This window comes from Insulibacter thermoxylanivorax (assembly GCF_015472005.1).
Lineage (GTDB): Bacteria > Bacillota > Bacilli > Paenibacillales > DA-C8 > Insulibacter > Insulibacter thermoxylanivorax.
This window is the reverse complement of sequence record NZ_BMAQ01000011.1, coordinates 1-51,086: the sequence shown is the minus strand read 5'-3', so window position 1 is coordinate 51,086 and position 51,086 is coordinate 1. Positions and strand designations below refer to the sequence as shown.

The 51,086-nt window shown below is 52.8% G+C and carries 40 protein-coding genes and 1 pseudogene; 34 read left to right on the top strand and 7 right to left on the bottom strand.

What is annotated here, in order from left to right; translation table 11 throughout:
• Window positions 1–29 precede the first annotated feature (29 nt).
• Complete coding sequence (locus PRECH8_RS07050; protein WP_200966395.1) at window positions 30–1,265, bottom strand: aminopeptidase; 1,236 nt, start codon at window positions 1,263–1,265, stop codon at window positions 30–32.
• Between the two features lie 193 nt (window positions 1,266–1,458).
• On the opposite strand from PRECH8_RS07050, the gene PRECH8_RS07045 reads away from it, so the two are divergent.
• The 17 genes from PRECH8_RS07045 to PRECH8_RS06965 all read left to right on the top strand — a co-directional run bounded on the left by PRECH8_RS07045 (window position 1,459) and on the right by PRECH8_RS06965 (window position 22,347).
• Window positions 1,459–2,529, top strand: a complete 1,071-nt coding sequence (locus PRECH8_RS07045; protein WP_200966394.1) for an FUSC family protein — start codon at window positions 1,459–1,461, stop codon at window positions 2,527–2,529.
• Window positions 2,530–3,058: 529 nt separating this feature from the next.
• Window positions 3,059–3,517 carry a GreA/GreB family elongation factor gene (locus PRECH8_RS07040; RefSeq protein WP_200966393.1) on the top strand — a complete coding sequence of 153 codons (459 nt, stop codon included), beginning with the start codon at window positions 3,059–3,061 and terminating at the stop codon, window positions 3,515–3,517.
• Between the two features lie 220 nt (window positions 3,518–3,737).
• Window positions 3,738–6,104 carry a DEAD/DEAH box helicase gene (locus PRECH8_RS07035; RefSeq protein ID WP_200966392.1) on the top strand — a complete coding sequence of 789 codons (2,367 nt, stop codon included), beginning with the start codon at window positions 3,738–3,740 and terminating at the stop codon, window positions 6,102–6,104.
• Window positions 6,101–7,414 carry a ribonuclease H-like domain-containing protein gene (locus tag PRECH8_RS07030; RefSeq protein ID WP_200966391.1) on the top strand — a complete coding sequence of 438 codons (1,314 nt, stop codon included), beginning with the start codon at window positions 6,101–6,103 and terminating at the stop codon, window positions 7,412–7,414. Before PRECH8_RS07035 ends, PRECH8_RS07030 begins: the two co-directional genes overlap by 4 nt.
• 213 nt (window positions 7,415–7,627) lie before the next feature.
• Complete coding sequence (locus PRECH8_RS07025) at window positions 7,628–9,466, top strand: assimilatory sulfite reductase (NADPH) flavoprotein subunit (RefSeq protein ID WP_200966403.1); 1,839 nt, start codon at window positions 7,628–7,630, stop codon at window positions 9,464–9,466.
• 217 nt (window positions 9,467–9,683) lie between these two features.
• Complete coding sequence (gene cysI, locus PRECH8_RS07020) at window positions 9,684–11,429, top strand: assimilatory sulfite reductase (NADPH) hemoprotein subunit (RefSeq protein ID WP_242457475.1); 1,746 nt, start codon at window positions 9,684–9,686, stop codon at window positions 11,427–11,429.
• 732 nt (window positions 11,430–12,161) lie between these two features.
• The gene (locus tag PRECH8_RS07015) at window positions 12,162–12,854 is read left to right on the top strand and encodes a metal-dependent hydrolase (protein WP_200966390.1); all 693 of its coding nucleotides are present in this window, start codon (window positions 12,162–12,164) and stop codon (window positions 12,852–12,854) included.
• A gap of 237 nt (window positions 12,855–13,091) precedes the next feature.
• The gene (locus tag PRECH8_RS07010; RefSeq protein ID WP_242457474.1) at window positions 13,092–13,433 is read left to right on the top strand and encodes a cupin domain-containing protein; all 342 of its coding nucleotides are present in this window, start codon (window positions 13,092–13,094) and stop codon (window positions 13,431–13,433) included.
• Between the two features lie 84 nt (window positions 13,434–13,517).
• Window positions 13,518–15,206, top strand: coding sequence for a dihydroxy-acid dehydratase (ilvD, locus tag PRECH8_RS07005; protein WP_200966389.1), 1,689 nt, complete (start codon window positions 13,518–13,520; stop codon window positions 15,204–15,206).
• 229 nt (window positions 15,207–15,435) lie between these two features.
• Complete coding sequence (locus tag PRECH8_RS14475; protein WP_242457473.1) at window positions 15,436–15,546, top strand: LysM peptidoglycan-binding domain-containing protein; 111 nt, start codon at window positions 15,436–15,438, stop codon at window positions 15,544–15,546.
• A gap of 600 nt (window positions 15,547–16,146) precedes the next feature.
• Window positions 16,147–17,106: a metal ABC transporter solute-binding protein, Zn/Mn family gene (locus PRECH8_RS06995; protein ID WP_371871184.1), complete on the top strand. Its 960-nt coding sequence runs from the start codon at window positions 16,147–16,149 to the stop codon at window positions 17,104–17,106.
• A gap of 5 nt (window positions 17,107–17,111) precedes the next feature.
• Complete coding sequence (locus PRECH8_RS06990; protein WP_200966388.1) at window positions 17,112–17,864, top strand: metal ABC transporter ATP-binding protein; 753 nt, start codon at window positions 17,112–17,114, stop codon at window positions 17,862–17,864.
• Window positions 17,845–18,765, top strand: a complete 921-nt coding sequence (locus tag PRECH8_RS06985) for a metal ABC transporter permease (RefSeq protein ID WP_200966387.1) — start codon at window positions 17,845–17,847, stop codon at window positions 18,763–18,765. The genes PRECH8_RS06990 and PRECH8_RS06985 overlap by 20 nt, the downstream gene beginning before the upstream one ends.
• 1 nt (window position 18,766) lies before the next feature.
• Complete coding sequence (locus PRECH8_RS06980) at window positions 18,767–19,654, top strand: metal ABC transporter permease (RefSeq protein WP_200966386.1); 888 nt, start codon at window positions 18,767–18,769, stop codon at window positions 19,652–19,654.
• Between the two features lie 219 nt (window positions 19,655–19,873).
• On the top strand, window positions 19,874–20,749 hold the full coding sequence (locus tag PRECH8_RS06975) for a fructosamine kinase family protein (RefSeq protein WP_200966385.1): 876 nt from the start codon (window positions 19,874–19,876) through the stop codon (window positions 20,747–20,749).
• Between the two features lie 237 nt (window positions 20,750–20,986).
• A complete protein-coding gene (locus PRECH8_RS06970) occupies window positions 20,987–21,967 on the top strand; it encodes a Gmad2 immunoglobulin-like domain-containing protein (RefSeq protein WP_200966384.1) in 981 nt (326 codons plus the stop codon).
• A 125-nt stretch (window positions 21,968–22,092) separates the two neighbouring features.
• On the top strand, window positions 22,093–22,347 hold the full coding sequence (locus PRECH8_RS06965) for a hypothetical protein (protein ID WP_200966383.1): 255 nt from the start codon (window positions 22,093–22,095) through the stop codon (window positions 22,345–22,347).
• On the opposite strand, the gene PRECH8_RS06960 is transcribed toward PRECH8_RS06965, so the two are convergent.
• Window positions 22,328–23,974, bottom strand: a complete 1,647-nt coding sequence (locus PRECH8_RS06960) for a CoA-disulfide reductase (protein ID WP_200966382.1) — start codon at window positions 23,972–23,974, stop codon at window positions 22,328–22,330. The two genes, PRECH8_RS06965 and PRECH8_RS06960, sit on opposite strands and share 20 nt — an antisense overlap.
• 188 nt (window positions 23,975–24,162) lie before the next feature.
• On the opposite strand from PRECH8_RS06960, the gene PRECH8_RS06955 reads away from it, so the two are divergent.
• From PRECH8_RS06955 to PRECH8_RS06945, 3 genes are all read left to right on the top strand, one after another.
• Window positions 24,163–24,567 (top strand): rhodanese-like domain-containing protein, encoded by a 405-nt coding sequence (locus PRECH8_RS06955; protein WP_200966381.1) that lies wholly within the window; start codon window positions 24,163–24,165, stop codon window positions 24,565–24,567.
• Window positions 24,568–24,629: 62 nt separating this feature from the next.
• A complete protein-coding gene (locus PRECH8_RS06950) occupies window positions 24,630–24,890 on the top strand; it encodes a metal-sensitive transcriptional regulator (RefSeq protein ID WP_200966380.1) in 261 nt (86 codons plus the stop codon).
• A gap of 54 nt (window positions 24,891–24,944) precedes the next feature.
• A complete protein-coding gene (locus PRECH8_RS06945; protein ID WP_200966379.1) occupies window positions 24,945–25,583 on the top strand; it encodes a fumarylacetoacetate hydrolase family protein in 639 nt (212 codons plus the stop codon).
• 97 nt (window positions 25,584–25,680) lie between these two features.
• On the opposite strand, the gene PRECH8_RS06940 is transcribed toward PRECH8_RS06945, so the two are convergent.
• Window positions 25,681–26,850: a serine hydrolase domain-containing protein gene (locus PRECH8_RS06940; protein WP_200966378.1), complete on the bottom strand. Its 1,170-nt coding sequence runs from the start codon at window positions 26,848–26,850 to the stop codon at window positions 25,681–25,683.
• A gap of 229 nt (window positions 26,851–27,079) precedes the next feature.
• On the opposite strand from PRECH8_RS06940, the gene PRECH8_RS06935 reads away from it, so the two are divergent.
• From PRECH8_RS06935 to PRECH8_RS06910, 6 genes are all read left to right on the top strand, one after another.
• Window positions 27,080–29,686 carry a stalk domain-containing protein gene (locus PRECH8_RS06935; RefSeq protein WP_200966377.1) on the top strand — a complete coding sequence of 869 codons (2,607 nt, stop codon included), beginning with the start codon at window positions 27,080–27,082 and terminating at the stop codon, window positions 29,684–29,686.
• Window positions 29,687–30,096: 410 nt separating this feature from the next.
• A complete protein-coding gene (locus PRECH8_RS06930) occupies window positions 30,097–30,411 on the top strand; it encodes a hypothetical protein (RefSeq protein ID WP_200966376.1) in 315 nt (104 codons plus the stop codon).
• A 191-nt stretch (window positions 30,412–30,602) separates the two neighbouring features.
• Window positions 30,603–31,304: a response regulator transcription factor gene (locus PRECH8_RS06925; RefSeq protein WP_200966375.1), complete on the top strand. Its 702-nt coding sequence runs from the start codon at window positions 30,603–30,605 to the stop codon at window positions 31,302–31,304.
• Window positions 31,297–32,730 (top strand): sensor histidine kinase, encoded by a 1,434-nt coding sequence (locus tag PRECH8_RS06920; protein WP_200966374.1) that lies wholly within the window; start codon window positions 31,297–31,299, stop codon window positions 32,728–32,730. The genes PRECH8_RS06925 and PRECH8_RS06920 overlap by 8 nt, the downstream gene beginning before the upstream one ends.
• Before the next feature lie 145 nt (window positions 32,731–32,875).
• The gene (thpR, locus tag PRECH8_RS06915) at window positions 32,876–33,442 is read left to right on the top strand and encodes an RNA 2',3'-cyclic phosphodiesterase (protein ID WP_200966373.1); all 567 of its coding nucleotides are present in this window, start codon (window positions 32,876–32,878) and stop codon (window positions 33,440–33,442) included.
• An 82-nt stretch (window positions 33,443–33,524) separates the two neighbouring features.
• Window positions 33,525–35,084 (top strand): NAD(P)H-hydrate dehydratase, encoded by a 1,560-nt coding sequence (locus PRECH8_RS06910; RefSeq protein ID WP_200966372.1) that lies wholly within the window; start codon window positions 33,525–33,527, stop codon window positions 35,082–35,084.
• Between the two features lie 408 nt (window positions 35,085–35,492).
• On the opposite strand, the gene PRECH8_RS06905 is transcribed toward PRECH8_RS06910, so the two are convergent.
• Together PRECH8_RS06905 and PRECH8_RS06900 are read right to left on the bottom strand one after the other, a co-directional pair.
• Entirely contained in the window at window positions 35,493–36,392 is a 900-nt protein-coding gene (locus PRECH8_RS06905) for a manganese catalase family protein (protein ID WP_200966371.1), read from the bottom strand.
• 237 nt (window positions 36,393–36,629) lie between these two features.
• A complete protein-coding gene (locus PRECH8_RS06900) occupies window positions 36,630–37,091 on the bottom strand; it encodes a GNAT family N-acetyltransferase (protein WP_200966398.1) in 462 nt (153 codons plus the stop codon).
• A 234-nt stretch (window positions 37,092–37,325) separates the two neighbouring features.
• Here PRECH8_RS06900 and PRECH8_RS06895 point away from each other — a divergent pair, with 234 nt between their 5' ends.
• Window positions 37,326–38,240, top strand: a complete 915-nt coding sequence (locus PRECH8_RS06895; RefSeq protein ID WP_200966370.1) for an L-lactate dehydrogenase — start codon at window positions 37,326–37,328, stop codon at window positions 38,238–38,240.
• Between the two features lie 48 nt (window positions 38,241–38,288).
• On the opposite strand, the gene PRECH8_RS06890 is transcribed toward PRECH8_RS06895, so the two are convergent.
• Both PRECH8_RS06890 and panD read right to left on the bottom strand, forming a co-directional pair.
• Window positions 38,289–39,023, bottom strand: a complete 735-nt coding sequence (locus tag PRECH8_RS06890) for a YheC/YheD family protein (protein ID WP_200966369.1) — start codon at window positions 39,021–39,023, stop codon at window positions 38,289–38,291.
• On the bottom strand, window positions 39,004–39,417 hold the full coding sequence (panD, locus tag PRECH8_RS06885) for an aspartate 1-decarboxylase (RefSeq protein WP_200966368.1): 414 nt from the start codon (window positions 39,415–39,417) through the stop codon (window positions 39,004–39,006). Before panD ends, PRECH8_RS06890 begins: the two co-directional genes overlap by 20 nt.
• A 212-nt stretch (window positions 39,418–39,629) precedes the next feature.
• Between panD and PRECH8_RS06880 the strand changes: the two genes are divergently transcribed.
• The 7 genes and pseudogenes from PRECH8_RS06880 to PRECH8_RS14695 form a co-directional block, all read left to right on the top strand.
• Window positions 39,630–39,935: a hypothetical protein gene (locus tag PRECH8_RS06880; protein WP_200966367.1), complete on the top strand. Its 306-nt coding sequence runs from the start codon at window positions 39,630–39,632 to the stop codon at window positions 39,933–39,935.
• 308 nt (window positions 39,936–40,243) lie between these two features.
• On the top strand, window positions 40,244–42,622 hold the full coding sequence (locus PRECH8_RS06875) for a glycoside hydrolase family 9 protein (protein ID WP_242457476.1): 2,379 nt from the start codon (window positions 40,244–40,246) through the stop codon (window positions 42,620–42,622).
• A gap of 121 nt (window positions 42,623–42,743) precedes the next feature.
• Complete coding sequence (locus PRECH8_RS06870; RefSeq protein ID WP_200966366.1) at window positions 42,744–45,755, top strand: glycoside hydrolase family 48 protein; 3,012 nt, start codon at window positions 42,744–42,746, stop codon at window positions 45,753–45,755.
• Between the two features lie 178 nt (window positions 45,756–45,933).
• Window positions 45,934–48,384, top strand: coding sequence for a glycoside hydrolase family 44 protein (locus tag PRECH8_RS06865; RefSeq protein WP_200966365.1), 2,451 nt, complete (start codon window positions 45,934–45,936; stop codon window positions 48,382–48,384).
• Window positions 48,385–48,567: 183 nt separating this feature from the next.
• Window positions 48,568–49,251 carry an RNA polymerase sigma-I factor gene (gene sigI / locus PRECH8_RS06860; protein WP_242457472.1) on the top strand — a complete coding sequence of 228 codons (684 nt, stop codon included), beginning with the start codon at window positions 48,568–48,570 and terminating at the stop codon, window positions 49,249–49,251.
• A 2-nt stretch (window positions 49,252–49,253) separates the two neighbouring features.
• Entirely contained in the window at window positions 49,254–50,621 is a 1,368-nt protein-coding gene (locus tag PRECH8_RS06855) for an anti-sigma-I factor RsgI family protein (protein WP_200966364.1), read from the top strand.
• A gap of 343 nt (window positions 50,622–50,964) precedes the next feature.
• Window positions 50,965–51,048, top strand: a pseudogene (locus PRECH8_RS14695) (group II intron maturase-specific domain-containing protein); the annotation flags it as partial.
• Window positions 51,049–51,086: the final 38 nt, after the last annotated feature.

Here is a 51,086-nt window from a genome sequence, read left to right as displayed (position 1 = left end):
CTGATGGTTTTCCTTGGATTCGATTGGAATTAGAAAGCCCAGTTACCGCCACGAAATACCGGTTCACGGCTGCCGTCGGGGAGGATGCCGTCGATATCCATATCCGCGGAACCGATCATGAAGTCCACGTGTACGAGGCTGTCGTTAATTCCTTTCTCCTTGAGCTCATCCGCGCTCATCGACTTGCCGCCTTCGATGCAGAAGGCATATCCCTTGCCGATGGCGAGATGGTTGGAGGCATTCTCATCGAACAAGGTGTTGTAGAAGATGAGGTTCGTCTGTGAGATCGGCGAGACATGCGGCACCAGCGCGACTTCACCGAGACTGCGGGAACCCTCATCGGTTTCGATCAAGCCTTTCAAGGTTTCGTATCCCTTATCCGCAGAGAAATCGACGATCTTGCCGTCCTTGAAGGTGAGTTTGATGCCTTCGATCAGATTGCCGCCGTAACTGAGCGGTTTCGTGCTGCTGACCGTACCGTTGATGCCGTCGCGCTTCGGTGCGGTAAATACTTCTTCCGTAGGCATATTCGCAATGAATAAGGTGCCTTTCTCGTTATAACTGCCAGCGCTCACCCAGATATGCCCTTCAGGCAGTTCGATGGTCAGGTCCGTACCGGGTGCCTTGAAGTGCAGGGCGCGGTAGCGGCGTTCATTTAAGCGTTCAGCCTTGCTGTCCAGCACCTTGGTATGCTCTCTCCAGGCTTGGATCGGATCTTCTTGATCGATGCGGGTTGCCTTGAAGATCGCGTCCCACAGCGCATCAACGCGCTTAGATTCCGGCAGATCCGGGAAGACCTTGTCCGCCCATACCTGTGAAGGAACGGCAACGATCGACCAGCTGACTTTATCGGCCATCGTATAGGTTCTGAAGGGCTGCATAGCGCTTCCCAGGGCCTTGTTCGCCTGCTGGATGCGTACGGGATCGATGCCTTTCAGAAGATCGGGGTTAGCCGCGACGATGGAGAGGAAGGCGGCATTTTCTTCTGCCATCTGCTGCCAGCCCTTCGCCCGCCACATGATGGGGTATTCAGCGAAGGAATCCTCAGGCGCCAGTTCATAGCGCAGTCTCGTTACTTCATCATCGTGCCAATCGACATGAACGTATTTGGCACCGACTTCATAGGCGCGTTTGACCACTAAGCGAACATAGTCGGCAGCGACAAGGGGGGCTGTCACGACTAAGGTTTGTCCAGGCTGTACATTCACGCCTACTTCCACTGCGAGGCGTGCATATTTTTCTAAGTTCGTTTGGAATGTTGCCATGTGAATCCTCCTTGAGTGAGTGTATGTAATATTGGAATTATAACATATCGATCAGGCGAAATTGAAACACGGTGACCGTAAGACTTGATTGTCGGGATGACTGCATATACACTTAGTGTATCTCTCGTACGCATTCCCGCAAGGCAGGGGACAAGGCGAGGGATTATATCGTTATGGGGACAGGAGAGAAAGTATGACATTAGGTGCAAGAGTGCTTAAGACAGGACTTGCGATCAGTTTGAGTCTATACATATGCCGGCTGCTCGGCCTTCAGCCCGAGGTGCTGGCGCCCGTTGCTGCCGTCATCGTCATGCAGCCATCTCTCTATGGAACTTGGCGCCATGTGTGGCAGCAGATTCAAGCGAACACCGTCGGGGCAGTGATCGCCTTCCTCGCCAGCCAATTCATCGGCAATGATCTGTTCTCGATCGGCATCGTCGCCGTCCTCGTCATCGCGTTCTGTCTGAAATTCAAAATGGGGGAGACGATCGGCTTGACCTTGGTCACCGTGCTGATCATCATGGAAGCGCCCGGCGACGATATTCAATTTGCGGTCAATCGATTTTCCATCATCCTCGTCGGCATCATCTCATCGCTGTTAGTGAATGTAGCCATCGCGCCGCCTAATGTGCGCAAGATGTATGAAGAGAAGGTGAAGGATGTATTTGCTTCGATGTCCCTGCTTCTCCGCACAGCGATCTCCGATGAGATGACGGAGTTGGCTTTCCGCCATAAACGGCAGAACTTCGACCAAGGACTGCTCAAATGTTCGGAGATGTATCATGTCTACCATGAAGAGCAGCGCCGCATGGCCAGAATCAAACATGTCGATGCCCGGCAGACCGTGATCTACAAGCACATGCTGAAGGCGCTGAACAAGGGAGCCAACATCTTAGAAGCCATCGACGGGCATTATTTTCAATCGCGTAGAGACGAACACTTTGCTAAGACCATCCATGAATATCTTGATCAACTGATTCGTTATCATGAATATATCCTGCTTAAGGTCGACGGCAAAGCCAAGCAGACCCGGATATATGCGAAACAGACCGCAGAGAGCAATGAGCGGTTTATGAAGCAGCTTCTGCAGGAAGCCAATCAGCTGGATCCGCACCACATCCATCTCGTCTTGATCGGTTCAGCAGTGTATGAATACGGCCTCCAGCTTGTGCGGCTGGATCGGCTCGTAGAGCATCAGTTGAAGAAACGCAAAGGACAACCGAAGAGAAGGAGAAGGCCGGTGACCCGATCATGGAAAGATTAGTGAGCGAGTAATGGAAATACTATCCCACCCTTATTATCCCAACATCAAACTGTATTGACATCCATTACCAATGGTGATATAGTTAGACTATAGACATCTCGCTTGTCGTTGCGAGATGTCTTCTTGCACATATTAAGCAGCTTATGTCTTTATAACATGGCTCCTCATCCCGGCAGATGAAGAACCAGGCTTTCGGCAGACCGCAGCAGATGGACGGCGAAGGCCATTTTTCATTGCCAGAATAGACTGAGTTAGGAGGGGTGTTTTCCATAGACCATAAGGAAGGGTGGACCTGCCCTGATCCGAAAGCGCAGATTCATTTGCGTGTTTTAGTATAGATCAACATAGAGTTTGTTCATATTTATATAATTAACGATGATAACGTTTACAATTGATTGAAGCGGGGGGAGTCGGATATCGACCGAATCCGCGATTTTGTATTTATGATTGCTTATTTAGGATAAGGAGGATATGGATATGCATAACAGTAATTGGTCTAATATCGTCATAATCGGAGGAGATCTCAGCAATGAGTTATAACCATCTTCAAGGAACACGCAAACATCTGGTGGAGCAGCTGACATTCTTCGATGAGCAACATCCGATTTTCCTTGATACTTATTTTCAGGAGTACAGCAAAGAACGGCAGCAAGTTGACAAGCTCCTTCGCGATTATATCGCCGCACTAGAGCAGATCCTAACCCGCGATGACGAGGGGCTGGAGGAGGCGCTGCAGAGCATCACACTGCTGGGAAGCTGTGTGACGATCACTTATCTGGACGATGGTTTCCAGGAGGAATATACCATCGTATATCCGACAGAAGCAGATCCCGATCAGGGCCGCATCTCTTTCCTGTCGCCGCTTGGCAAACATCTGCTTCTAGCATCTGCAGGCGATGAGATCATGATCAACAGCCCATCCAGCCAATACCAGGTCAGAGTCGATCGGATCAAGTTCTCCTATCTCGGTGAGTTTGCCGCCGTCTAAATGGCGGATGGAATGCTTTTGTAATGATATGGGAAGTATGTTGTTACGATCTATGAAGGATTGAGGAATTATCTGATGCGTGATATGGGAAGCGTCCCCGTCGGCTCATGGCAGCATGACGGGGACGCTTTTTTGGTAAGCAAGAAGGATCAATTGTCATGCGAACGTGCATTCTGTTACAATGGACGTAATTGAGGCAACGAACTGGAGGTGCTGCCTTATGAATCGTCTAACCGGTACGATGTCCTCTATGGAAGAGGTGCTTACATATATTAAGGAAACGCCGGAGATCGCGAAGAATATTACCCACTGGCAGACGATCCCGGCACGGGAAGCTGAGTATGCGGAGTTTCCGGCGGCGATGCATGAGCAATTGAAGGATGCGCTGCGCAGCAGGGGAATCGAAAGGCTCTATATCCATCAGGCGTTGACCTTCGAAGCCGCGCTTAGGGGAGAGCATACTGTCACCGTAACCCCTACGGCATCGGGCAAGACGCTGTGCTATAACCTGCCGGTGCTGCAGTCCATCCTGGAGGATACCAGCTCCCGCGCACTCTATATGTTCCCTACCAAAGCGCTGTCCCAAGACCAAGTGATGGAATTGCAAGAGATGATCGACTGCATGGAAGCGGACATCAAAACCCATACCTATGACGGGGATACGCCGCCAACGGTGAGGCAGGTGATCCGCAATGCCGGCCACATCGTCGTTACCAACCCCGATATGCTGCATGCAGCGATCCTGCCCCACCATACGAAGTGGGTGAAGCTGTTCGAGAATCTGAAGTATGTCGTGATCGATGAGGTGCATTCATACCGCGGCGTCTTCGGCAGCCATGTGGCGAACGTGATCCGCCGTCTGAAACGCATATGCAGGTTCTATGGTTCGAAACCGCAGTTTCTTCTCGCTTCAGCGACCATTGCCAATCCGCAGGAGCACGCCGACCGCTTGATTGGTGAGGAGACGACGCTCATCGACCGCAACGGCGCGCCCGCGGGGGAGAAACATTTTATCTTCTACAATCCGCCCGTGGTCAATAAGCAGCTTGGAATCAGGCGGAGCAGCGTGCTGGAATCGCAGAAACTGGCTTCGCTGCTGCTCAATCAAGGCATCCAGACGATCGTCTTCGCACGCAGCCGGGCCCGGGTGGAGATCCTGCTGACGTATATCCGTGAAGCCGTTAAGAAGAGGCTCGGCGAGGATGCGGTTCGCGGCTACCGCGGCGGGTATCTGCCGAAGCAGCGGCGGGAGATCGAACGGGGACTGCGCGAGGGGAGGATCCGCGGCGTCGTCAGTACGAATGCCCTTGAGCTGGGGATCGATATCGGTCAGCTGCAAGCTTGTGTCATCAACGGCTATCCCGGAACGATCGCCAGCACATGGCAGCAGTCAGGACGGGCCGGCCGCAGGCAGGATGTCGCGGTGACGGTGCTCGTCGCCAGCAGCAATCCGCTTGATCAATATATCGTTCAGCATCCGGGGTTCTTCTTCAACCGCTCCCCGGAACAGGCCCGCATCCATCCGGATAATCTGATCATCCTGTTGGATCATGTGAAGTGTGCGGCCTATGAACTCCCCTTCGAAAGGGGGGAGAAGTTCGGCGAAGAGCGCCTCGAAGATCTGCTCGAGTTCCTCGAGGAAGAGCGCGTGCTGCATGAATCAGGAGACCGCTGGTACTGGATGGCCCAGTCTTTCCCGGCGAACAATATCTCGCTGCGCTCAGCGGCGCAGGAGAACTTCGTCATCATCGATACCACCGCCGGCCACCGCGTGATCGGCGAAGTGGATCGCTTCAGCGCGCCGACGCTGATTCATGAAGAAGCGATCTATATTCACGAAGGCACCCAGTATCAGGTGGAGAAGCTCGACTACGAGGAGAAAAAAGCCTACGTCCGCGAGGTCAATGTCGACTATTATACCGATGCGAATCTGGCCGTTGAGCTGAAGGTGCTGCATGAGGATCGGGTGCAGCAAAGCGAAGCGGTGTCCAAACATTATGGTGAAGTCACGGTGAATGCCCGGCCGACGATCTTCAAGAAGATCAAACTGCGCACCCACGAGAATATCGGCTCCGGTCCGATCCATCTGCCTGAAGAAGAACTGCATACGAGCAGCTATTGGATCTCCTTCGGCGAACAAGTGACGGTGAAGTTCAGCAATCAGGATATGCAGTTTGCCCTGCTTGGACTGTCCAATGTACTGGTGCATCTGGCACCGCTCTATCTGATGTGCGATCCGCTGGATATCCGGGTCGTCCCCCAAGTGAAGTCCGTGCACACCAAGCAGCCGACGATCTATCTGTATGACCGCTATCCAGGGGGCATCGGTCTCAGCGAGCGTTTGTATGAATTGCACAACGAACTGCTGCGTGAGGCGGAGGCGTTGATCGCCGGCTGCGGCTGCCTCAGCGGCTGCCCGGCCTGCGTCGGTCCGATCGAAGAGGTCGGCATCACAGGCAAAGAGCTGGCACTGAAGCTGGCGAGGGAAGCAACGGCGGTGCAGCTGGATGATGCGAGCTTGTACTTGCAGGACCCGCTGCGGGAGACGGCGGCATCTCTTGACTGGATGGACGGCGACGGCGAATGAGCGCACTGAGGGATCGGCTGCGCAGGCTGACCAAGTCGGAGAGCCGGAAAACGCACGATGAAGAGCGGGATCAGCCGGCGCGCAGCGGAGAAGTACAAGGGGGCGGTGCAGCTGATGCTGATGGATACGACGCTGAGCAGATTGCTTGGAAACGGATCGATGCGGAGATCTGGCACAGCGAGGGTGGGGCATTCATTCGCAGGGCGAGACGCTATGGCTTGGATCATAGGCATGGTCTCTGTCGTCTAGGCGAACTTAGGCAGCTCGATGAACATTTGGCTGCCTTAAGTACAGCGGGCAAACAGCCGTTACACCCGCAGGAAGTGCTGTTCTTCGATACCGAAACGACCGGGCTCGGGATCGGTGCGGGGAACGTTCCCTTTATGATCGGATACGGCTTCCTTGACGATGAAGCATTCGTCGTTGAGCAGTTGTTCATACGCAGTCCAGCTGAGGAATATGATGCATTAGCTTACTTTCGCAAGGTACTGGAGCGCTTCAGTTACATCGTTACATACAACGGACGCGCCTTCGACTGGTCCGTGTTGATGAATCGCTTCGTGCTTCACCGCCTGCCGCCGGCGGCACCGGCCCAGATCGATCTGCTCTACCCCGCGCGCAGCTTATGGAAGCATGAACTGCCCTCGTGCCGTTTGAGCATCGTAGAGGGGCAGCGGCTGGGTTATCATCGCGGCGCTGATCTCCCGGGGTCCGAGGCCCCCGTCCGGTATATGCAGTACTTGAGTTCCCGCCATGTCAGCGATGTTGAAGAGGTATTCACGCACAATGAACGGGACATTCTATCCCTGGCAGCGCTGGCTGTTCATTTCCAGCGGCTGCTGACGCAGGCTATAGGCGATCTTCAGCTTGGTGCAGAGGAAGTTGTCCGGCTGTCTGCTTGGCTGGACAAGTTAGGGATGCGGCGGCGGGCGCAGGAAGTGCTGGCGGCAGGGGTAAGCAGCAAGAGGATGGGGCGGCAGCAGCTCCTGGATGCTGCTGCACTGTACAAACGCTGGCATGAACATGATAAGGCTGCTGCCCTGTGGCGTCTCTATATCCAGCGTTCCGCAGGAATGCTCCATGCTTGGGAGCCGTTGATCGAGCTTGCGATGTATTACGAACATCGGGCGAGGGATCTCGAAACTGCCCTGCATTGCACCTTGCGCGCCCGCAGGCTGGTCGAGCGGCGTCTCGCCTTGGAACGGGGCCGGCGGACGGATCGGGAACTGCTGCAGCAGATCGATCATCGACTGGCTCGCTTGCAGCGCAAACTCAAAAGGCCGGAGCAAGAAGTTATCCGATTTCACTAGACATTCACCAAAGATTCATGACTCCCTGAATCTTTCATGAAATATTTAATATTCACCCCGTGATTTTGTGATGTCTAACATTAAAATTATAATTGATTAGTTACTATTAATGTGTTAGATTATAAGGGTAAATTCATAAAAGCCGATAAGATTACTATGAATTTGCCTGTGAATCTAACGGACGAACGGAATCATTAAGTGAGGTGTATGTGGTTGCTGCTCCAGGAGACTAACAGCCCATTCAATCAAGAGCAAGTCCAACTATTAAACAAACTTCTTCCTACCCTGTCAGACAGTCAGCGAATCTGGTTAAGCGGCTATCTGGCTGCAGGTGCAGTGCATGCAACGACCGGAACACAGTCGGGGGCTGTGCCAGCCGCAGCGTCCGCGGTTCAGCCGGCAGCCGTATCGAAGGATGTCACCATCCTGTTCGGTTCGCAGACCGGCAACAGCGAGAATCTTGCGAAACAGCTGGCCCGCAAACTGGAGGATCAGCAGTATCAGGTGACGCTGAGTTCGATGCGCGACTTTAAGCCGAACAACTTGAAGAAGGTCCAGAACCTGCTGATCATCGTCAGTACGCATGGCGAAGGAGAACCGCCGGATAATGCGATGTCCTTCTATGAATTCCTGCACAGCAAGCGCGCACCCAAACTTGACGGTGTGAACTATGCGGTGCTGTCGTTGGGGGACACATCCTACGAATTCTTCTGCCAGACGGGCAAGGATTTCGACAAACGTCTGGAAGAACTCGGTGCCGTTCGCCTCTGCCCGCGGGTAGACTGTGATCTGGACTTTGATGAACCGGCGGCGAAGTGGATGGGGGATGTGATCGCCAAGCTGAATGAGAAGGTAAACGCAGCGCAAGCGGCTCCATCCGTTGAAGTTGGATCATCAGGCGGTGCTGCAGCTGAGCCGCAAGTGGAATACTCGCGGACCAATCCATTCATGGCGGAAGTTATCGAGAATATCAATCTGAATGGACGCGGCTCCGATCTGGAGACAAGGCATCTGGTTCTATCGCTGGAAGGTTCGAACCTGCAATACGAACCAGGGGATTGCGTCGGGATCTTCCCGGAGAACGATCCTGAATTAGTGGATACGCTGATTCAGAAGTTGAACTGGAATCCTGAGGAACTCGTCACAGTGAACAAAGAAGGCGAGCAGCGACCAGTACGGGAAGCCTTGCTCCGTAATTTCGAATTGACGATTCTGTCCAGAAAGATGTTAGAACAGGCAGCGGCTTTTACGACGGACGAACGCCTGCAGCGCCTGCTTGCCAAAGAGAATTCGGCTGAGCTGCGGGAGTACACCAAGGGAAGAGATGTCATCGACTTGGTGACGGATTTTGGTCCTTGGAATGTTTCACCGCAGGACTTCGTGCCGCTTCTGCGGAAAATGCCGGCACGGCTGTATTCGATCGCAAGCAGCTGCAAGGCGAACCCGGATGAAGTGACCCTGGTGATTCGAGCTGTAAGATATGAATCCCATGGCCGATTGCGCAAGGGCGTATGCTCCACTTACGTTGCTGAACGGCTAGAGCCAGGCGACAAGGTGCCGATCTACGTCCACCACAATCCGAATTTCAAACTGCCGGCCGATTCGGGTGCGCCGATCATCATGGTTGGTCCGGGAACCGGTGTAGCGCCTTTCCGTTCCTTCATCGAGGAAAGAGAGGAGCTGGGCATCACAGGCAAGTCTTGGCTGTTCTACGGCGATCGCCGCTTCCGAACGGATTTCCTCTATCAAACGGATTGGCAGCGCTGGCTGAATAACGGCGTACTTGAACGCATGGATGTCGCATTCTCGCGCGACAGCGACCAGAAGGTCTACGTGCAGAATCGGATGATGGAGAGAAGCCGCGATCTGTTCGAGTGGCTCGAACAGGGTGCTTATTTCTATGTCTGCGGTGATAAGCAGCATATGGCCAAGGATGTCGAAGAGACACTCCTTACGATCATCGAGAAGGAAGGCGGCATGGACCAGGAGAAGGCGAAGGCGTATCTCGATGAGATGAAGAAGGCCAATCGTTATCAAAGGGATGTGTATTAATCTCGAGAATGTCCAGCGGATGACCTGGTGGTTGATCACGACGGATGATCTGCTAGCTGATCACTTAGCATGATCACAAGGGAGATCAAGGGAGATCATCTAAGGAAGATCACGAGGGTTGGTCACTTAGCTTGATCTCCAAGGAAGATCTCCAAGGATGATCAATCAGGATGTCGCGAGGAGATGTTCTCGAACAGAGGGGAGTGCGGAATCAACCATGACCAATGAGATTATCAAAAAAATGCAAGAAATCGACGGACCTCCAAGCGATGTGGAGGAGCTGAAGCTGCGCAGCCGCTACCTGCGGGGGACGCTTGAGGAATCTCTGCAGGATCCGATCACCGGCTCGGTGCCGGAGATGGATAACCGGCTGATGAAATTCCACGGCAGCTACATGCAGGATGATCGCGACCTGCGCAATGAGCGGGAGAAACAAAAGCTGGAGCCGGCTTATCAGTTCATGGTTCGCATCCGGGCTCCCGGCGGTGTAGTGACGCCGCAGCAATGGCTTGCAATCGATGAGATCGCAGCGAAGTATGCGGGTGATACGATCCGCTTGACTACCAGGCAGGCGGTGCAGCTGCACGGTATCTTGAAGTGGAACCTCAAGACTGTCTTCAAGGAGATCAATGCCGCTCTGCTCTCTACGATTGCTGCCTGCGGCGATGTCAACCGGAATGTCATGTGCAATCCGAACCCTTACCAATCGGAGGTCCATGAAGAGGTCTATCAATGGGCTGTGCGAATCAGCGATCATCTGACGCCGAGAACGAATGCCTACCATGAGATCTTCCTCGACGGGGAGAAGGTCTATGACAGCAGAGGAGAGGATTTCGAGGAAGAGCCGATCTACGGCAAAGTCTACCTGCCTCGTAAGTTTAAGATCGGGATCGCCGTGCCGCCTAACAATGATGTCGACGTCTATTCGCAGGATATCGGCTTGATCGCGATCGTCGAGGACGGGAAGCTGCAAGGGTTCAACATCGCCGTCGGCGGCGGAATGGGCATGACCTATGGGGATCCACAGACCTATCCGCAGCTGGCGCGGGTCGTCGGCTTCTGCAAACCTGAGCAGGTAGTGGATGTGACGGAGAAGATCGTCACGATCCAGCGCGACTACGGCAACCGTTCGGTGCGTAAGTATGCGAGGTTTAAGTATACGATCGACCGCCGCGGCGGTGTCGAGTGGTTCCTCGAAGAACTGCACAATCGGCTTGGATATAAGCTGGAAGAAGCCAGAACGTTCAAATTCGAACACAATGGCGATCGCTACGGTTGGGTCAAAGGGACAAACGACAGATGGCATCTTACCCTCTACATCGAGAACGGACGCATCAGTGATTGGGAAGATTACAAGCTGAAAACCGCTTTGCGGGAGATCGCCAAGATCCATACAGGGGATTTCCGATGGACGCCGAATCAGAACCTGCTGATTGGCAATGTGACCAGCGAGAATAAGCCGGCGATTGAAGAGATCGTCGAGCGCTATCAGCTGTCTGCAGGCGATCGCCATTCCGCATTGCGCCGCAACGCGATGGCCTGCGTGGCGCTGCCAACTTGCGGACTGGCGATGGCGGAAGCGGAGCGATATATGCCTGGCCTGTTAGATAAATTGGAGAAGATCTTGGACGATCTTGGCTTAGGCGAAGAGGAGATCATCATCCGTATGACCGGCTGCCCGAATGGCTGCGCTCGTCCATATCTGGGCGAGATCGGCTTCACAGGCAAGGCGCCCGGCAGATACAACCTCTATCTCGGAGCCAGCTTTACAGGGGATCGCTTGAATCAGATGTATCGCGAGAACATCACCGAGCAGGAGATCCTCGACACCCTAACTCCGATCCTTAAACACTATGCGGAGGAGCGCGAACCCGGCGAACGTTTTGGCGACTTCGCCGTACGCAAGGGCTATGTCAAAGCCGTTTATGACGGCCGGGAGTTCCATCAAACCGTCTCCGTATAAGTCTGAGTGATGTCTCAAACTCCGTATAAGAAACTCTGTATAAGAGAACGCTGTTTAATGCATCCGTTTTAGGACGTATACAATGAGTTTTCGAGAGATATAGATCGATATACTGCAGAAGCTGCAAATCGCATGCGTTCACGAGGATCACATGACGCGATTTGCAGCTTCTTTGCTTCCAGCAGAATTTCAGCAGGATTTTTCAGGATTTATGAAGAAAATGGAATAGAACAGTTGGCGGACAGAGCTCATGTGGCAGGTTTTATACGAAATTTAGGACAAAATGTGGTCGTAAGGCGCTTAAATGAAGTGTTTTATACGAAATTTAGGACAAATCGTGGTCGTAAGGCACTCATCTGACGGGTTGTGAGCGAAATTTAGGACATAAAGCTGGTGCTGGACGCACATACCGCCTGTTTTATTCTAATATTAGGACAAAATTCTGGAAGTGTGCTCGTCAGCCGATTGATATCCGAAAAAGCGGTCAAAATTCGAAAGTGAGCTGCTACAAGTGTCTCCGACAAGTGAACTTCAGCGAGCAAGCTGTATGCGAAAAATCGTACATAAATCGTACGCAACAAAAAATGCAGCAAGACCAGCCCGTATCCAGTTTACAGATAAACACTTCGAATCGAGGATGAGAGCGATTTTGACAAGGAGGGAATCGTGGCATAAGATGGGGGTGTAAGTGTTGGAATATATAATAAGAATGCAGAAAGGAGCGGTATCGCGATGCAAATCGTATATCACGGACATTCCTGTGTACAGATCAGCGACGGGGAGCAGTCCCTGATCATCGATCCTTTTCTTTCGGGCAATCCACTCAGTGTGACACGAGTCGAAGATATTAAAGTACAACATGTGCTGCTGACTCACGCTCATCAGGATCATATCCTGGATGCTGCAGCGATCGCCAAAGCCAATGATGCAACGGTTGTTGCTACTTTCGAACTGGCGAATTATATGAGCTGGCAGGGCGCTAAGACCCTCGAAGTGAACTTAGGCGGCAAGGTGAATCTGGGCAGCGCCGAAGTCCGCTTCGTACAAGCTTTTCACAGTTCAGGCATCATTTTAGAAGATGAGAAGCAGATCATGTACGGCGGGATGCCCGGCGGTTATATCATTCATTGGAATGGCAAGACAATCTACCATGCCGGGGATACAGCGCTGTTCTATGATATGAAGATGTTCGGTGAACGCTTCCAGATCGATCTCGCTTGCCTGCCGATCGGGGATAACTTTACGATGGGACCGGAAGATGCCATCCTGGCCGCAGAGTGGCTGCGTGCGAAGAGCGTTTTGCCGATTCATTACAATACATTCCCGCCGATTAAGCAAGATGCAGATGCTTTCGTACAACGCCTTGAAGAGAAGGGCGTGAAAGGAATCGCGTTGAAGCCGGGCGAGAGTTATGAGTTGTCTTAATCTAATTGTATAGCGATATCCCTTGTCACAATATCAGCTGTTCGATAATACAGGGAGCAGATGCAGGATGCGTCTGCTTCATTTTTATTGCGAATATGCAAACATAGATTGGTTATAATATCCAATAATCCGTGATCAGGATCACTCTGGCCGTAATTTGCACACGGTACAATTAACATGTATCCGAGATTCAAGCGATTGCTCGGCCAAAGATCCTAATAATAGGAGGAAATTACGGTGGAATTAAAACAATTAGCTCATTATCGCGAGTATTCTGAGGAACGTCTGACCAAACGAGTGATCTATAAGCATGAACACCATGCTGTTTTCGTCTTAAACTTCATGCCTGGACAGGAACTGCCAAGCCATCAACATCCAGGATCGTCGCTGTTTGTCCTAGTTTTGGAAGGCGAGGGAGATGTTGTTGTCGATGGTGAGGTCACGAAGGTGAAGAAGGATGATTGTCTCCTCGTTGAAGGTGAAGAGTTCTTCTCCTTCCGCAATACCGGAAGTGAACCGGTCAGCCTGTATGTTGTGCTGACGAAGATTCCCAGCGAACAATATGCACAAGACGTATAAGATTTGAAGGGACGTTAAAAATGCTGCCTATATAAAAAACAGCAATAAATCTTTCAGCAATCAATAAGCAGAGGAGTGCGTCGTGTGACGAAGGAGCATCACGATCTCAGGATTCACAGCCATGTAGTAAGCGACGGATTGCATCGGGCACCGAACCGGGCGATGCTGCGCGCAGTCGGCTTCAGCGATGAGGATTTCTCGAAGCCGCAGATCGGTATCGCCAGTACGTGGAGCGATGTTACGCCTTGCAATATGCATATTGATCAATTGGCTGATGAAGTGAGGAAGGGCGTAAGCGAAGGGGGAGGAGTGCCGCTTACCTTCGGCACCATCACCGTATCCGATGCGATCTCGATGGGGCATGAGGGCATGCGTTTCTCACTGCCGAGCCGGGATATCATCGCCGATTCGATCGAAACGGTGGTCAGTGCGGAACGCATGGACGGGGTTGTCGCAATCGGCGGCTGCGATAAGAATATGCCCGGCTGCTTGATCGCGATCGGCCGATTGAACCTTCCTGCAGTCTTCGTATACGGGGGGACGATTGCCCCCGGTAACCTCAAGGGACAAGATATCGATATCGTCAGCGTCTTCGAAGCCGTCGGGGAATATAATCGTCGGGCAATTGACGGCGAACAACTGTATCATATCGAGTGCCATGCATGTCCCGGTGCGGGGTCCTGCGGCGGCATGTACACGGCCAATACGATGGCTGCTGCCATCGAAGCCCTCGGCATGAGTCCTCCCGGAAGTTCATCTAATCCCGCTGTTTCAGAGGCGAAGAGACGTGATTGTCAGGAAGCCGGGAAGATGGTCGTGGAACTGCTGCGCAAAGGCATCTTCCCGCGGCAGATCATGACGAAACGGGCCTTTGAAAATGCGATTACCGTCGTGATGGCACTTGGCGGTTCGACCAATGCGATCCTCCATCTTCTGGCGATGGCACATGCGGTGGAAGTAGAACTGACGCTGGATGATTTTGAGAAGGTGCGGGCTAAGGTTCCTGTATTGGCGGATATGAAGCCCAGCGGCCGTTATGTGATGCAGGACTTGCATGTAGCCGGCGGTGTGCCGGCGGTGATGCGCCTCTTGCTGCAGGCGGGAATGCTGCATGGGGATTGCCTCACCATTACAGGAAAGACATTGGCGGAGAATCTGGCGGACTGGCCTGATCTGAAGGAAGGACAGCAGGTAATCCGCCCGCTCGATAACCCATACCGTGAGACAGGGCATCTCGTGATCCTGCGAGGGAACCTAGCACCGGAGGGAGCCGTTGTGAAGATGTCCGGTATCCAAGCGGAGCGCTTCCAAGGTCCGGCACGGGTGTTTGATACGGAAGAGGCGGCAACGGACGCCTTGATGAAGGATGAGATCAAGCCCGGTGATGTGATCATCATCCGTTATGCGGGCCCGAAGGGCGGTCCCGGTATGCCGGAGATGCTCGCGATCACGGCCATTGTGATCGGCAAAGGGCTGAACGGCAAAGTCGCTCTGCTCACCGACGGCCGTTTCTCAGGCGGTTCTCACGGATTCGTTGTTGGGCATATCTCACCCGAAGCGCAGGTCGGAGGCCCCATCGCCTTGGTTCAAGACGGTGATCTGGTGACGGTCGACAGTGTCATGCAGGAGATCCAGCTCCATGTCTCCGACGAAGAACTGGAGAGACGCCGCCGGAGCTGGCAAGCGCCGCCGCTTCGCTATCAGAAAGGCGTATTATACAAATACGCCAAGTTGGTCTCCTCTGCATCTCAAGGAGCCGTAACCGATCTATAAACGGAAGTCGACGTGCATCTGGATGACGATGCTCTTAGTCATATCGCGACGTATTAAACAGCCCGGCTGAACACTGATTCGGCTGGGCTGTTTGTCTATTCAGCTGATCGTAGGATCAGACAGAAATTTACATACAGAAGAACCTATTAAAAAAACTCCACCCCCAAGCGCGTCCCTTGAAGATGCACCTCCCTCAGTAACGATATATGTGGTTAAGGAAGGCGATACCTTGCGGGCCATCGGACGCCGTTTCGGGATTCCATGGCAGCAGCTTGCTGAAACGAATCGGCTTGCGAATCCTCGCCTGATCTTCCCGGGACAAACCTTGGAGATTCGCTGAAAAGATCTGGGAACAGCAATACACGAACAAGGATTGGGCAGCCCAGTTCGTCAACCATGACTGACGGGCAGCCCCGCACGTATGAAATCCGCTTAACCGTACAGGTTTTCTAAAACAACTGGATGTGTCGTCTCGAACTCTGCTTCTGTCTCGCCGTGTCTGAGTCAACAAAATCCGTCGTCTCGTGAACGGTTTCTGCTTCGACGCATCTGAGTCAACAAAATCCGTCGTCTCGCCCACGAATCCTGTCTCCACGCTCCTTGAATCAACAATCATTGTCGTCTCACACTCCGATTCGCGTCACTCACACGATAAATCGATTATTTCTGTCGTTTCGGACACCGTTAAGCTTCGCTCACCAGTCGATTCACTCATCTGGTGTCTGTCGACTCACTTAGCTTCAGAAACCTTCCCAGCCGAGATTTATTGGAACTCCCCATAATTTATTAAAACAAATGTTGCACATAGGCAAATTAATTGAGTATAATCAAAAGTGTGAAATAGAGAAACTTTTTCATTCGCAAGAAACATATTTCCGCTACATAAACAAAGTTTGATGAATACAACTCATGAAATGGGGATTTGGAGGAGGAGAGCAGGATGAAGATGAGATTAAGCAAGAAAATAGCAAGATTAAAACTGACTGCCATCGTGGTCATCGCATCGGTGTTATTCGCTGCTTGCAGCAATGCCGTTGGTCAAGGAGACAGTGGGCGTTCGGAAGATGTGATCCGCGTTGTCACGACGATCGCCCAGATCGGTGAACCGCTTATGGTCATCGGCGGTGACCGGGTCGAGGTGATCAGCTTGATGGGGCCCGGCGTCGATCCGCACTTGTACAATGCGTCCCAAGGTGACATTAAGAAGCTGCAAAACGCGGATGTGGTTTTCTATAACGGACTTAATCTGGAAGGGAATATGACAGAGGTTTTTGAACAGATCGGCAAGACCCGGCCGGTCTTGGCTATGGCGGAGACTATCCCCGCAGAACGTCTGCTCACCGATGAAGACGGAGCCGTTGATCCTCATATCTGGTTCGATATCGATCTGTGGCAGATGGCATTGGAGGAAGCAGTAGAGGAACTTAAGAAGTTGTCGCCGGATGATGCGGAATTATTTGAAGAGAATAAGCAAGCCTATTTTGCCAAGTTGGCAGAGCTTCGCGAAGAAGCTGCCAAACTAAAGAGCATACCGCCTGATCAACGGGTACTCGTGACTGCGCATGATGCCTTCGGTTACTTCGGGCGCATGCACGACATGGAGGTCGTCGGTCTGCAGGGACTGAGTACAGAGGATGAGATCGGACTCTCGGATATTCAGAGCATCATCGAACTGCTCGTCGAGCGGCAAATCCCGGCCGTGTTTGTGGAGAGTACGATTTCAGAGGATACGATACGTTCCGTTATTGACGGAGCGACCCAGCGCGGGACCGAGGTCAAGCTGGGCGGGGAGCTGTTCTCGGATGCGATGGGCGAAGCAGGAACGGAGGAAGGAACGTATATCGGCATGTATCGGCACAACGTGAATACGATCTATCAAGCATTGACAAGGGATGAGTGAGCGGGATGAAGGTACTGGATGCGGCGAATCTATCGAGTGCATATCGCAAGACGACGGTGTTATATGATGTCAATTTCACGGTGCAGGCAGGGACGCTGACCGGTATCGTCGGTCCGAACGGCGCGGGCAAGTCGACCTTGATCAAGACCCTGCTGGATCTGCATCCGCGTCTGACGGGGGAAGTGCGTTTCTTCGGCACCGACCTGACCAAGGTGAAGAAGCGAATCGGCTATGTGCCGCAGCGCGGGTCGGTGGACTGGGATTTTCCTACGAATGCCCTGGATGTCGTGATGATGGGGCTGTACGGGCAGATCGGCTGGTTCCGGCTGCCGCGCAGAGAGCGCAAAAGAAAAGCCCTTGAAGCCTTAGCCAAGATGGGCATGGAAGAATATGCAGACCGGCAGATCAGCCAATTATCCGGCGGGCAGCAGCAGCGTGTCTTCTTGGCTAGAGCTTTAGTGCAAGATGCCGATCTGTATTTCATGGATGAGCCGCTGGCCGGCGTAGATGCCGCCACCGAACGCGCGATTATGGCAATTCTCCGTGAATTAAAGGAGAAGGGGAAGACCGTCTTGGTCGTACACCATGATCTGCAGACGGTCGATCAATACTTCGACCATGTCCTCCTGTTGAATCGAACGGTGATTGAGCACGGAAGAACGGAGGACGTGTTCACCAGAGAGAACATCGCCCGGACCTACGGAGGGACACTGCGCTGGATGGAAGGAGAGGCTTACCATGCCCATCCTGTTGTCTAGCAATACGCAATGGGTATTGTTCAGCACGATGCTGCTGGGAACAGCCGCCGGTATGATCGGCTGCCTTGCCTATTGGAAGAAGCAGAGCCTCATGAGTGACTCTCTCTCCCATGCTGCCTTGCCCGGCATCGTCATCACCTTCATGATCATCGGAGAGAAGAACCTCCTGCTCTTGATCATCGGTGCCGGGATCAGTGCGCTGGTCGGCGCTTATCTGATTCAATGGGTCACACAGGCGAGCCGGATCAAGGAAGATACCGCGATGGGCATCGTTCTGTCCGTCTTCTTCGGGTTCGGAATCATGCTGCTTACCATCGTCAATCGCACAACAGGCGGCAATCAAGCGGGATTGGATAAATTCATCTTCGGCCAAGCCGCCACGATGCTGCGTTCGGATGTCTATATGATGATGGTCCTGGCCCTGGTGGTGGTCTTGATCATCACACTCTCGTTCAAAGAATGGAAGATCTACTTATTCGATCCGAACTTCGCGAAAGGGCAGGGTCTATCGATCAAGGGGATGAATGCGGCATATACGGCGCTGCTTGTGATGACGATCGTGATGGGAATTCAAGCGGTCGGCGTCATCTTGATGGCGGCGATGCTGATCATCCCGGCGGTCAGTGCGAGATATTGGACCAATTCCTTCGCGCGCATGCTCCTGCTGTCTGCTTCCTTCGGAGGGTTGTCCGGTGCAATCGGCACGCTGGTAAGCACCCTGGGCTCCGGCTGGCCAACGGGTCCCTTCATCGTTGTGACCGCCGCCGGCATCTTCGCCCTGTCCATCCTTTTCGGCCTTCGCAAGGGATGGCTTACGCAGTCGGTGGAACACAGGATGAAGAAGAAGCAAGTGAGCCGGGCAGCGCCCGTATCCCGACACTTGATTAAGGAGGAGCATTAAGTTGAGTTATACCGCTTGGATCTTGTTAACCGCTTCGCTGGTTGGTCTGTCCTGCAGTTTGATCGGTGTATTCTTAATCCTGCGCAAGATGGCGATGATGGCGGATGCGATCAGTCATACGGTGCTGCTCGGCATCGTCATTGCCTATTTGATCACACGCGGCCTGAGCGGGGTCCACATGCTCATCGGGGCGGCGATCGCCGGCCTCGTTACGGCGATCTTGGTTCAGTGGCTCTCGAACCGCGGAGTTCAGGAGGATGCCTCGATCGGCGTTGTGTTTACCACGCTTTTTGCCATCGGCGTAATCCTGATCTCCACCTCCGTCGGCAATGTGCATCTGGATGTCCAGCATGCGCTGATGGGGGAGATCGCATTCATCCCTTGGAAGACAGTCTCCTTTCCTTTTATCGGTGAGATCCCGGAGGCGACACTGCTGCTCTTGATCGTCCTCATCGTGATCCTAGCGATGATCTTGGCCTTCTACAAGGAGTGGAAGATCACCTCCTTTGATCCGGGCTTAGCAGCGAGCCTCGGCATCCCGGTTGCGGCGATGCATTATCTGTTCATGGGACTGGTATCCGTGACGACGGTGGCTTCCTTTGATGCCGTAGGTGCCATAATGGTCGTCGCCATGCTCATCACGCCGGCGGCGTCGGCTTATCTGTGGACGGATCGGCTGCCTGTGATGCTGGTGTTGAGCAGCATCTTCGGCATCGCTTCCGCCTTCATCGGCTACTATATGGCTTACCTGTTGGATACCTCGATTTCCGCCTCCATGGCCTTCGCCACGGGACTGATCTTCCTCTTCAGCTTCCTGTTCTCGCCGGTGCATGGATTGCTGGGGAAGAAGATCCAACCCGCAGCAAACGACGCGACGATCGATGGATGAGAAGAGGCGTGTTCGCTAAGAGCCGGACGAAAATCCGATCCCGAGCGGGAGCGGATTTTCGTCTTTGTGTTGGGATTAGGAAATAGCAAGTTCGCTATGATACCATTTATGATATACGGTTGGCAGGCAAGATGAACAAGAGATAACCAAGGTTAGCTGCTATGATATGTAAGCGTTGAGATGTACGAGCAGCAAGGAATGCATACGGAGGGTTCGTATATGAAACAGGAGAGTATACGAAAGGCTCTTGAAGAGACCATCGGATCGAGGATCCGCACGATTCATGAGGTTCAAGGAGGCGATATCGGAGTATCGCTGTATGTAGAAGCTCAAGATGAGCAATATTTTGTCAAGTACCGTGATGATCTGTCTGCGGATGTTTTCCTCTGTGAGGCAGAAGGACTTGCGGTGCTGCAACAGTCGGGAGGACTTTCCGTCCCGGCGGTTCATTATGCGGGAGCGATCCCTGGGCAGACGGGAGGGATGATCGTCCTCGAATGGATCGAAAGGGGGCCGAAAACCGATTCCGCAGAAGAGCTGCTCGGTCAAGGGTTGGCCGCAGTACATCGCCAAGCTTCGGTCACGGGACAATACGGCTTTAAGCAGAACAACTATATCGGCGTATTGCCGCAGTCGAACCGCTGGGACTCCTCGTGGGTGAACTTCTATCGTGAGCAAAGACTGCTTCCGCTGATTAAGATGGCCGAAGAGCAGGGACGGCTGACGGAAATCAGACGGAAGAGATTCCGTCAATTGCTCAACAAGCTGGATACATACCTCGCAGATGAAGGTAAGCCCAACTTGCTTCACGGCGATCTGTGGGGCGGCAACTGGCTCGCCGACCTCGATAGAAAGCCGATTCTTATCGACCCTGCCGTCTACTATGGCAATCGTGAGGTCGAGCTAGCCTTTACCGAGCTTTTCGGCGGCTTCTCGCACCGATTCTATGCTGCCTATCAGGAGGCATACCCGCTGTTGCCTGATTATGAGGAGCGCAAACCTTTATATCAGCTCTATTATCTTATGGTTCATCTGATTCACTTCGGCGAAGCATATGGACCTTCTGTGGACCGGGTTTTGGCTCGCTACACTTAAAGAGCGGACAGCACAAGTTATGTTCTGGACGGCGGAATTGATAAGGGATATAGGGAATATGCGATGGAAAAAAGCGTAGAGAATAAACAATCCAAACTCCTTCACAGCTTGCCTGCGAGCTGCGAACGCATAAACGTCTGCGTAGATAACAGAATATAACAGAACAGATCTGGATAAGAATTGAAACCTTTTGGATGTTTCTGCGTCTGATGCTATGAAGGAAGGAGTTGAGAGAACATGAGACATCTATGGAAGATGAGAAAGTTGATGGTGATCGTCGCCGCATTGCTCTTAATGTTGACGGCTTGTATGGGAGGCAGTAAGAACAACGTGAACGAACCAGAGAATGGGACTACTCCTCCGGTTCAAGAGAATGAAGCTGTCAAGGGTTCTGAGATCGCTCAGCTGGCGATCGAAGGGGAGATCATCGATAAGACGGATACGAGCCTCATCGTCACCACCTATATGGAACAAGGCGGTGAGGATTATATCGACGCCTACGCGCTTACCGTGGATGAGGAGACGGTGATCAGCGACGCATCAGGAGCAACCGTCGACTATACGGAACTGACGATTGGCTCACGCGTGGAAGCATGGTCTGTTGGACCTGTTGCCGAATCTTATCCGATGCAGGCGGAGGCAGCCAAGATCGTGCTGCTGGAGGAGCAAAGCGAACTTCCTGTATCTAGGGCGGATGCCGTGCGCGCGGCGCTTAAAGCCCAGACAGAGCTGACCGGTCCTTGGTCAGTGAAGGAAGTTTCCCTGAGCGAGGAGCAGGACTATTGGACGGTCGTCCTCGTGCATCATATGTATATCGATGAACCCGTGACCGTGCGCGTCGATGCGGAGGATGCTGAGATCCTGCCGAATATCGCTGCGGAGAACGAAGCATTCCGCATCTATTCCCCTAAACCGGACACCGTCGTCGACAATACGTTCGTCGTAGAAGGAGAAGCGCGTGTATTCGAAGGAGCATTCCGTTGGATGCTGGAAGACGGGCATCGCATCCTGCAGGAGGGATATGCCGATGCTGAGGCCGGTGCTCCCGCATGGGGCAGGTTTCAGTTTGAAGTGAGCTACGACAAGGCTTCGCAGCCGAACCTCATGCTGATTGTCTATGTCAGCAGTGCGAAGGATGGCAGCATGCAGGATGAGTTGATTATCCCGCTCAAAGCACAAGAAGAACACATCGAATACAACAGCGAGAGCATCGAATAACGAATGAAACAACGAATCCAATGACAAAATGAATGATGCAATATTGAAGGGCGCCGTGCTTGATCAGCTCGGCGCCCTTCGGGTGTTCAGAATTCATGAGTAGTATCTCTAAGGATCTCTGAAGAATGGATTACTTTGTCCGCAAACAAGCGAATGTCATCCATGGAGATCATCAGATCGGCGGCGGAGTGGCGGTCAATGTCTCCAAGCTGCGCGGCCGCGGCGAACCGATCAAGGGGATAGAAGGAGCGGCGAAGCGAGCACGGGAGATGCTGACGAAGATCGCGATGATCCAGCTGCGCATACCGAATCGATGTCGTCGAATACGCTTCATCCCTTGCAGTCTGTTCCCCCGCGCGCTTAAGCATACTTTGCCATGATATAACTGCGGTAACCGCCCGAGAGATTGCGCGCAAGGATTCCCCGCTGGGCGAGGATGCGGGCTGCGGTGTAGCCTCTCTGTCCCACTTGACAGTATACGATTACTTCCTTCGAAGTGTCGATCTCATGCAGGCGATCGCGCAGCTCATCCACCGGGATGTTCACCGCACCCTCGATGTGGCCGAAGAGGAACTCCGCTTCACTGCGAACATCGATGAGGGTGATCGCAGCTGGGTCCTTGCGCTCCAGTTCATCGGCGGTGATCATCTGGGTTCGGCCCGACAGCACATTCTGGGCGATGAATCCCGCCATATTCACTGGATCTTTGGCCGAGGAATAGGGCGGTGCATAGGCCAGTTCTAATTCTGCGAGATCGTCGACGGTGCCGTTCATACGCATCACCGCGGCGATGACATCGATGCGTTTGTCCACGCCATCCCGGCCGAAGGCTTGCGCGCCGAGAACGCGGCCGCTGCCGTCGAAGAGCAGCTTCAGCGCAATGGGTTCAGCGCCTGGATAATAGGAAGCATGGGAAGCCGGATGGAGATGCACCGTTTGGTAATCGATTCCTGCTTGTTTAAGGGAACGCTCATTCAAGCCCGTCGCCGCGCCGGTAAGACCGAAGATCTTGATGATCGAGGTCCCTTGACTGCCGCGATAAGCGCTGTCCAGGCCGCAGATATGATCGGCTGCGATGCGGGCTTGCTTATTCGCCGGACCTGCCAGCGGGATCGCCGTCATCTCGCCGTGGACGAGGTGGGAGACCATCACCGCATCGCCGACGGCATAGATCTCGGGAATATTCGTCTGCATATGCGCGTTTACGATGATATGTCCGCGAGGTCCAAGCTCAATCCCCGAATCACGCAGGAATTCGGTATCCGGCTGCACTCCGATTGCCATAAGCACAAGATCCGTACCGAGCCGGTCTCCGCTAGCCAATTCTACGATGAGACTGTTCGGCTGGCTGCGGAAGGCCTGCACACGGTCGTTTAAGATCAAACGGATGCCGTGATCCGTTAGTTCTTTCTGTGCGTAGGTGACCATATCGGCATCGAAAGGAGCGAGGATCTGGGGAGCAGCTTCGATCACCGTCGTATCGATGCCGCGCTGGATGAGATTCTCCGCTGTCTCGATGCCGATGAAGCCCCCGCCGATGACAGCCGCCCGCTTCACTTGATGCTTCTCGATGTAATCCATGATGCGGTCCGTATCCGGGATATTGCGCAGGGTGAAGATCCGCTCATCTTCTATGCCAGGCATAGACGGAAGGATGGGTTTGGCCCCGGGGGAGAGCAGTAAGACATCATAGCTTTCCTCATAGGTGCCCTTAGCTGAATCTTTGACGGTTACCGTTTTGCGTTCTGGATGTACGGCGATCACTTCGCTCTTCGTGCGAATATCGATGCGGAAACGCTGCATCATCGCTTCGGGAGTCTGTACAAGCAGCTGCTGGCGCAGCGGGATGGTGCCGCCTATATAATACGGCAACCCGCAGTTGGCGATGGAGATCTGTTCCTCCCGTTCGAACATGATGATCTGCGCATGTTCATCCAGCCTGCGCAGACGTGCTGCAGCAGTGGCGCCGCCGGCAACACCGCCGACGATTAGGATCTTCTTAGCCATGTATGGAACCTCCTTGGACATTTAAACTGAACATTGACCTTGATATGCCAAATCATTATAATACATATAGGGGTATAAGTATAATAACAGGATCAAATATTTCTTGCAAGTTTCTTTTGCACACAGGTATGATTAAATGTGCGAGCAATCGATCAGCCAACTTGGGAACCTCTAAAGGAGTGGAGGTTATGATAAGGTTATATGCGGGCATCAGCTTGTTGTTCTTGTTCTTCATCGTTCGCTATCTCCGTGCACGACCTGTCAAGGAATTGGTGTTCGTCAGCATGGAGGAGTTATGTCATATAAAGGAACAGGAACCCGTGCAGATTCTCGATGTCCGGGATCCTGTGGACTATGAACAGAAGCATCTAAAGGACGCGATCAACATCTATATCGGCCGGCTTCCCTTCGTCAGTCTCAAGGAACTTGAGGAAGGGCGGAAGCTTTTCATCGTCGCTTCATCTCCATATGCGATTCATAGAGCTGCTAAAATCTTGAAGAAAGCTGGTTATTCCCAGCTGTATGGTTTCGTATGGCGGCAGCAGATGAAGGAGGGCCTGGGCGATCGCAGTCAGGAATGCTGTGCTTGTTAGTGAATGCAGCTGCAGCCGGCGGTTTGAACCTCCGTGGTATGACAAATGAGGTGAGAGGCATGATGAAATATGACGATGATGTGAAGAGAAGGTTGAAACGGATCGAAGGGCAGGTCCGCGGCGTGTTGAATATGATGGAGGATGAGAAGCCGTGCAAAGACGTAGTCAGCCAACTTACGGCTATACGCAACGCAACGGATAAAGCCATCGCCTATATCGTCGCGAAGAACCTGGGCCAGTGCATCGTTGAGCAGCAGGCATCTGGAGAGGCATCCGATCGCTTGATTCAGGAAGCCGTTGAACTGCTGATCAAGAGCCGTTAGTCAGAAACTAGTCAGAAGAAGAGGATACGATAACCCATAAACGAGGAATGTACCATGAATGAGATTCGCAATATCTACTGCGTGGGCAGAAACTATCGGCTGCATGCGGCTGAACTGGGCAATGAGATTCCCGAAAGCCCGCTGATCTTCCTTAAGCCGACCCATGCGCTTGTGCCGATGGACGGCGGAGTGATTGAACTGCCGGCAGACCATGGCGCGATCCATTATGAAGCTGAACTCGTCATTCGCATCGGCGGCGCCTTCGTCCCTGGAGCCAGTGTCTCCGAGCTTATCGATGCTTTCGCCCTCGGACTCGATCTCACGCTAAGGGATCTGCAGCATGAATTGAAGAGCAAGCAGCATCCATGGCTTGCCGCGAAGGGTTTCCGGCATGCTGCACCGATCACAAAGTTTCATCAACTTACCGGTGATCCGATGCGGGAATTGTCGGCCTGCTCTTACTCACTTCGCATCAACGGCGAAGAGCGGCAGCGCGGACAGATCGATGAGATGATCTTCGGATTGGATCAATTGATCCAGCATATCGGCAGCTTCTACGGCCTGGGACCGGGGGATGTGATCTTCACCGGCACGCCGGCCGGTGTAGGCCCGATCGAGGACGGCGACCTGATGGAGCTGTATTGGGGAGAGGAGCTCATCGGTTCTGCGAGGATGAGGATCGCTTCCTCCTAAGTGATAAACGCCTGTGACCTAACTTCTATGGTCACAGGCGTTTCTTCATGCCGTTCATCTTCGATTTCGATGATCAGCAGATTCAGTGATCAGCTGATTACAGGCATCCGTATACCGCAGCGCGCAGCCGCAGGTGGTAGTATTCTTCCATATGCGGGAAGGTCTGATGCATATAGACGATCGACAGGCCTTCGCTTGGATCGATCGATGTCCATGTGCCGGCCATGCCGCTCCAGCCGAACTCCCCAAGCGAGCTGTTCGCATTGGCCTTCACCGGATCGATCAGCGTGCGCACGCCCAGTCCATAGCCATAGCCCGCATGATACGGAACACCGCTGTATTCTGCTAACTGGGTCTCATTGAGATAGTTCGTCCGCATAAGGTCAATGGTCTTGCGGCCGATGATCTTCTCGCCGTTGTGCACGCCGCCGTTAGCCAGCATCTGAGAGAAGGTCAGATAATCCCTGACGGTCGAATACAAACCGGCCCCGCCGCCTTCATATTTGGAATCGGGGGCATGGTAAGCATCGAAAGGAATCGTCGTTGCCGGCTTGCGCCCTTCAGGGCTGATCTCGTAGACCGTCGCCATGCGCTTAGCGATATCGCCGCGGAAGCGATATCCGGTATCCTTCATGCCGAGGGGATCGAAGATCTCCTCTTGCAGGAATTCTCCAATCGTGCGGCCGGAGACGACCTCGATCAGCGCAGCGACGATGTCATGGCCTAATCCATATTGCCAGTGCTCTCCCGGTTCGAAGAGCATCGGTACCTTCGCGGCGGTTCGGACCACATTCTGCAAAGTGAACTTGGAAGGATCGCTTGCCAATTCTCGGTGCAGCTTTGTCAGATCATGTCCTGTCGGTGTATCGCTCCATTCAGGATACGGATAGCCGATGGACATCGTAAAGGCATCTTGAATCCGCGGTGCTCTCAGTGCCGGGACCGCTATGTATTCACCATTTTCTTTTTGTTTGTATACCAGTGCATCTTTGAACTCCGGAATATATTCATGCAAAGGATCGTGCAGGTTAAAGTAACCTCGTTCGTACAGCATCATACCAGCGGTACAGACGATCACCTTCGTCATCGAGTAGAGGCGGAACACGGTCTCCGGCGTGATCGGTTTCTGCTGTTCCAGATCGGCCAGGCCATGGTAGCCTTCGTAGAGAATCTTGCCGTTCTGTGCAACGGCACACGCCACTCCTGCCGGTCCGCCGGTTTCGGTGAAGCGCTTAAGCAGTGCATCGACATGTTCAAACTTGCCCATAGATTGGAACCCTCCTCATCTAAGATAACTCTATTCTATCATTTAAGCGTCCGGCATTGAAAGCGAACGAACAGCGAATATTGCAATAAATGGATATATCAAGAATCTGTTAATCGGAATATCAAGAGTACATAACAAGAGACAAGCTAATAGGAAATAAGTTATAATAAAAAAGTCACACCCTTTGAAAAAATCTATCATCATTGACAGCTAGATGGAGGAAGATAAGATGAACAGCATGAGATGCAGACTCAAAAAAGCGGGTACAGGTTTGCTGGCGTTCGTGCTGGCTCTCACCATCCTGCTTCCCGCATCGACCGCAGAGGTGAAAGCGGCGTCGTCCAATCCTGCTAAGATTGGAAATTTTCAGCCCATTCCTAAGTTGGAAATCGATTATTATTCCTTGCTTCATGTCTTAGCTTTGCATGATCAACAAGTCATGGCTGTGACCTATGATGGAGACATCTGGATCTATGACGGCCGCAGCAACAGCTGGACGAAGTCGGGACAATCGCCGATTCAGCTGCCCGCTGCTGCAGCTTTGCTGAAGGACGGCCGAGTGCTGTTGATCGGCGGAGAGGAGGAAAGCGGCAGCGGATACAACGCTGCTGTGATCTACGATCCGAAGACGGGGAATTCACAGCTTGTATCGAAGCTTCCCGGTTACATCTTGAACCGTCCGACGGCCCAAGCGGTGACGATGGAGGACGGGAACGTTTTGCTGATGGGAAGCTATACCCTCTATGGTCAGCTTCAGCATATCGCCTATACATATGATCCGGAAGCGGATGAGTGGCAGGAACTCGATAAGATGGTCTACACGGCCAATGAATTGGTGCAAAATGCTGACGGTCTCATACTTAACTACGGCGGCGGATTGCGGGATTATTTTGCCCATGGGCATCTATACGACCCAGCGAGCGGTGAGCTGAAGACGATCTCCAGCCAGCCCTATCTGCTTCGTTTCTCCGCAGCAGCTCCGCTGGCTGACGGGTCTTTCCTGTTGGCAGGAGGATCGCAATCTGCGGGAGGTACGATCCTGCCCTCGGTGACCTCTTTGGTTTTCCTGCCGGAGCGCAATGAATGGCGCCGCATCGCTCCCATGCGGGAAGCTCGCGCCTATGCGGATGCCGTGCTTCTTCCGGACGGCCGAGTGCTGGCAGCAGGCGGGATTGGTGTGCAAGGCAGACTCAAGACAACGGAGATCTATCATCCTGCCGCTGACCGCTGGGATGCAGGACCTATGCTTCATTATGCTTACGAACAGATCCACATGGTGCAGATGAGCAATGGCGATCTGGCGGTGATTGGAAGCGTGTGGGACGGGGAACGCCAGTTCATCGCCGGCGAGATCCTGCGGCTCGATCCCCGTTTGGCCGCAAATCCAGTGCATTATGATCTGAATGCTCTGCCCGCCGAGCTCCGCGGTACTTTGGTGATGCGCAGGACCTTGTTCGAACACGACGGCTGGATCTATCAATCCCAATATATGTATGAAGAAGATGTGAACAGTGAGTTTGGCGGCGGAACTGATGCTGCATCCTATACACGGATGTATATGACTCGGCGTCATCAGACAACCGGCGTGACGGAGATTGTGATTGACGGCAGGCATCGCTTCCTGCGGACTGACGGCGACGTGATGTATTACATCCAAGACAGCTATTTGAAGAAGATGAAGCTCGGTGAGCGATACGGCGAACTGCTTCGCTTCCCGCGAACCTTCCGCGTGGAAGATCCACGGGATCCAAGACGTTATGTGCTGAACAGTTATGATCAGCGGGCTGAGCGTCCGATTAATCTCGGAGCGCAATATTTTGATGGGGAATATATCTATACCTGGTGGCCGAGCGCCATTGATTACAATGAAGCCGGCTATCCGGTTCGCATTCATTATACGGGCGGTCCGCCGGAAGTGCTGAGCGATGTCAGAGGCACGGAGTACCGCGGCGATATGCAGATCGTCGACGGCTGGATCCTCTACTTAGCGAACTCGTCCGAAGATCAAGGGTGGAATTGGAACAGCACCTCCGTCATCCATGCCGTTCGCTTGGACGGCAGTGAAGAACGGGATCTGGCGGTGATCCGCGGAGATTTTCAAGTCATCGATAACCGCATCTATTATCGCAATGCAGAGGATCTGACCAGCGGGATCATTCCGACGGGCAAGCTGTATGCCATGAATGCGGACGGTTCCAACAAGGTGATGCTGAGCGCGGAAAGCTCGGGAGAATTGCACGTGGTCGGAGATGATCTGATCTTCGAAACCTTCGATACCGGGACAATCATTCGCATGAGCAAGGATGGAACGAAGAAGCAGGTCCTGCTGCAGGGAACGGAACATAAGCAATATCATCTGTATGAAGTTACTCCTTCCTATATCGTCTACAACGTATATACCGGAGAGTACTTGGATCAATTCCAAGGCACTTATAAGATGTACTTGTCCACGATGCGAACAGAGAAAATCGATCATCTCAATTACGAAAGCCCGATCCGCGTCTATCTGAACGGCAGGCAGCTTGCCTTCCCGCAGGATCCCGTAACGCGGAATCAGCGCGTCCTCGTACCGATGCGCGTGATCTTCGAAGCCTTGGGAGCCAAGGTCAATTGGGATCCGGCAAGCGGTGATATCACGGCGGTGCGCGGCACCGATTCGATCCTGATCCGAGGCGAAACCGTCTATCTCAACGGTGAGCGGATGATGCTGGATCAGCCGCCGATCTTCTTGAACCAGACGACCCTTGTGCCGATCCGCTTCATCAGCCAAGCCTTGGGTGCGGAAGTGACCTGGGTCGGAAGGGAGAAGAGCGTGTACATCATCTTGGAACCGTGAATAGGTTGGCAGTGTGAGAATCGAGTCAGAGCCGTTTGGAAGCGGTTCTGACTCGATTTTTTTCTTATTGCGTCTTAACAAGGGCTTGCATTTTTTCTTTAGGCGTTGTACGATATAGGTAGAAAGTCATAACTATCCCTCCGATCCCCATTCAAGATCCACTAACCCTTAATCAGATGGTCGGCTTATCCCACCTCCTGTTTTCGGCCGACCATGTACAAAGCCGCAATATTCATTAACGAAAATCATCCTTCTTAATCTTGGATGATTTTTTGTGATGTCTTCGCAGTAAGAACCATGCCAAAACTTTCACAAATGTTTACAAAACGATCATAAAATCACCACAGTTTGGTCAAACTCATCCGCTAATCTCTTAATTGCAACAACAAATCAACCAAGGGGTGATTTTTATGAAGAAGAAAGCAGCATTGGCAGCATTGTCTCTACTGCTTGCGGCGACTCTTGCAGCATGCAATGAAAGCACTGCATCTAATGTGGATCTGAACGATGAATCCGCAGTGAATGAAAACTTGAATGAAACAACGGGGGTCAATGAGAACCAGGAAACAGAGGAAGGATTCGATTCCGAAGATGAGGCAGCAGATACCGATGCAGAAACCGAAGATGAATTGGATCAAGAAACAGAGAATGATGCTGCAGACGCCGCAATAGAAGCTGCGGATGATGCTGATGACGATGCCGACTTAGAAGAATCCAATGAATGAAGAGAACATGAAAAAAACTCGGTCCGTTGAGCGACTGTGAAGGGCCCAATGGATGATGGAGACGAAGATCCCGCAGCAAGCGGGGTCTTCTTTTTATGTGCAAATTTCACCACAGCCTGTAACCTTTGCGGGCGTTACACACGTCATATATACACACAGACTAACTTCTATGGGAAGGATTGGGAGAGAACATGAATGGTTTGAAGGTATTAGTAGCGGATGATGATCCGAATGTAAGGGAGATTATCCGCCTCTATTTTACACAGCAGCAGATTCAGATGATCGAAGCCAAGGACGGCGAAGAAGCCGTGGAGAAGGCGCTGTCCGGAACGCCGGATCTCGTGATCCTCGATGTGATGATGCCGAAGATGGACGGCTATGAGGCTTGCCGCGAGATCTTGAAGCATACGGATTTGCCGATCATTATGCTCACGGCCAAGGGCGAGGAGTTCGACCGGGTGCTCGGCTTGGAACTCGGTGCAGATGATTATGTGACGAAGCCCTTCAGTCCCCGCGAACTCGTCGCCAGGATCAAGGCGATCTTCCGGCGCATCCAGCGGGGAGCGGCCGCTCAGGAGGAAGGCAAGACGGGGGATCTGGTCTTTGAGGGACTCACGATCTCCTTGGATCGGCGCGAGGTGATCATCGGCGGCGAGAAAGTACCGTTTCGGCCTAAGGAGTTCGATCTGCTGGCGCATATGGCGAAGACGCCCGGGCAGGTGTTCACTCGGGAACAGCTGTTGGAGCAGGTGTGGGGGTATGACTACTTCGGGGATATTCGCACGGTGGATGTCCACGTGAAGAAGGTACGCAAGAAATTAAGCGCCTATCCCGGCGAAGTGATACATACCGTCTGGGGGATCGGCTACAAATTCGAGGTTGTTCATGATTAAGCGAAGCATGTTCTTCCGCCTGCTGCTCATCTATGTCTGCACCGTGCTGATCAGCCTGGGCGTCGTCGGGTTCACTCTATCATATGTGACCGAAACATATATCACGAATTCCAAGAAGGAAGATATGGTGCGCAAAGCGAAGAAGGTGAATCTCGCGATCCGCGATTTCCCGCATATGCCGGACGATGTGAAGGCGATGCTCGTCTTCCTCGATCAGGCCTTCGATTCACGGATCTGGGTGTTCGATGAGCAGGGGCAGATCATCGCCAGCTCATCCCAAGAGGAGATTGCCGTCGGCAAGAAGTTGGATGAACAAGTCGTTGCGAAGATTCTGTCCGGGGAGACCGCGGAGGTGAATCTGAATTTTGGTGAGCTGACGGAGCCGTTGTTGTCTGTTGTCGTCCCATGGGGCAAGGAAGACCGCATCTACGGCGGCATCATCCTGCACTCGCCGCTTACCGCTTTGAACAAGACGGTTCAAGATGTGCGGGAGACGATTCTCTGGGTGACCCAGATCTGCATCGTCCTTTGCTGCGGTGCGGCTTATTATATGTCCTGGTCGATCACCCGGCCGCTGCAGCAGATCGAGCGGGCCGCCTCGAAGATCGGCATGGGGGATTACAGCCAGCGCATCGAGACGAAGCACAGGGATGAGATCGGCGAACTGGCAGCCACGATCAATCAATTGGCGGAGAAGCTCGAGCAATCGGACAAGGAGAAGACCAGGCTGGAACAGTTTCGCTTGGACTTCCTGGCGAATGCTTCCCATGAGCTGCGCACGCCGCTCACAGCGATGCAGGGTTTTCTCGAAGCTTTACAAGATGGTCTGATCGACGAACAGGGCCGGCAAAAATATTATGAAATCATCTACAACGAAACCATCCATATGAACCGCCTCGTCGATGATATCATGGATCTGACCCGGCTGGAGAACAATGAGATCCGCTTGGCGCTTCAGCCGGTGGACGCCGCCTCGCTGCTGAAGAAAGTGCAGTTCAAATTCCGTCATGAAGCGGAAGAACGCGGCAATGAGATCCAGCTTTGTTTAAAGGAACCCTTGCCTCCCGTAATCGCTGATCCGGACCGGCTGGAGCAGATCTTGAACAATCTCGTCAAAAATGCGGTCAAATTTACAGAGAACGGTTTGATTACGATCAGCGCCGAAGAAGACGGGGATGAGGTGCGCATCGCGATCGCCGATACGGGCATCGGCATCTCGAAGGCGGATCAAGAGCTGATCTGGCAGCGCCTGTTCAAAGTCGATCGCGGGCGTACCAGCAGGCATAAGGGCAGCGGTTTGGGACTGGCGATCGTGAGGCAGCTCGCCGAGCTTCATCAAGCACGAATTACCGTGGACAGCGAAATCGGGCAGGGGGCGGTATTCACCCTATGGATGCCGAAAGCGAAGCAAGCGATGAAGAGTTGAAATGAAGGTAGAAGATGGATCTGCCAACACCTCAGCCGCCGGGGATAAGGATTGAATTCGAATCCCCGTTGTATTTGTCGTATAATTTTTACAGGAATATATGAAGGATGAGATTGATCCATAACCTAAGATGTTGGTGATCTGAATGAATGATGAGAAACGAGTATTTGTTGCCGTCCCGCTTCCCCCGGACATCAAGCAGATGCTCCATGCCTGGTGTGAACGGCAGAGAGGTGAATATCCTTTTCGCAAATGGGTGTATGAGGAGGATTTCCATGTTACCCTGCAGTTCCTGGGTGACTGCGGCGCGGAACGATTGCAGCGCGTCAAAGAAGAACTGACCAGGAAGATCGCCCAAGCGCCGTTTGAGCTGAGGCTGTCAGGTATCGGCACCTTCGGCCGCAGGGAGCAGCCGCGAATCTTATGGGCGGGGGTGCAAGGTGATCTAGAGGCGCTCCACAAGCTGCAAGCCGAAGTGGTTAAGGCGATGCATACGCTGGATTTTCCGGCGGAGGATCGGCCCTATCGGCCGCATGTGACCTTATCCAGGAACTATCAAGGCACGGCTTTTCCCTATGAGGAACTGGCGGCTGCGTGGCAGCAACTGCAGGTGCATTCCTGGCGTGTCGAGACGATCCATCTCTACCGCACGGATCTCGGCAATAAGCCGATGTACGCAACGGAACACGTGGTTCAGCTGTCTGCTCATTGATGGCATCTATACGCATCGATCTCGATTCAATTCCGAGCAAAGTCAGAATACGATACGGACCAAATCCGAAGGAGGCTGCAGCATGATTCTGGTTACATCAGCGGAGATGAGAGCGATTGATCGGTATGCGATCGATGAGATCGGTATTCCGGCACTCGTGTTGATGGAGAATGCAGGCAGAGCGGTAGCGGAAGAAGTGATCCGACTGGAGAGCAGACGTCAACGCGGGCGCAAGGACGAGACACGTGCGCCGCGTTGGCTGGTTCTCGTGGGTAAAGGCAACAATGGCGGCGACGGCATCGTGGCAGCGCGTCATCTGATGGAATCTGGTTATGCCGTGCATCTGTTATATGCGACACCTCCTGACGATTGGCAAGGAGAGGTTGCTGTCCAGAGAGATCTTGCTGCGCGGATCGGCATCCGCTCTTCCGTTTATGAGCCGGGCATGCGCATCCATTGGGAGGAGTGGGACGGGATCATCGATGCGCTGCTGGGGACCGGCGCATCGGGTCCGCCGCGTGAGCCCTATGCTTCCCTGATTCGCGAGGCATGTGCCAGCGGATTGCCGATCGTCGCTGTGGATCTGCCCAGCGGGCTGAACGCAGACACCGGCGAGACGGCGGATCCCTGTATACGAGCAACCGTCACAGCAGCACTCGGCCTGATGAAACGGGGACTGATCCTGTATCCGGGTGCGGAGATGGCCGGCGAGGTGGTGGTAAGGCCGATCGGCATACCGGAAGCTGCGGTCAAACAGCAGCAGGTGCGGACGTTCATTCTGAATGAAGCGCTGCTGGCCCAGCGGTTCGGCGCGGCAACCCCGCCAATCAGAGAGGCGGATACGCATAAGGGTACATACGGTCACGTATTAATCGCCGCCGGCTCCAAAACGATGAGCGGCGCAGGATGGCTCTGCTCGAAGGCAGCCTTAAGATCCGGCGCCGGGTTAGTGACCTGGGCCGTACCTGAGCTCCTCAGTCTGCCCCTTGCCGGTACGCTCCCGGAGGTGATGATCAGCGGGCTGCCGGATGGCGGAAGCGGTCAGTGGAGCAGCATCGGCCCGCAGGCATTAGTCGAGATGACTGCGCGCAAGCAGGCGATGGTGATCGGACCCGGCATGGGGCGATGGGCAGGGGATACGGCTTGGCTGAGAACTTTGTGGGAGTCCATAGAACTGCCGCTCGTGCTGGATGCGGATGCGCTCAACATGATGGCTGATTCCGATGAACCGCTGGCATCTTGGCCTAAGCGCCGGCATCCGACCATTCTGACGCCTCATCCAGGCGAGATGGCAAGGCTTTGCCGCATCTCAACGGAAGAGGTGCAGCGCGGCCGCATCGAGCTCGCCCGCCGATTTGCTGAGCAGCATGAAGTGATCCTGGTACTTAAGGGCGCGCGCACGGTCGTCGCTGCACCTGACGGCAGCGTCTACGTGAATACGGCGGGCAATCCCGGCATGGCTACAGGCGGCTCAGGAGATGTGCTGGCTGGGATGATCGGCGGACTGCTGGCACAGGGATGGGATGGAACTGCCGCTGCTGCCGCCGGCGTTTATTGGCATGCTTCGGCTGGCGATCGTGCTGCAGCTATGCGTGATTCGGAAGCATCTCTTACAGCAGGGGATATTATCGAAGCCTTATAAAGGCAACCGAATAGATTGGAATCCCAGGAGGAGGCGAAGGACATGATTACATACAGAAGATGTACGGAAACGAATGAAGATGCGATCTTTGAAGCTTTTCAGACGGGCTTCTCCGATTGGTGAAGTTCGAGCTGACCAAGGACGCATTTTTTAATCACTTTTTCGGACTTGAAGGCAACAGTTTGGAATATTCCGTAATCGCTCTCGATGGGGAGACACCCGTTTTTCCGAATCATACATCGCTTATGGGATTTGTTAAGTGCCTTAACTTTACCCGAAACGAGCTTTCATAATATGAAATGTATCTGATGCTGTAACTTAATCGGGAATCAAAAAAATCAGCACCGCTGGATATATGAAATCCGCTCCCTCAAATCATCCGGGAGCGGATGTTTTTTCTTCCACACGTTATTGGATATTAGCAGCATCTTTGAGTTGCTTGTAAATCTTCGCAAAGTCTTCCGGCGAGATACCCGGGGCAAACGTTTCATCGACTGCCGGCAGATCCGGCACCGGATAGCCGACCGGTGTGCCGATGACCGCTTCCAGCTGCGAGCCGTCTTCCGGATGCGTGCCTTTCCAGATCAAGGCGATGTCCTGATAGTCGGAATCGCTGAAGGTGTACAGCCGGCGGTGCAAGCCTTGTTCTTCGTATTTGCGGGCGTAATCGAACTTGGAATTGTCCAGGTTCGGGATCGGCAGCATCCTGGGCAAGCTGATGCCGGTGATGATCTCGATGGCCTTGGCGTAAGCCAGGATATGTACGCCGCCGCGAACCAGCAAGTAGCCGATCATCTCACGGGCTGTTGGATTGTCGGTCATTTCATAGACACGCATCTTATGGGTACGAGCACCGGTTTCCAGGAAGAAATTATGCAGCAGATCGAGCAGCAGATTGCCGCTGCTGAAGACATAATCTCCCGTCCAAGCTTTGCCCATGGAATCCCAGGGTTTCGCCGTAAGGGCCGTATCAATGAAATAATAGGTGTTCCGCTTGTCGGTGCCGTTTCCCAGCGGTGTCGAATCGGGATCCCCGGGTTTGGTTGAATCGATCAGCATCAGGTTGATCGTATTGGCCACCAGCTCTACATGGCCCACTTCTTCCGCAGTGATGCTGGCAACCAGGTCGTAGAATGGCTTCAGCTTCTTCTTGTTACGAAAAGCGAAGGACTGGAACATGTAGTTGTTCAATGTGGACATCTCACCGAAGCGTCCGCCTAAGAGTTCCTGCACGGCACTGGCCGCATTGGGATCGGGATGATCCGGTTTCGGCAGTTGGATGGGCAGACGGTTGACACGTTTGAACATAGAATCTCCCCCTAGATTAAGATGATCAGAGTGATATCACATTAACATCCTATGTTCCATATGCTTGGAAATAGATCATATATACGTAAAATCTTTACGGCATTTACATTGACATCAACATCATGGTTGTCGATTCGCCCAATAAAAAAACAGCAGCTATATGAACTGCTGTTAAAGACTCATACGCTCCCTCGCGGCAGTTCGAATGGTGCGGGGAGCGGATGCTTGTTGTTTAGGTTATTCATTTAGTTCTTTGACCATCCGTACATGCAGGATTCCCGCGTCGTAGAAGGTGTCGTCGGACAGTTTTACATAGCCTTGTTTCTCATAGAACGGCACCGCATGCAGCTGGGCATCGAGGATACAACGGCGAGCACCCTGTGCTCGGGCTTGTCCCTCTAAGGCGGTTAGAAGCATCCCGCCGATGCCTTGACCGCGGTATTCCTGCAGTACGGCTACCCGCTGGATCTTCGCCGTATCCTCGTCGTATGGGATCAAGCGGGCTGTACCTGCTGGTTTGCCGTCTTGAATGACATACACATGGATGCAAGCATCCGGGGAACGATCATATTCATCGATCTCCAATTCCAGCGGCACGTTCTGTTCTTCTACGAATACCTTGGTTCTGATCGCGATACATGCGCGCAATTCTTCTTCGGTGTGTACGATCTGCGTCTGCTTCAATGATGTTCCTCCCATCAACTCAATCTCCCGTTTATTATTGATCATAGCGGCATGAAGAATCAAGCGGCTGGTCCGCATCGGATGTTGGCTGTATGTCCATCTAAGTTGATTCAGGCAGGAGCTCGCTGCAGAAGGAAGAGGTATGATTTTTTTATTGATGGGGATGAATTAAGCTAGGGAATATATTATGATGGGGATAATACTGGGTCTAATTGAGATAAAAAAGTGCAGCAAAGGGAGATGTGATTGATGAAGAAGAGGAAAATCGTCGTGATCGGCGTTGGGGCAGTAGGCTCTACAACGGCATATACGCTGCTGTTAAGGCAGCGCATGGATGAGCTCGTCCTCATCGATGTGAATCGCGATAAAGCGGAGGGCGACGCCCTGGATATGAACCATGGCATGCCCTATCTCGGCCGCGTGAAGGTCTGGGCCGGGGATTATGAAGACTGCAAAGATGCGGACATCATCATCATCACAGCGGGCGCAGCTCAGAAATCCGGAGAGACGCGGATTGATCTCTTAAAGCGCAATGTTGCGATCTTCGAGGATATTGTGGACCATGTGCTAAAGTACAATGATCACGGGATCCTGCTCATCGCTTCGAATCCCGTCGATATTATGAGCTATTTTACCTATAAGCGTTCGAAGTGGCCGGCTAACCGCGTCATCGGCTCGGGGACGCTGCTGGACAGTGCGCGTTTCCGCTATTTGATCGGCGAGCATCTGAATATCGATCCGCGCAGCGTACACGCGCATATCATCGGCGAACACGGTGATTCCGAACTGCCGGTATGGAGCTTGGCGAATATCGCTGGTTCCGAATTGATTCTGGATGAAGAGACGAAGCAGCGCATCTTTGAAAATACAAGGGATGCTGCTTATCAGATCATCGAGAAGAAGGGCGCAACTTACTATGCCATTGCACTGGCCCTAGACCGCATCTGTGCGGCAATTCTGGGGGATGAAGGAGCGGTGCTCAACGTATCGACCTTGTTGGAAGATTACTACGGCATTTCGGATGTTTACCTGGGAGTCCCATGCATCGTCGATCGGCAGGGGGTCAGGGAAGTGATGCATATTGACCTGAACGAAGAAGAACAACAACTCTTGCACCGCTCGGCGGATAAATTAAAAGAGCTTATCCAAAGTTTAAAACATTGATCCAATATGCGTGACGGAGGCCTTTGCTCGTAGACTTATTCCGTCACGTTATTTTTTCCTTCCTGACAGTGCTCGAATTCGCCTATAGATCGATTTGTCCTTGAGGCGACGAAACATGGTCAGATCCGGATGAAAGTTGGGCTCGATCAACCATACCCTTCCTTGCGTATCGACACCGATATCGAGGCCGACGTTGCGCAAGCGATAATACCGGTTCAGCTGATGGACGGAACTAAGGGAGAGGCGGTCGATGCGGTGAATCAGTTCATCTGCATCCAACCCGCTGATATTCGAACGGCGCAGGGCGGTGCGGAGGGGAAGTACGCGTCCCCGGCCAAGCCTCAAGTTGGTAATGATGTAGCCGGCTCCAGCAACTTTGGCTAGTCGGCCGGAGATGATCCATTTCCCGCGTTCCCGCTGCACCATCACGCGGATATCGAAGGGACGGCTGCCCACCTTCGCCAAGCTGAGCTTGCGCTGTATGAGATACAGCCGGCCGCGTCTTTTCTTACGAATGGCAGAGTAGAGGGAATCCATGCCGGTGCAATAGACGACGGATCTGCCGGAATGAACCCGGTAAGTATGATGTTCTTTCGTTGAAACGGCAATTACGCCTGCTCCCCCCGAACCGAAAGACGGCTTCAAGATCACGCTCTTGTATCGGCTTAAGTAAGTGCTGAGATTCTCCTTGTTCAGTGTCCGCGTTGGCGGCAAAGCGGCGGCTAGTTCGCTGGACCTGGCCAACAGTCGATACTTCGTCAATTTACCTCGCTTGTAAACCACTCCAATTCACTTCCCCTCGGTTGTTGTATAATTCGTATTCTTCTTGTATCACGATCTGATTGTGTTCATCCACGAAGATGATCCGCGGTCTCAATCGGCGTAATTCCTGCTCATCGAACAAGCCCAGGCTTAGGATGATCACCTGATCCTGCGGGTGGAACAGGTGTGCAGGCGGTCCATTAAGACAGACTGTTCCTGAGCAGGCGGGAGCTGGGATCGCATAGGTTTTCCATCTGGCAGCATTGCGCAGATTGGTGATCTGCACCATCTCATAGGGCTCGATATTCGCTTCCTTCATCAACTGCTCATCGATCGTCACGCTGCCTACATAATCCAGATTCGCCTCAGTGACCACGGCGCGGTGGATCTTGCCTTTGCACATCAGTTTAAGCATCGTTCGCTATACCTCGCATGCATGATATTTCTCCTGCTTCTTCACATTATGTTGTTCATCGGACGACTGATCTGGGCTGATGCAGGATTTGGGCATAAGATCCCCTTAGATGCTGTGACGTTCATCACGGAACATCTAAACTTGAAGCGATATCGTACATGTGATAAGTATCATGAACGTTAACATCATCTAAGAGATAGGATGTGTGGTGTATGAACAAAAAAGCAGGTTATATAGGAATAGCAGCAGTGTTGGTACTTGTTATCGTTGTCATTGGGAGCTGGTATATAGGAGCGCAGGAGGGGACGAACGCCGGAGAGGAGAGCATTGATGTGAAACAGCTTGTCCAATCTTACAGCGCAGCTAACTTGGCGAATGTATCGGCGTCGATTACTTCAGATGAACTGATCATCTTCTATAACAATGGAAGACAAGAAATACATGCCTTGCCTGACCGGAACAGAGGGAAGAATGGCCGTTCATCGATGAACTTAGATGAATATCATTTATATGATTAAGGTGCAAGATCGAGACGCTGGATTCCAGCGTCTTTTTTTTATCTAATAATCTGTTTATCGCGGGACGGGATTCGCCATGCTTCGATGGAAGTGTGGAAGGTTCTTTGTTTTTATCGCAGGACGGACAGAAAATGCAGCAAGTGATCGTAATAACAGATAAGTGGGTAAGAGACAGCTTCTCTTGCTCAATATTCAGTAAAGGAGGTTAGGAAGTGCGCAGGAATGTATGGAGCATCACCAAGGGCGTCAAGCGAACCTTAAAGGTTGCCGTGCTGTCATCGGTACTCACTGCATCCGTATCCTACGGCCTGGTCGGCCGCGTTCAGGAAGCGCAGGCAGCGGTTACGGATTATAACTATGCCGAAGCTCTTCAGAAGTCGATCCTCTTCTATGAAGCGCAGCGCTCCGGCAAATTGCCGGAGAACAATCGTCTGAACTGGCGTGGGGATTCGGGCTTGCAGGATGGGATGGATGTGGGGCACGACTTGACCGGCGGCTGGTACGATGCCGGCGATCATGTGAAGTTTGGCTTGCCGATGGCTTACAGTGCAACGATGCTGGCATGGTCCGTTTATGAGTACCGAGAAGCCTATGAGCAGACAGGGCAGCTGGAGTACATGCTGGACAATATCAAATGGGCGACGGATTATTTTATCAAGGCGCATACGGGACCCAATGAATTCTATGGCCAAGTCGGCAACGGCACTCTCGACCATAACTGGTGGGGGCCGGCGGAAGTGATGCCGATGCCGCGCCCGGCATACAAGATCGATGCGCAGCATCCAGGTTCCGACCTCGCAGCCGGAACCGCAGCGGCGCTGGCCGCAGCCTCGATCATCTTCGAGGAAACGGATGCCGCTTATTCGCAGCTGCTGCTTCAGCATGCGAAGGAACTCTACCAATTCGCCGACACCTACCGGGGCAAGTATTCCGACAGCATCACCGATGCGCGGGATTATTACAACTCCTGGAGCGGTTATGAGGATGAATTGATGTGGGGAGCGGTGTGGCTGTATCTGGCGACGGAGGATGAGAACTATCTAAACAAGGCGCGAAGCGTCGGCGAGAACATTCTCAGCTGGGGCTATGAATGGGCCCACAATTGGGACGACGTGCACAAAGGCGCTCAGCTGCTCATGGCTAGGATCACCAACGATCATCGGTATATCCAAGCCGTTGAGAATCATCTGGATTATTGGTCCGTCGGCGTGAATGGTCGGCGCATCACCTACACACCCGGCGGCTTAGCTTACTTAGATCAATGGGGAGCGCTGCGCTATGCCTCGACGACCGCCTATCTAGCCTTTGTCTATTCCGATTGGGTGCAGGATCCGGCCAAACAGCAGAGATACCGCGATTTTGCCACAAGTCAGATCCTCTACATCCTGGGGGATAATCCGCGCAACAGCAGCTATGTGGTAGGCTTCGGCAACAATCCGCCGCAAAGACCGCACCATCGGACGGCCCACGGCTCTTATGCGGATAGTCTCGATATTCCATCCTCCCATCGGCATATTCTCTACGGCGCCTTAGTCGGCGGACCTAACGCGGATGATTCATATGAAGACGATGTTCGCAATTATATCAACAACGAAGTGGCGACGGATTATAATGCCGGCTTCACCGGTGCTCTGGCTAAGATGTATCTGCTCTATGGACAAGGCCAGCAGCCGCTCAGCAATTTCCCGCAGCCTGAGCCGGTGACGGAGGATGAGATCTTCGTCGAAGCAGGGATCAATACGCAAGGCGCCAACTTCACCGAGATCAAAGCAATTCTGAACAATCGCTCAGCTTGGCCGGCGCGAATGGGCGATAAGCTTTCCTTTAAGTATTTCGTCGATCTGTCTGAGGTGTATGCCGCAGGGTACACGGCGAACGACATTCGCGTAACGACGCATCTTAACGAAGGTGCACAGGTATCGCAATTACAGGCCTGGGATGCATCGAAACATCTCTATTATGTCGATATCGATTTTACCGGTGTCGAGATCTATCCGGGCGGACAATCGGCGCATAAGAAGGAAGTGCAATTCCGCATCGCCGCACCGGCCGGAACGAACTTCTGGAATGCGGCCAATGATTACTCCTACCAAGGTTTGACGGCTCAGGTCAAGAAGACGCCTTATATCCCTGTCTATGATGGGGGAGTCTTGGAATTCGGCGAAGAGCCGGGTTCGCAGACCGAACCGCAGCCGGACCCCGATCCTGGCCCGGGACCAGGCCCTGATCCAGATCCGGACCCGCAGCCGGTACCGGAGGGAGATCTCATCGTGGAATATCTTGCAGCGGATACCAACCCTTATGACAATCAGATCAAACCGCATTTTAATATCGTGAATCGCGGCTCGACGGCTGTAAATCTCAGTGACCTCAAGCTGCGCTACTACTTCAGCAAAGACGGCGGACAAGCCATGAATGCTTGGATTGACTGGGCGCAGATCGGCAGCAGCCATATTCAATCTTCTTTCACTGACGAATACGTCGAACTGAGCTTCACAAGTCAAGCAGGCAGGATCTCCCCGAACGGCGAAAGCGGTCCCATTCAATTGCGGATGTCTAAGAATGACTGGTCCAATTTTGACGAAACGAATGATTATTCCTTTAATCCAAGCATCACCTCATTTGCTCCATGGGAACGCGTCACGCTTTATCTGAACGGACAGCTGGTATGGGGGATCGAACCTTAATCGGTGTTAAAGGACCTGTTCGTCAGACCGATGATGTTTAGGGCGTGTATCGCGCCTTAGACATAGATGGGAGCTTGCATAACTGCGGGCTCCCAACACAATCGCTCAGAGGAGGTATATTATGAAGAAATCTTTCTTCAAACGGAAGTTGGGAAGCGTGGCCTTGGCTTTGACCATGACCGCCTCTCTCTTCACAGGGATTGGAGGTGACCGCGCTGTTACAGCCCATGCGGCTCCAAGTGATCCAGCTTACAATGTCACAGCGGATTCCGTGTACAAGACGAGATTCCTGGAACTTTACAACCAGATCAAAGATCCGAATAACGGATATTTCTCGCCGGAGGGGATCCCCTACCACTCCGTGGAGACGCTGATCAGCGAGGCGCCGGATTACGGACACATGACAACTTCCGAGGCTTACAGCTATTGGCTGTGGCTGGAGACGCTGTACGGCTATTACACCGGGGATTGGAGCAAGCTGGAAGCTGCGTGGGATAATATGGAGACCTATATCATTCCTGGTGCGGCTGAGCAGCCGACGATGAGCTATTACAATCCATCGAGTCCTGCTACTTATGCTGCGGAACATCCTTATCCGGATATGTATCCAAGCGATATTTCCGGACAATATCCGACCGGCCAAGATCCGCTGGATGCTGAATTGAAACAAACTTACGGCAGCAACACCACTTATCTGATGCACTGGCTGCTCGACGTCGATAACTGGTATCAGTTCGGCAATCTCTTGTCGCCCTCGCATACGGCAACGTATGTGAATACATTCCAGCGCGGAGAGCAGGAGTCGGTATGGGAAGCGGTTCCGCACCCTTCCCAAGATGATCACAGCTTTGGCAAGCCGGGCGAAGGATTCATGACCTTGTTCACCAAGGAGAATCAGCCGCCGGCGAAACAGTGGCGTTATACGAATGCCAGCGATGCGGACGCCCGCGCCGTGCAAGTGATGTACTGGGCTAAGGAGTTAGGCTATAACAATCAAGTGTACTTGGATAAGGCCAAGAAGATGGGGGATTTCCTCCGCTATGATATGTACGACAAGTATTTCCAACAGATTGGAAGCGCTTCAGACGGTTCGCCCAATTCAGGTAACGGCAAGAATTCCGCCCATTACCTGATGGCTTGGTATACGGCCTGGGGCGGCGGGCTTGGCGATGACGGCAGCGGAAACTGGGCTTGGCGGATCGGTTCCAGCCATACGCACCAAGGCTATCAGAACCCGGTTGCTGCATACGCACTGTCGCAGCCGGATGGCGGCTTGATCCCGCGCTCTCCGACGGCACAGAGTGATTGGGAGATCTCCCTTGAGCGTCAGCTGGAGTTCTACAACTGGCTGCAGTCCACAGAAGGCGCGATTGCGGGTGGTGCGACCAACAGCTGGAACGGTAATTACAGCAGCTATCCAAGCGGTGTGAGCACCTTCTACGGCATGGCTTATGACGATCATCCGGTCTATCATGATCCGGGTTCGAACCAGTGGTTCGGCTTCCAAGCATGGTCCGTAGAGCGTGTTGCAGAGCTGTACTATATCTTAGCTTCCAAAGGTGATACGAGCTCTAAGTATTTCCGAATGGCGAAGCAAGTGATCGACAAATGGGTGGATTGGTCCATCGACTATGTCTTCGTCAATGAACGCCCGGTTACTGATAACGATGGATACTACCTTGATGCTAACGGCAATCGGGTCAGCGGCCGCGATCCGGCGATCGCAACGGTGGCTGCTCCCGGGGAATTCTCACTGCCTTCTACACTCGAGTGGTCGGGACAACCGGATCCATGGAACGGTTTCGACGCCTATGATGGGGATAATGCGAACCTCACGGTAATGGTGAAGGATCCGAGTCAGGATGTCGGTGTGCTGGGCAGCTATGCGAAGGCACTGATCTTCTATGCCGCCGGCGTCAAAGCGGAAACTGGGGACTACACAGATCTGGCCGCTTCGGCTAAGCAGAAAGTCGAAGATCTGCTCGATATCGCATGGCAATACAATGACGGAATCGGCATCGCGATACCGGAAGAACGTGCGGATTATTACCGCTATTTCACGAAGGAGATCTATATCCCGAACGATTGGACAGGCGTGATGGGTCAAGGCAATACTGTCTCCGCGAGCATGGGCGTACCGTCAGATCCTGCCAAGGGCGGCAACGGCGGTTATATCAGCTATGCTGATCTGCGGCCCAATATCGTCAACGACCCGCAGTGGAGCTATCTTGAGTCCATCTATCAATCCTCCTACAACGAATCAACCGGCGAGTGGGAGAACGGCAAGCCGACTTTCGTCTATCACCGCTTCTGGGCACAGGTCGACATGGCTACTGCCTATGCCGAGTATGAGCGCATCCTTGGTTCGGGAACAGGGGATCCGGGCGAAGAACCAGGAGAGCCGAGCGATGAGCCGCCGGCAGTTCCGCTGGGCTTAACGGCAACAGCCGGCGACAAGCGGGTGGATCTGGATTGGCAGGATGCATCCCGAGCTGACTCCTACCTGGTGAAGCGTTCGACGACCAGCGGCGGTCCGTATACCGTGATCGCACAAGTAACCTCATCCCAGTATATTGACACGAACGTCACCAATGGCACGACCTATTATTATGTGGTCAGCGCTGTGAATGATCACGGCGAAAGTGCGAACTCCATCCAAGTCAGCGCCACGCCTAAGGATGATACACCAACTCCTGCTCCTGAGGGCGATCTAGTCGTTCAATACCGCGCAGCGGATACCAATCCTTATGACAACCAGATTAAGCCGCATTTTAATATCGTGAACCGCGGTTCAACAGCGGTGAACCTCAGCGAGCTGACCTTGCGCTATTACTTCAGCAAAGACGGCAATCAGCCGATGAACGCCTGGATCGATTGGGCACAGATCGGCAGCAGTAATATTCAGACGACCTTTACAGATACGTACGTCGAGCTGTCCTTTACGAACGGTGCGGGTTCGATCTCGGCTGGCGGGCAGACAGGGGACATTCAGCTCCGCATGTCGAAGAACGACTGGTCTAACTTCGATGAGACCAACGACTACTCCTTCGATCCCACCAAGACCTCCTATGCTGATTGGGATCGAGTCACGCTGTATCTCAATGGTCAGCTGGTATGGGGAATTGAACCCTAATCTTTCATATCTCTCTGGAACAAGAGCGGCACCGCAAGGTGTCGCTCTGGGTTCCGCTTATAAAGGAGGTGATCCAGTTCGTCCATGATTCGCGCTGCGAGGCAGCATGAGGCATCGTCGTCCTGTTGATGGTCGTTCACGGATGTACGATCACTTTTTTTGGAAAAGAGGGTGAATGATGATGCAAGATAACGGCGTAAGTAAGCCACGCAGGTCCAGATTCAAATGGCTTTCCATGTTCACTGCCGGCATCATAGCGTGCAGCTCATGGCTTTCGGTCCCCTTTGCTCCCCAGGCAGCAGCTTCAACGGCGATTACGATTCAGGTCGATACGAGCCGCGATCGAGGGGAGATCAGTCCGTATATCTACGGCACGAATCAGGATTTTTCGGAACATCTTACGGTGCGGCGTTTCGGCGGCAACCGGACCACCGGTTACAACTGGGAGAACAATATGTCTAATGCCGGCAGCGATTGGTATCACTCCAGTGACAATTATGCCTGTACCTTCACTGAAACGCCTGAAGATAAGTGCAATGAGCCGGGCGGTGTGCTGTCCACCTTCCATGAACAATCTATCGCACAAGGAGCATACTCACTGATCACCTTGCCGCTTGCCGGATACGTGTCGCGGGATGGGAACGGCACCGTTCTCGAAAGCGAAACCGCTCCTTCCCATCGCTGGGATGAAGTTGTGTATCGGAAGGGGGCACCGTTCACCTTGACCCCTAATCTGAATGACGGCAAGGTCTATGTGGATGAGGAGGTGCATTTCCTCGTGCACAAATATGGCAACGCTTCGACGCCAACGGGGGTAAAGGGCTATTCTCTAGACAATGAACCGGCGTTGTGGCCGCATACCCATCCGAGGATCCATCCGAACATCACCGGGGTGCAAGAGCTTCTCGACCGTAGCATCGCGCTGGCGAATGCGGTGAAGGATGTCGATCCATATGCTGAGATCTTCGGCCCTGCGCTCTATGGTTATGCTGCTTATACCGGACTGCAGGACGCCGAGGATTGGGAAGATCTCCGCGGCGATTACGGCTGGTTCATCGATTATTACTTAGATCATATGCGCCAAGCATCGGAAGCAGAGGGCAAGCGTCTGCTGGACGTGCTGGATGTGCATTGGTACCCCGAAGCCAGAGGGGACGACATCCGCATCACCGACCAGGTGGGTACCAAAGAGACCAGGAAAGCCAGACTGCAAGCGCCTCGTACCCTCTGGGATCCCACGTATATCGAGGACAGCTGGATCGGGCAGTGGGGCAGCCACCATCTGCCGCTGCTGCCGACGCTGCAGCAATCGATCGATACGTACTATCCGGGCACGAAGCTGGCGATTACGGAATTTAACTACGGGGCACAGAATGAGATCACCGGCGGCATCGCCATGGTCGATGTGCTCGGCATCTTCGGCAAGTACGATGTCTACATGTCCAACTTCTGGCTGTTCGACGGCGGCTATGACTATGTCAAGTCAGCCTACGAACTCTATCGCAACTATGACGGCAGCCGCTCGACTTACGGTGATATTCGTGTCTATGCTGAGACCTCGGATATCGAGAATAGTTCGGCATACGCCTCTGTAACCAGTGAAACCAATGATGAGCTGCATCTGATCGTCTTGAACAAGAGTTTGGATACGCCGCTGGAAGCGACAATCCAAGTGACGAGCAATCAGCTCTACCGCTTCGGCGAGGTCTACGGCTTCGATGAAGCAAGTCCGGAGATTCGCAGGTTCACTGCGATCCCATCGATCGATAACAATCAGTTTACCTATACGATTCCGCCTCTTACGGCTTATCATATGGTACTAATAACTGAGGAGGGTGACGGAACGGATCCACCCCAGGATAAGCCTGACAGCGTCACAGGGATCTCTGCGCAAACTGTCTTGACTTGGAATGCTTCGGAAGGTGCAGATTCTTACAACATCAAGCGGGCGACGAATCCGGAAGGACCTTACCAGCTGATCGCTAATGTCAGAGGAACTTCCTATACCGACACTTCTCTGGAGGAGAATGTCACTTATTACTACATCATCACCGCGGTAAACGAAGCAGGGGAGAGCCCGGCTGCATCGCTGATCAGCATCAAGATCGGTTCCATTGAACTGCCTGATCCCGATGAGCCTGGACCCGGTGAACCCGGAGGACCTGGATCGGAAGATCCTGTCCCGCAGCCCGACGGAGACTTAGTTGTTCAATATATGGCCGCTGACACCGATCCGGTGAACAACCAGATCAAACCGCACTTCAACATCGTGAATCGCGGTGCAAGCCCGGTGAACATGAGCGATCTGAAGCTGCGGTACTACTTCACAAAGGATGGCAGCGAAGGGGTGAATGCCTGGATCGATTGGGCGGAGATCGGATCATCCAATATCCAAACCGTGTTTACCGACTCCTACGTGGAACTGCGGTTTACCAGCGGAGCAGGTTCGATCCCTGCCGGCGGTCAGAGCGGCATCATTCAACTGCGCATGGCGAAGGAAAATTGGTCGAATTTCGACGAAAGCAATGACTACTCCTTCGATCCTAGTAAGACTTTATTCGCAGATTGGGAGCGTGTGACACTCTATCAAAATGACAAATTAGTATGGGGAATAGAGCCTACTAATTAGGCTAAGACGAATCAGCCGTCAGATAATTAGTCTGGCGGCTGTCCAATAACAGGTCTTTCACCTTATAGCACAAAATATGGTTCCTTGATACAATAACAATGTAATCATCCTCATTTTGGAAGGGGATTTGTGCGCGTGGGTATCGGGGGGAGGAAAATTCAATCGATAGAAGAATATTTAGAGATGATCCATAATGGCCATTCGGATCTTCGATCGGATTTGATCTGCCGATACAAACCTTTTATATTGCGTGCCGTGAATCACATCTGCAAGCGACCGATCGGTTGGGACGATGATGAAGCGAGCATCGGGCTGATCGCCTTCAACGAAGCGATCGACCGCTATCGGCCGGATATGGGGAAATCCTTCGACAACTTTGCCTATATGGTGATTCGTACACGTTTGATCGATGAATTTCGTCGCGCAGGGAAGATCGAAAGAGCTGAGACGGAATGGCATTATGGGGATGAAAGGCTTTCGATCGCGGAGACCGCTGGTTCATTAGAAGCTTATACACAGCAGGAAGTGTCCATGACTTTGGCAGAGGAACTCCAGTGTTATGACCAACGACTCCAGCAATTTGGCATTCGCCTTGAAGAACTAGAGAAAGTCACTCCCAAGCATCGAGATACCCGCAGCACGATGGTGAAAATCGCCAGAATGTTCTGTACAAGAAGAGAATGGCTTAATATACTGTTAACCAAGAAGCAACTTCCGCTGAAGGAAATGGTTAGAGAGGTGGATGTTAGTAAAAAAACACTGGAACGCAACCGCAAATATATCATCTCGCTCATCTTGATCTTTGGTTGCGAAGAGTTTTCAAGTATCCGCCAGACCGTGTCGTTTGCTAGATTGGAGGAGGACTGACGGTGCGTGCAACCGTGATGAAAATAACCGAACATGAGATCGTCGTTCTCACAGAGGATGGAGTTTATCGGAATCTGCCGCATCCACCAGTATTGCCAGCTTTGGGGGATACGATCATCGTGCCGGAAGAAAAGCGGGAAATCTTGCCAAGTTGGTCGTGGAATATAGGAAGGGTAGTTGTCGTTACCATTGTACTCTTAGCAGCTGCAGGTTTGTTCCTTCACATGCGGACGGGATGGAATCATGATCATCCGACGATCGTGGCGATCGATATCAATCCCAGTCTGGAACTGAATATCGATGACGATGGTTTCGTTGTCTCTGTAGAGAGAATCAATGATGAAGCTCGCACATTAGTCGGTGATCATGAACTCATGGGGCAAGCGTTATCCCCGGCGCTCGAGCTGCTTGTGATGCGGGCACTTGAGCGGGGATATCTTTGGCCCCATGACCCGCATCGCAAATGGGTGTTTATCTCTGTAGCCGGTCCTGGTCATGATGTTGTTGAGATGGTTAAGGATGTATTTCCATCGGATGGATCGATTGAATTGCAGTTATTCATAGCAGAAGAGAAGCAGGTTGATCTGGCCAGGCAAAGAAAACTATCGCTAAATGCAAACATCATCTATGAAAGAGCCGTGGAGCAGGGTATTCAGATCGACGAACAGGTATTGCGGGATGCTCCGATCTCTGTCGTGTTAGAACGATCAGGTGTCGATCTGGAGCGTTTCTTCCATGGAGAGGCAACTGATCAACCACCGCCTGAGCCGACGTATAAGGAGACGGAAGCCGAACCAGCACCAGAAGACGTGAAATCAGAGCCCCATGAAGAACCGATGTCGGAACCGGAACCTGAACCGATGGTCGGACTCGTGCCTGCGCCTGCCAGAGAACCGGTGCCGTTGTCAGGGCCTGCTATGAAACCCGTATCAGAATATGAAGAAGAACCCAGCTCTGATCCTGAGCCGGCTGCAGCTCTCGAGCCCGTATATGAAGAAGAACCGTCGGATGAAGAAGATGATCTGCAGGGGATCGAATATTTCGAATTGTATGTCCGCGGCGATGATCAGCAATTGGTCAAGGTCATCTACCAGATGATCGAAGGCCAACCGGTCGTCACCTTGGCGAGATATACTGGGGAAGGCCAAGTTACACGCGGCCAGGACGCGTTAGATGAGGTAAGGCAGCTGATGAGCTATCTCGGACTTGATGCCGATGTGATCCCTTCCTTCGATCTGCCGACTGAGAAGATCTTGGATCAAGCAGGCATTCCTGTGGACAGCTGGCTGGAGCTGATCCTGCATGTGAAGTCGGAATCAGGCGACGAGATGCGAATCCGCCGTCTTCCATCCAGTGAAGAAGGAAGATAGTCTAATAGGATGGTTTTGAGGGTTAAGAGGGAATGTATATTAGAGGGAATCTATAGAGAAGGGATAAATTTTTAGAATAATACGAGGTCCAGGATCCTTCCTGGACCTCGTGTTCATCGTACGCCCAGCATGGGCGTCATCTCTAGGGTGAAAGTCCCGAACGGGGGCTGGCGAGCGCCTGCCGCAGCCAAAGGCAAGGGTGTCCGTCGTGAGGCGGAATCTGAAGGAAGCTGGAGGCAAACGCACGGGTCAAGGTACACGAACTGGATTTGAGGCAGGGTTAGCCGGATGAGTTGCCAATAGACAACGAAATCCAAAGCCGCCAAGGGCTAACGCTGTAGTATGGGAGATGTTTCGAAACACAAATAATGCCCTTCCAACCTCCTATTGGGAAGCGAAAGGGCTGAAAAGTATGCTTTCTCGTTAATTGGAACTTTGTCAACCTTTTGGAACCGCCTAGTGCGG

What these genes read in the sequence shown, in the direction of transcription:
- PRECH8_RS06905 (WP_200966371.1), bottom strand. Translation starts at nt 36,392, where the DNA reads ATGTTCAAACGTGTCAACCGTCTGCCCATCCAACTGCCGAAACCGGAT.
- PRECH8_RS06950 (WP_200966380.1), top strand. Translation starts at nt 24,630, where the DNA reads ATGAAATATGACGATGATGTGAAGAGAAGGTTGAAACGGATCGAAGGG.
- PRECH8_RS06930 (WP_200966376.1), top strand. Translation starts at nt 30,097, where the DNA reads ATGAAGAAGAAAGCAGCATTGGCAGCATTGTCTCTACTGCTTGCGGCG.
- panD (WP_200966368.1), bottom strand. Translation starts at nt 39,417, where the DNA reads ATGCTTAAACTGATGTGCAAAGGCAAGATCCACCGCGCCGTGGTCACT.
- PRECH8_RS06900 (WP_200966398.1), bottom strand. Translation starts at nt 37,091, where the DNA reads ATGGGAGGAACATCATTGAAGCAGACGCAGATCGTACACACCGAAGAA.
- PRECH8_RS06945 (WP_200966379.1), top strand. Translation starts at nt 24,945, where the DNA reads ATGAATGAGATTCGCAATATCTACTGCGTGGGCAGAAACTATCGGCTG.
- PRECH8_RS07045 (WP_200966394.1), top strand. Translation starts at nt 1,459, where the DNA reads ATGACATTAGGTGCAAGAGTGCTTAAGACAGGACTTGCGATCAGTTTG.
- PRECH8_RS06990 (WP_200966388.1), top strand. Translation starts at nt 17,112, where the DNA reads ATGAAGGTACTGGATGCGGCGAATCTATCGAGTGCATATCGCAAGACG.
- PRECH8_RS06970 (WP_200966384.1), top strand. Translation starts at nt 20,987, where the DNA reads ATGAGACATCTATGGAAGATGAGAAAGTTGATGGTGATCGTCGCCGCA.
- PRECH8_RS06880 (WP_200966367.1), top strand. Translation starts at nt 39,630, where the DNA reads ATGAACAAAAAAGCAGGTTATATAGGAATAGCAGCAGTGTTGGTACTT.
- PRECH8_RS06925 (WP_200966375.1), top strand. Translation starts at nt 30,603, where the DNA reads ATGAATGGTTTGAAGGTATTAGTAGCGGATGATGATCCGAATGTAAGG.
- PRECH8_RS06910 (WP_200966372.1), top strand. Translation starts at nt 33,525, where the DNA reads ATGATTCTGGTTACATCAGCGGAGATGAGAGCGATTGATCGGTATGCG.
- PRECH8_RS06940 (WP_200966378.1), bottom strand. Translation starts at nt 26,850, where the DNA reads ATGGGCAAGTTTGAACATGTCGATGCACTGCTTAAGCGCTTCACCGAA.
- PRECH8_RS07015 (WP_200966390.1), top strand. Translation starts at nt 12,162, where the DNA reads ATGCAAATCGTATATCACGGACATTCCTGTGTACAGATCAGCGACGGG.
- PRECH8_RS06935 (WP_200966377.1), top strand. Translation starts at nt 27,080, where the DNA reads ATGAACAGCATGAGATGCAGACTCAAAAAAGCGGGTACAGGTTTGCTG.
- cysI (WP_242457475.1), top strand. Translation starts at nt 9,684, where the DNA reads ATGACCAATGAGATTATCAAAAAAATGCAAGAAATCGACGGACCTCCA.
- PRECH8_RS07030 (WP_200966391.1), top strand. Translation starts at nt 6,101, where the DNA reads ATGAGCGCACTGAGGGATCGGCTGCGCAGGCTGACCAAGTCGGAGAGC.
- PRECH8_RS06895 (WP_200966370.1), top strand. Translation starts at nt 37,326, where the DNA reads ATGAAGAAGAGGAAAATCGTCGTGATCGGCGTTGGGGCAGTAGGCTCT.
- PRECH8_RS07040 (WP_200966393.1), top strand. Translation starts at nt 3,059, where the DNA reads ATGAGTTATAACCATCTTCAAGGAACACGCAAACATCTGGTGGAGCAG.
- PRECH8_RS06870 (WP_200966366.1), top strand. Translation starts at nt 42,744, where the DNA reads ATGAAGAAATCTTTCTTCAAACGGAAGTTGGGAAGCGTGGCCTTGGCT.
- PRECH8_RS07050 (WP_200966395.1), bottom strand. Translation starts at nt 1,265, where the DNA reads ATGGCAACATTCCAAACGAACTTAGAAAAATATGCACGCCTCGCAGTG.
- PRECH8_RS06985 (WP_200966387.1), top strand. Translation starts at nt 17,845, where the DNA reads ATGCCCATCCTGTTGTCTAGCAATACGCAATGGGTATTGTTCAGCACG.
- PRECH8_RS06865 (WP_200966365.1), top strand. Translation starts at nt 45,934, where the DNA reads ATGATGCAAGATAACGGCGTAAGTAAGCCACGCAGGTCCAGATTCAAA.
- PRECH8_RS06965 (WP_200966383.1), top strand. Translation starts at nt 22,093, where the DNA reads ATGGATTACTTTGTCCGCAAACAAGCGAATGTCATCCATGGAGATCAT.
- PRECH8_RS07035 (WP_200966392.1), top strand. Translation starts at nt 3,738, where the DNA reads ATGAATCGTCTAACCGGTACGATGTCCTCTATGGAAGAGGTGCTTACA.
- PRECH8_RS06920 (WP_200966374.1), top strand. Translation starts at nt 31,297, where the DNA reads ATGATTAAGCGAAGCATGTTCTTCCGCCTGCTGCTCATCTATGTCTGC.
- thpR (WP_200966373.1), top strand. Translation starts at nt 32,876, where the DNA reads ATGAATGATGAGAAACGAGTATTTGTTGCCGTCCCGCTTCCCCCGGAC.
- sigI (WP_242457472.1), top strand. Translation starts at nt 48,568, where the DNA reads ATGATCCATAATGGCCATTCGGATCTTCGATCGGATTTGATCTGCCGA.
- PRECH8_RS06955 (WP_200966381.1), top strand. Translation starts at nt 24,163, where the DNA reads ATGATAAGGTTATATGCGGGCATCAGCTTGTTGTTCTTGTTCTTCATC.
- PRECH8_RS06960 (WP_200966382.1), bottom strand. Translation starts at nt 23,974, where the DNA reads ATGGCTAAGAAGATCCTAATCGTCGGCGGTGTTGCCGGCGGCGCCACT.
- PRECH8_RS06995 (WP_371871184.1), top strand. Translation starts at nt 16,147, where the DNA reads ATGAAGATGAGATTAAGCAAGAAAATAGCAAGATTAAAACTGACTGCC.
- PRECH8_RS06975 (WP_200966385.1), top strand. Translation starts at nt 19,874, where the DNA reads ATGAAACAGGAGAGTATACGAAAGGCTCTTGAAGAGACCATCGGATCG.